General features: G+C 74.4%; 45 protein-coding genes and 1 riboswitch. Of the genes, 24 read left to right on the plus strand and 21 right to left on the minus strand.

Translation table 11 applies throughout. The features are described 5' to 3' along the window. Positions 1-81: 81 nt before the first annotated feature. Together KJS59_RS31340 and KJS59_RS21200 are read right to left on the minus strand one after the other, a co-directional pair. Complete coding sequence (locus tag KJS59_RS31340; protein WP_249714619.1) at positions 82-4,104, minus strand: multicopper oxidase domain-containing protein; 4,023 nt, start codon at positions 4,102-4,104, stop codon at positions 82-84. Next, the gene (locus KJS59_RS21200) at positions 4,101-4,856 is read right to left on the minus strand and encodes a helix-turn-helix transcriptional regulator (protein ID WP_213454703.1); all 756 of its coding nucleotides are present in this window, start codon (positions 4,854-4,856) and stop codon (positions 4,101-4,103) included. The genes KJS59_RS31340 and KJS59_RS21200 overlap by 4 nt, the downstream gene beginning before the upstream one ends. 51 nt (positions 4,857-4,907) lie before the next feature. On the opposite strand from KJS59_RS21200, the gene KJS59_RS21205 reads away from it, so the two are divergent. Then, positions 4,908-5,705: a DUF2249 domain-containing protein gene (locus KJS59_RS21205; protein ID WP_213454704.1), complete on the plus strand. Its 798-nt coding sequence runs from the start codon at positions 4,908-4,910 to the stop codon at positions 5,703-5,705. An 81-nt stretch (positions 5,706-5,786) separates the two neighbouring features. Further along, on the plus strand, positions 5,787-6,209 hold the full coding sequence (locus KJS59_RS21210) for a hemerythrin domain-containing protein (protein ID WP_213454736.1): 423 nt from the start codon (positions 5,787-5,789) through the stop codon (positions 6,207-6,209). Positions 6,210-6,280: 71 nt separating this feature from the next. On the opposite strand, the gene mgrA is transcribed toward KJS59_RS21210, so the two are convergent. Continuing rightward, positions 6,281-7,297, minus strand: a complete 1,017-nt coding sequence (mgrA, locus tag KJS59_RS21215; protein ID WP_283775833.1) for an L-glyceraldehyde 3-phosphate reductase — start codon at positions 7,295-7,297, stop codon at positions 6,281-6,283. Between the two features lie 63 nt (positions 7,298-7,360). Then, a riboswitch (glycine riboswitch) is annotated at positions 7,361-7,466 on the plus strand. Positions 7,467-7,547: 81 nt separating this feature from the next. Here mgrA and gcvP point away from each other — a divergent pair. Then, entirely contained in the window at positions 7,548-10,373 is a 2,826-nt protein-coding gene (gene gcvP / locus KJS59_RS21220; protein WP_213454705.1) for an aminomethyl-transferring glycine dehydrogenase, read from the plus strand. A 450-nt stretch (positions 10,374-10,823) separates the two neighbouring features. Here gcvP and KJS59_RS21225 read toward each other — a convergent pair whose 3' ends face one another. After that, positions 10,824-11,024, minus strand: coding sequence for a DUF5999 family protein (locus KJS59_RS21225; RefSeq protein WP_213454706.1), 201 nt, complete (start codon positions 11,022-11,024; stop codon positions 10,824-10,826). A gap of 634 nt (positions 11,025-11,658) precedes the next feature. Between KJS59_RS21225 and def the strand changes: the two genes are divergently transcribed. Then, positions 11,659-12,165 (plus strand): peptide deformylase, encoded by a 507-nt coding sequence (def, locus tag KJS59_RS21230; protein WP_213454707.1) that lies wholly within the window; start codon positions 11,659-11,661, stop codon positions 12,163-12,165. Here def and KJS59_RS21235 read toward each other — a convergent pair. The 4 genes from KJS59_RS21235 to KJS59_RS21250 form a co-directional block, all read right to left on the minus strand. After that, entirely contained in the window at positions 12,162-13,316 is a 1,155-nt protein-coding gene (locus tag KJS59_RS21235; protein ID WP_213454708.1) for an alanine racemase, read from the minus strand. The genes def and KJS59_RS21235 overlap by 4 nt on opposite strands. Next, positions 13,306-15,186: an IucA/IucC family protein gene (locus KJS59_RS21240; protein WP_249714621.1), complete on the minus strand. Its 1,881-nt coding sequence runs from the start codon at positions 15,184-15,186 to the stop codon at positions 13,306-13,308. The genes KJS59_RS21235 and KJS59_RS21240 overlap by 11 nt, the downstream gene beginning before the upstream one ends. Continuing rightward, on the minus strand, positions 15,183-16,832 hold the full coding sequence (locus tag KJS59_RS21245; protein ID WP_213454709.1) for an IucA/IucC family protein: 1,650 nt from the start codon (positions 16,830-16,832) through the stop codon (positions 15,183-15,185). The genes KJS59_RS21240 and KJS59_RS21245 overlap by 4 nt, the downstream gene beginning before the upstream one ends. 799 nt (positions 16,833-17,631) lie before the next feature. Next, positions 17,632-18,003, minus strand: a complete 372-nt coding sequence (locus KJS59_RS21250) for a MerR family transcriptional regulator (protein ID WP_213454710.1) — start codon at positions 18,001-18,003, stop codon at positions 17,632-17,634. Between the two features lie 195 nt (positions 18,004-18,198). Between KJS59_RS21250 and KJS59_RS21255 the strand changes: the two genes are divergently transcribed. From KJS59_RS21255 to KJS59_RS31835, 4 genes are all read left to right on the plus strand, one after another. Continuing rightward, positions 18,199-19,125 carry a DMT family transporter gene (locus tag KJS59_RS21255; protein ID WP_213454711.1) on the plus strand — a complete coding sequence of 309 codons (927 nt, stop codon included), beginning with the start codon at positions 18,199-18,201 and terminating at the stop codon, positions 19,123-19,125. A 176-nt stretch (positions 19,126-19,301) separates the two neighbouring features. Continuing rightward, a complete protein-coding gene (locus tag KJS59_RS21260; RefSeq protein ID WP_213454712.1) occupies positions 19,302-20,084 on the plus strand; it encodes an endonuclease/exonuclease/phosphatase family protein in 783 nt (260 codons plus the stop codon). 10 nt (positions 20,085-20,094) lie between these two features. After that, positions 20,095-20,538 (plus strand): GNAT family N-acetyltransferase, encoded by a 444-nt coding sequence (locus KJS59_RS21265; protein ID WP_249714623.1) that lies wholly within the window; start codon positions 20,095-20,097, stop codon positions 20,536-20,538. After that, the gene (locus tag KJS59_RS31835) at positions 20,520-20,651 is read left to right on the plus strand and encodes a hypothetical protein (protein WP_283775834.1); all 132 of its coding nucleotides are present in this window, start codon (positions 20,520-20,522) and stop codon (positions 20,649-20,651) included. The genes KJS59_RS21265 and KJS59_RS31835 overlap by 19 nt, the downstream gene beginning before the upstream one ends. Here KJS59_RS31835 and KJS59_RS21270 read toward each other — a convergent pair. From KJS59_RS21270 to KJS59_RS21280, 3 genes are all read right to left on the minus strand, one after another. Continuing rightward, positions 20,648-21,439, minus strand: coding sequence for an LLM class flavin-dependent oxidoreductase (locus tag KJS59_RS21270; RefSeq protein ID WP_213454713.1), 792 nt, complete (start codon positions 21,437-21,439; stop codon positions 20,648-20,650). The two genes, KJS59_RS31835 and KJS59_RS21270, sit on opposite strands and share 4 nt — an antisense overlap. A 10-nt stretch (positions 21,440-21,449) precedes the next feature. Further along, entirely contained in the window at positions 21,450-22,172 is a 723-nt protein-coding gene (locus KJS59_RS21275) for a class I SAM-dependent methyltransferase (protein WP_249714625.1), read from the minus strand. Between the two features lie 86 nt (positions 22,173-22,258). After that, a complete protein-coding gene (locus KJS59_RS21280) occupies positions 22,259-22,828 on the minus strand; it encodes a nucleoside/nucleotide kinase family protein (RefSeq protein ID WP_213454714.1) in 570 nt (189 codons plus the stop codon). 501 nt (positions 22,829-23,329) lie between these two features. Here KJS59_RS21280 and KJS59_RS21285 point away from each other — a divergent pair. After that, a complete protein-coding gene (locus KJS59_RS21285) occupies positions 23,330-24,082 on the plus strand; it encodes a hypothetical protein (protein WP_213454715.1) in 753 nt (250 codons plus the stop codon). Positions 24,083-24,210: 128 nt separating this feature from the next. Here KJS59_RS21285 and cydB read toward each other — a convergent pair whose 3' ends face one another. Both cydB and KJS59_RS21295 read right to left on the minus strand, forming a co-directional pair. Continuing rightward, positions 24,211-25,254, minus strand: coding sequence for a cytochrome d ubiquinol oxidase subunit II (cydB, locus tag KJS59_RS21290; RefSeq protein WP_213454716.1), 1,044 nt, complete (start codon positions 25,252-25,254; stop codon positions 24,211-24,213). Between the two features lie 13 nt (positions 25,255-25,267). Beyond that, positions 25,268-26,686: a cytochrome ubiquinol oxidase subunit I gene (locus KJS59_RS21295; RefSeq protein WP_213454717.1), complete on the minus strand. Its 1,419-nt coding sequence runs from the start codon at positions 26,684-26,686 to the stop codon at positions 25,268-25,270. Between the two features lie 109 nt (positions 26,687-26,795). On the opposite strand from KJS59_RS21295, the gene KJS59_RS21300 reads away from it, so the two are divergent. Beyond that, positions 26,796-27,620, plus strand: a complete 825-nt coding sequence (locus KJS59_RS21300; RefSeq protein WP_213454718.1) for a lysophospholipid acyltransferase family protein — start codon at positions 26,796-26,798, stop codon at positions 27,618-27,620. A gap of 79 nt (positions 27,621-27,699) precedes the next feature. Here the strand turns inward: KJS59_RS21300 and KJS59_RS21305 are convergent, their stop codons facing one another. Then, the gene (locus KJS59_RS21305) at positions 27,700-28,236 is read right to left on the minus strand and encodes a LuxR family transcriptional regulator (protein ID WP_213454719.1); all 537 of its coding nucleotides are present in this window, start codon (positions 28,234-28,236) and stop codon (positions 27,700-27,702) included. Beyond that, positions 28,233-30,914: a helix-turn-helix transcriptional regulator gene (locus KJS59_RS21310; RefSeq protein WP_249714626.1), complete on the minus strand. Its 2,682-nt coding sequence runs from the start codon at positions 30,912-30,914 to the stop codon at positions 28,233-28,235. The genes KJS59_RS21305 and KJS59_RS21310 overlap by 4 nt, the downstream gene beginning before the upstream one ends. Before the next feature lie 275 nt (positions 30,915-31,189). Between KJS59_RS21310 and KJS59_RS21315 the strand changes: the two genes are divergently transcribed. The 5 genes from KJS59_RS21315 (at position 31,190) to KJS59_RS21330 (ending at position 37,417) form a co-directional block, all read left to right on the plus strand. Next, positions 31,190-32,713 (plus strand): dynamin family protein, encoded by a 1,524-nt coding sequence (locus KJS59_RS21315; RefSeq protein ID WP_213454720.1) that lies wholly within the window; start codon positions 31,190-31,192, stop codon positions 32,711-32,713. Continuing rightward, the gene (locus tag KJS59_RS21320) at positions 32,710-34,560 is read left to right on the plus strand and encodes a dynamin family protein (protein ID WP_213454721.1); all 1,851 of its coding nucleotides are present in this window, start codon (positions 32,710-32,712) and stop codon (positions 34,558-34,560) included. The genes KJS59_RS21315 and KJS59_RS21320 overlap by 4 nt, the downstream gene beginning before the upstream one ends. After that, positions 34,557-35,165, plus strand: a complete 609-nt coding sequence (locus KJS59_RS31345; RefSeq protein WP_249714628.1) for a hypothetical protein — start codon at positions 34,557-34,559, stop codon at positions 35,163-35,165. The genes KJS59_RS21320 and KJS59_RS31345 overlap by 4 nt, the downstream gene beginning before the upstream one ends. Before the next feature lie 82 nt (positions 35,166-35,247). Continuing rightward, entirely contained in the window at positions 35,248-36,021 is a 774-nt protein-coding gene (locus tag KJS59_RS21325; protein WP_249714630.1) for a glycerophosphodiester phosphodiesterase family protein, read from the plus strand. A 25-nt stretch (positions 36,022-36,046) separates the two neighbouring features. Next, positions 36,047-37,417: an MFS transporter gene (locus tag KJS59_RS21330; RefSeq protein ID WP_213454723.1), complete on the plus strand. Its 1,371-nt coding sequence runs from the start codon at positions 36,047-36,049 to the stop codon at positions 37,415-37,417. 30 nt (positions 37,418-37,447) lie between these two features. On the opposite strand, the gene KJS59_RS21335 is transcribed toward KJS59_RS21330, so the two are convergent. Continuing rightward, positions 37,448-38,185 carry a DUF427 domain-containing protein gene (locus KJS59_RS21335; protein WP_213454724.1) on the minus strand — a complete coding sequence of 246 codons (738 nt, stop codon included), beginning with the start codon at positions 38,183-38,185 and terminating at the stop codon, positions 37,448-37,450. 134 nt (positions 38,186-38,319) lie between these two features. On the opposite strand from KJS59_RS21335, the gene KJS59_RS21340 reads away from it, so the two are divergent. The 3 genes from KJS59_RS21340 to KJS59_RS21350 are packed head-to-tail and all read left to right on the plus strand — an operon-like array spanning position 38,320 to position 41,123. Next, positions 38,320-39,003 (plus strand): thymidine kinase, encoded by a 684-nt coding sequence (locus KJS59_RS21340; RefSeq protein ID WP_376771228.1) that lies wholly within the window; start codon positions 38,320-38,322, stop codon positions 39,001-39,003. Between the two features lie 11 nt (positions 39,004-39,014). Further along, the gene (locus tag KJS59_RS21345; RefSeq protein ID WP_213454725.1) at positions 39,015-39,386 is read left to right on the plus strand and encodes a GntR family transcriptional regulator; all 372 of its coding nucleotides are present in this window, start codon (positions 39,015-39,017) and stop codon (positions 39,384-39,386) included. Between the two features lie 9 nt (positions 39,387-39,395). Beyond that, positions 39,396-41,123: an acyl-CoA dehydrogenase family protein gene (locus tag KJS59_RS21350; RefSeq protein WP_213454726.1), complete on the plus strand. Its 1,728-nt coding sequence runs from the start codon at positions 39,396-39,398 to the stop codon at positions 41,121-41,123. Here the strand turns inward: KJS59_RS21350 and KJS59_RS21355 are convergent, their stop codons facing one another. Both KJS59_RS21355 and KJS59_RS21360 read right to left on the minus strand, forming a co-directional pair. After that, the gene (locus KJS59_RS21355) at positions 41,124-41,963 is read right to left on the minus strand and encodes an MOSC domain-containing protein (protein ID WP_213454727.1); all 840 of its coding nucleotides are present in this window, start codon (positions 41,961-41,963) and stop codon (positions 41,124-41,126) included. Between the two features lie 62 nt (positions 41,964-42,025). Further along, on the minus strand, positions 42,026-42,970 hold the full coding sequence (locus KJS59_RS21360) for a tyrosine-type recombinase/integrase (protein WP_249714638.1): 945 nt from the start codon (positions 42,968-42,970) through the stop codon (positions 42,026-42,028). Between the two features lie 79 nt (positions 42,971-43,049). Between KJS59_RS21360 and KJS59_RS21365 the strand changes: the two genes are divergently transcribed. The 3 genes from KJS59_RS21365 (at position 43,050) to KJS59_RS21375 (ending at position 46,565) form a co-directional block, all read left to right on the plus strand. Next, positions 43,050-43,994: a patatin-like phospholipase family protein gene (locus KJS59_RS21365; RefSeq protein ID WP_213454729.1), complete on the plus strand. Its 945-nt coding sequence runs from the start codon at positions 43,050-43,052 to the stop codon at positions 43,992-43,994. A 920-nt stretch (positions 43,995-44,914) separates the two neighbouring features. Then, the gene (locus tag KJS59_RS21370; RefSeq protein WP_213454730.1) at positions 44,915-45,865 is read left to right on the plus strand and encodes a hypothetical protein; all 951 of its coding nucleotides are present in this window, start codon (positions 44,915-44,917) and stop codon (positions 45,863-45,865) included. Positions 45,866-46,082: 217 nt separating this feature from the next. Further along, positions 46,083-46,565 carry an NUDIX domain-containing protein gene (locus KJS59_RS21375; protein WP_306345186.1) on the plus strand — a complete coding sequence of 161 codons (483 nt, stop codon included), beginning with the start codon at positions 46,083-46,085 and terminating at the stop codon, positions 46,563-46,565. Between the two features lie 7 nt (positions 46,566-46,572). Here the strand turns inward: KJS59_RS21375 and KJS59_RS21380 are convergent, their stop codons facing one another. From KJS59_RS21380 to KJS59_RS21390, 3 genes are all read right to left on the minus strand, one after another. Next, positions 46,573-47,112 carry a GNAT family N-acetyltransferase gene (locus KJS59_RS21380; protein ID WP_213454731.1) on the minus strand — a complete coding sequence of 180 codons (540 nt, stop codon included), beginning with the start codon at positions 47,110-47,112 and terminating at the stop codon, positions 46,573-46,575. 23 nt (positions 47,113-47,135) lie between these two features. Further along, positions 47,136-47,549: a VanZ family protein gene (locus tag KJS59_RS21385; protein WP_249714632.1), complete on the minus strand. Its 414-nt coding sequence runs from the start codon at positions 47,547-47,549 to the stop codon at positions 47,136-47,138. 445 nt (positions 47,550-47,994) lie between these two features. Beyond that, positions 47,995-48,516, minus strand: a complete 522-nt coding sequence (locus KJS59_RS21390; RefSeq protein ID WP_213454733.1) for a methyltransferase family protein — start codon at positions 48,514-48,516, stop codon at positions 47,995-47,997. Positions 48,517-48,799: 283 nt separating this feature from the next. On the opposite strand from KJS59_RS21390, the gene KJS59_RS21395 reads away from it, so the two are divergent. From KJS59_RS21395 to KJS59_RS21405, 3 genes are all read left to right on the plus strand, one after another. Further along, entirely contained in the window at positions 48,800-51,787 is a 2,988-nt protein-coding gene (locus KJS59_RS21395; RefSeq protein ID WP_249714634.1) for a Tn3 family transposase, read from the plus strand. After that, positions 51,784-52,434 (plus strand): hypothetical protein, encoded by a 651-nt coding sequence (locus KJS59_RS21400; RefSeq protein WP_213454743.1) that lies wholly within the window; start codon positions 51,784-51,786, stop codon positions 52,432-52,434. Before KJS59_RS21395 ends, KJS59_RS21400 begins: the two co-directional genes overlap by 4 nt. Positions 52,435-52,898: 464 nt before the next feature. After that, positions 52,899-53,107, plus strand: a 209-nt coding sequence (locus KJS59_RS21405) for a hypothetical protein (protein ID WP_213454734.1), incomplete at its 3' end; no start/stop codon positions are given.

Below are 53,107 nucleotides of genomic sequence, written 5' to 3' on the forward strand. Positions count from 1 at the left end.
GGTCGGTAGCCCGCGCCGCCGCGCCCGCCGCCCGCGCCGCGGCGCCCTGGTCCGCCGACGATGCCGCGGCGCCGGGCCGGGTCACGGCCGGCCTCGCCGGACGTCGAGAACGCCGCGGGCGCCCCGGTCGGCGTCGACCATGACGTGGGAGACGAACGGGTAGTGGCCCGGTTCGGGGAGCACGGTTTCCACGAATCCTCCGGCGGCGGGAGCGAGATCGAGGACCTGGGCCCCGCCGGGGTCGCCGGGGCGCAGGTCATAGTGGCCTTCGCGGTAGACGGTGTCGAACTGGGCGCCGACGATGTGGAAGGCGCTGGGGCGGTTGGGTCCGGCGTCGAGGACCCAGACGCGTACCCGTTGCCCGGCGGTGGCGCCCAGCGGCCGGTGGACGTACTGACTGGTGTACCCGTTGAAGGTGACGGCGTCGGGCTGCTCGGCCTGCATCCTGGTCAGGTCGCCGGGCTGGCCGTCGGGGCCGAGGTAGAACTCGGACTGGACCAGGACGTACTCCCGATCGACGGGGGTCAGGTCGGGCGGGTCGATGATGACGGCACCGTACATGCCGTTGCCAATGTGCAGCAGCATCGGCATCGTCGAGCAGTGGTACATCCAGATACCGGCCTTCGCGGCGGTGAACCGGTAGGTGAGTCGCTGGCCGGGGTCGATCGGGCGCATCGGCACGTCGGGGGCGAGGGCGCCGGCGTGGAAGTCGATGCCGTGGTCGATGCTGCCGTCGTTGACCAGGGTGATCTCGAACGTGTCGCCGATCCGGCCGCGCAGGGTGGGGCCGGGGGCGGTGCCGTTGAAGGTCCACAGCCGTTGTCGCACGCCCGGGGCCACCTCGCGGACCACCTCCCGCACGTGGAGTTCGATCTTGTGTACGCGGTCGGTGGTGGCGGCGGGGGCGGTGGCGTCGCGGGCGGTGAACCCGGGGCCGGGGTCGAGCATGGCGTCGACGCGCGGGGCGGTGCCGTCCGGTGCGGGGGCGCCGCCGTGGTCGTGCACGGCCGCGGCCTGGCCACCATCGCCGGTGGTGGTGACGGTGATGGTCATGCCGGCCTGCCGGTGGCCGGGCAGGGAGCACCAGCCCTCGACGGTGCCACCGATGATGCCCGCGTCGAGGCGGGCGGTGCCGCCGCGGCCGATGGTGCCGGTCTTCGCCCCGGTGGCCAGGACGAGATCGTGCCGGCGGCTGTCCCGGTTGGTCACCTCGATGACGAGCCGGTCGCCGGCCGGCACGGTGAACCGGTCGGGGTGGAAACGCATCCCGTCGGCGGTGACCGCCACCGTGGTGGTGTGGCCGGTGGCCGCGACCGGGGCGGCGGCGGTGACGGATCCGGCGGCCGGGTCGGTGACGCGCTGCGCGGCGACGCCGACGAGCACGGCGACCAGCACCAGTGCGACGCCGCCGGCCACACCGCCGAGCGGGCGGGACCGCTCCGCCGGCGGTGGCGTGGCGGCGGGCGTGGGATCGGCCGGGGCGGTGGTGGCGGGCACGGGCTGTCTCCTGGTGAGGATGAGACGGAAGGCGGGGATCAGGAACTGCACCAGCGCGGCGAGTACCAGCAGCGACGTGGTGATCCGCACGTACGGCGGCACCGGCAGCAGGTACACCCCCAGGGCGGCGTTGGCGGTGGCCACCCGCTGCGCCCCGTGCCGGTCGAGCTTGGCGATGGCGGCGCGGACGCGGGAGGGGCCGCCGCCGAGGGCCACGGGCAGCAGGTGGGTCAGGGCGCCGAGCAGGGTCTGCGCGGCGAAGCCGACCAGCAGCGGTACCAGGACCTGGGGGAACCGGTCGACGGCCCGGTCGGGGCCGGCGGCGGTGGCCAGCGTGGCGGCGTCGATGGCGAGGGCGGCCAGCAGCCAGCCGCCGGCGGCGGCGAGCGACCAGGCGGCGAACGACGACGGCGGCTTGCCCCGGGCGGCCCGCACCGCCGGCAGGATGACGATCCCCGCGGCGACGGCGGTGATGGCGAGGCCGCCGACGGCGAGGACCGGCCACCAGCCCAGGACCCCGACGGCGAGCAGCACCAGGCCGACGAGGGCGGTGGGCAGCGCGGTACGGGCGGCGGCAACGGCGCCGTCGGCCATCCGGGTGCGCAGGATGGTCGGCCACAGGGTCAGCGCGGTGCCCAGCACGGTGAGGGTGACCCAGCCGAGCAGGTTGACGTGGGCGTGGAACAGGATCAGCCGGGCCCGCGCGCCGTCGTCGGTGACGAGCATCCACGCGCCGGCCGGGATTCCGGTCAACAGCGCGACGGCGCCGGCCAGGTAGTAGCGCACGGTGATGCCGAAGCGGGCCGGGAGCGCGGCGCGCAGCCGGGTCCGCAGCCAGGACAGGTGGGCGCAGATCGCCGCGAACACGGCCGCGGCGCCGCCGACGCCGACCCACGGCCGGTCCAGGGCGCCGCCGGCCAGCACGGCCAGCACGCCGGCGTTGAGCAGCGCGAGGCGTAGGGTTTCGCCGCGCCGGCCGGTCCCGGCCGGCACGCGCAGCACGGCCGCGGTGAAGTGGGCGCTCCAGATGACGATGGCGTTGCTCACCGCGCCCAGCAGCAGCAGGTGGATGGCCAGCCACCGCCATTGCGCCAGCATCGGATGGGCGAAGGCGACCACGACGATCCCGGCGAGGTAGCCCAGCGGCAGCAGGCCCGCGCGGCGGTGCCAGCCGGCCCGTCCCGTCTGCGCCCCACCGGCCGTGCCGGGCGCCCCCTGGCCCGGCGCCGACCTCGCCGCGACGCCGCCCGGCGTCGCGCCTGCCGTCGCGCCTGGCGTGTTGCCTGGCGTCGCGCCTGGCGTGTTGCCACTTGGCGCCGCGCTCCCCGCTGTGCCGCGCGGGGCGCTGCTTGGCGCCCCGTTTTCAGCCGGCCGGGTACGCACCGCGATGCCGGTCGGCGCCGTTCTCGCCGCGCCGGCCACGGTCGGTGCCGCGCCCGTCGCGGCGCGGGCCGACGCCGCGGCCCGCGCGGGGCCGACCACGGCCGGCTCCATCGCGGGCGTGTGACGCGGGCGGCGGTGAGGGGCGTGCCGGGCCGCACGCACCGACAGGACGGCGGCGCAGGCGGCGAAGCCAGCGACGGCGGCGACGTTGGCGGCGCCCGTCCAGCGCCACACCGGCTCCCAGCCGGCGCCGTCACCGGCCGCGACGCGAATCAGCAGGGACCCGTGGAGCAGGGCGAGCGGGGCGTACAACACCGGCCGGTACGGCAGCGGCCGGCGCAGCACGGCCGGCAGGATGACCGGCGCGTGCACGAAGATCATCGACATGGTGAAGCCGAGGAACACCGCGTGCAGCGTGGCGTCGTACCGGGCTCCCGCGGCGGTGCGTCCCGCGCCGGACCACAGCACGCCGGCCAGCGCCAGCCAGGCGTACCCGGTCAGCAGGCCGACGGCGACGTAGCGGGGCAGCCCCCGGGCGTGGACCGTGCGGCGGGCCACGTCGTGGCCGGCCAGCCAGGCCACCACGGCGAGCAGGCCGGCGCCGAACAGGTGCGCGCCGGCCGCCGGCCACAGCGTCGCCGCGGTGGCGCCGGCGACGAGGGTGGCCAGCGCGGCGAGGAACCAGCGCCGCGGGCGGGGGCCGGCGAGGGCGACGTGGGCCAGCTCGAGGCGTTCCCCGGCGATGGTGGCGACCACGAACGTGGCCAGCCACGGCACCAGGTCGGGGATCGGCAGGCCGGCGAGCCACAGCAGGGTGGCGGCGTACCAGGCGAAGGCCCCGGCGATCTGGGCGAGCAGCGCCACAGAGCCCTGCCGGCGCCACAGCGCCCGGTAGACGGCGAGCAGCGACACCCCGCCGGCGGCGAGCAGGAGCTTGCCGGCCGGGGTGGGGCCGGCCGCGATGAGTACCAGCGCGCCCGCACCGGTGCAGGCCGGCGCCGCCAGGGCCCAGCGGGTGCCCAGCGCGACGGCACGCTCCAGCGCGATGAGCGTCCCGACGAACCCGAGGACCATGACCGGCCCGTGCACGTCGGCCAGGGCCGGCCGCGGGACGGGCAGGGCGAAGCCGAGCAGCAGCAGCGCCGCGTAGAGCCCGGCGAGCAGGGCGAGGCCGCCCGCGGCCACCAGCGGCACCCGCGCGGCAACGGTGGCGGGTCGGGTCACCGCTGGCCGTCCGGTGCCCCGGGCGCCGGGACCCGAAGCCGCACGACGCAGGCGGTGGGGGCGGCGAACGGCTCCAGGACGGCCTCCCCGTCGGGGGCGCCGGCGGCGTGCAGTACCCCGGAGACCATGCCGGCGTGCAGGCCACACATGACATCCGGGTGCTGGCCGACCAGCTCCAGGAACGGGCACGTGTGCAGGTGCACCTCGACGGCGTCCCCGGCGGCCGGGGAGTCCCCTGGATGCCGGTGGCGCCCGGTGCCCGGCGCGAGTCGCGGGTCGAATCCGAGCCGCCGCAGGACGCCGACGGCGGTGTCGACCGGCCCGCCGGTCGGCTCGTCGCCCGGTGTGTCGGTGGTGCTGCCGAGTTGCCGGCCCCAGGCCCGCCCCGCCTGGACGGCGGTAGGAACGCCGCCGCCGGTCGTGGCCAGGTGCTCCAGCAGCGCCGCGGCCAGCGTCCGGTAGGGCGCGGGAGCGGGTTCGGGCGCGGCGCCGCGGTAGCGCCACGCCGGCCGCCCGGGGCCGCCGCCGCTGGCCCGTGCCTTGACCAGCAGGCCCGCCTGGACCAGGCGTTCCAGGTGGGCGCGCACGGTCGAGGGGTGCAGGCCGGTGTGCTGGGCCACCTCGGCACCGGTCAGGCCGGTGTCCGCGGCGCGGATCAGCCGCAGGATAGCCACCCGGCTGGCCGAGGCCAGCGCGCGGTGCTGTGGCGTGTCGATCGTCTCCCCCGAGGGGCCTGGCCGCGCGGTTTTCACGAGGACTAACGTTATAACGTCGATCAGCAATAAAACTTGGGAGAGGGTGCCATGTCACAGTCGGACGCCGACCGCGCCGCCGCCACGGCGGTCGTGGCCCACCACACGCGACTCGCCGCGGATCTCACCCGGCACGTCGCCGCGTTGCGCGTCGCCGCCGCCGGGGCCGGACCGGATTGGCGGCCCAAGCGGGAGACGCTGGCGCAATGGCTACGGACCGAACTGCTGCCGCACGCCACCGCCGAGGAGGCCGCCCTGTACCCGGCCGCCGCCGCCCAGCCCGGCGGGCGGCTGCTGGTGGACGGCATGCTCGCCGAGCACCGGACGATCGGGGCACTGGTCACGGCGCTGGAGACGGCCGAAACGGCGCTCGACGCGGCGGTGGCCGGCGGGGCGCTGGCCACGCTGTTCGAGGTGCACCTGGCCAAGGAGAACGGCCTGGTCCTGCCGCTGCTGCTCGACGCCGCGCAGGTGTCCGTCGCCGACCTGCTGGCCGGCATGCACGACCTGCTCGGCGCCGATGAGGCCCCGGACGCCGGGTGCGGCTGCGGGGGCTGTGGCTGCGGCGGCGACCGGGGTGCCCCCGACGCGCCGGTGCCGACGCTGAGCGTCGACGCGCGCATCGACGTGCGCAGCCTGCCGCACGGCGAGCGGCACGCCCGGGTGCTGGCCGCCCTCGACTCGCTCGCCGCGGACGCGGCCCTGGTGCTGGTCGCCCCGCACGCGCCCCGCCCGCTGCTGGCCGAGATCGACGCTCGCTACCAGGGGCAGATCGACACCCAGTGGCTACAGGAAGGCCCCGACGTCTGGCAGATCCGGCTGCACCGCCTGCCCGTCGCCGCTGCCTGAGCGCACCCGCCCCCGGTACGCCGCACGCACCGTGCCGGTACGCGCGCCGGCACCCGTCCCACCCAGGAGGTGTCCGAAATCATGTGCAACTACTGCGGCTGCCGGAACTTCCCGCTCATCGCCCGGCTCGCCGAGGAACACGAGCGGATCGCCAACGCCGCCGGGCGGCTCCGCCGGGCCATCACCCACGGCGAGGCCGATCCGGTCACCGCGCTGGACGACCTGCTCGCCCTGCTCCTGCCGCACACCACGGACGAGGAGACGGGCCTGTTCGCCGAGCTGCGCGCCGAGGGCAGCCTCGCCGAGGCGGTCGACAAGCTGTGCGCCGAGCACGCCGACATCCACGGCGTGCTCGGCGCCGTCGACCGGACGGTGCCGGACTGGGCGGCGGTGGTCGCCGCGCTGGACCGGCTGCACCGGCACATCGACAACGAGGAGCACGGCCTGTTTCCCGCGTCGGTCGTCGCGCTGCCGATCGACGCGTGGGACCGCGTCACCCCGTAGCCCGGCAACGTTCGACCCGCCCCGTGTGCCCGGCGGCGCAGGCCGAAGCCCCCGTACGGGAGCGAGGCGGGTCAGGACGTGGCGAGGATCTGGTCGATCTCGGTAAGTTCCTCGTCGGAGAGGTCGAGGTTCGTGATGGTGGCGACATTCGCCTCCAGCTGGGCGACGCTGCTGGCGCCGATGATGAGGCTGGTCATCCGGGGATCCCGCAGCGCCCAGGCCAGGGCCAGTTGGGCCAGCGAGCGGCCCTGGCCGGCGGCGAGGCCGTTCAGGGAGCGGATCATCGCCATGGTCTGCGGGGTGAGCTCGTCCTCGGAGAGGAAACGGCTGGTGCGCACCCGCGAGTCCGCGGGGATGCCGTGCAGGTACCGGTCGGTGAGCAGACCCTGGGCGAGCGGGGAGAAGGCGATGCAGCCGGCACCGGCCGAATCCAGGGTGTCGAGCAGGCCGTCCCGTTCGATCCAGCGGTTGACCATCGAGTACGACGGCTGGTGGATGAACAGCGGGGTGCCCAGGTCGGCGAGGATCGCGGCGGCGCTGGCGGTCTGCTCCGCGCTGTAGTTGGAGATGCCGACGTAGAGGGCCTTGCCGGAGCGGACGGCCGCGTCCAGCGCGCCCATCGTCTCCTCGAACGGGGTGTCCGGGTCGGGGCGGTGCGAGTAGAAGATGTCGACGTAGTCCAGGCCCATCCGCTTCAGCGACTGGTCCAGCGAGGCGAGCAGATACTTGCGGGAGCCCCACTCGCCGTACGGGCCGGGCCACATGTCGTAGCCGGCCTTGGTCGAGATGATCAGCTCGTCCCGGTACGGGCGGAGGTCGGCGGCCAGGATCCGCCCGAAGTTCTGCTCGGCGGACCCGGACGGCGGGCCGTAGTTGTTGGCCAGGTCGAAGTGGGTGACACCGAGGTCGAAGGCGCGGCGGCAGATGGCCCGCTGGGTGTCCCACGGGCGGCCGTGCCCGAAGTTGTGCCACAGCCCGAGGGAGATGGCCGGCAGCTTGAGGCCGCTGCGGCCGGCCCGGCGGTACACCATCGTGTCGTAGCGGTCGCCGTCCGCGGCGTACGGGTCGAAGGGGGAGTGATCAGCCACGCCGACACCCTATGCCGACACCCGCCCGAAACATGATCGCTGGTAGCGTGGGGCGTAGCCGGTAACACCCGCGCGGGAGAGTCCGCCCGAGGGTCGAGCGACCCGGGTCGGCGCCGAAGGGGCAATTCCTCCCCGGAACCTCTCAGGCACCCAGGACCGCGGCGGGCATGGCGCTCTGGAGCGACGACGCGACAGAGGGGGAGGGCAGCACGACCGCCCCCGCCCCGTCGACCCGCCGCTGGAGTACCGGATGACCGCCTTCGCCGACCGCCACATCGGCCCCACGCCCGAGGACCAGCGCCGCATGCTGGACGCGGTCGGCTACGGCTCGGTGGACGAACTGATGGACGCGGCGATCCCCGAGGTGATCCGCTGGCACGGCACGCTGGACCTGCCGCCGGCCGGTACCGAGGAGCAGGCGCTCGCCGAGCTGCGGGCGATCGCCGGCCGGAACACCGTCGCGACCTCCATGATCGGCCTCGGCTACCACGGGACGCACACCCCGCCGGTGATCCGCCGCAACGTGCTGGAGAACCCGGCCTGGTACACGGCGTACACGCCGTACCAGCCGGAGATCAGCCAGGGCCGGCTGGAGGCGCTGCTGAACTTCCAGACGATGGTGGCGGACCTGACCGGGCTGGCCACCGCCAACGCGTCGATGCTGGACGAGGGGACCGCCGCGGCGGAGGCGATGACGCTCGCCCGCCGCGCCGGCCGGTCGAAGAGCAATGTGTACCTGGTGGACGCGGACACGCTGCCGCAGACGCTGTCGGTGATCGGCACCCGGGCCGAGCCGCTCGGCATCGAGGTCCGGATTATCGATATCGACAATCCGGAAACGGCCCTGCCGGACGCGTTCTTCGGGCTGCACCTGCAGTACCCGGGCGCGTCGGGGGCGGTGCGCGACCACGCGGCGGTCATCGCGGCGGCCCACGAGCGGGGCGCGCTCGTCACGGTCGCCGCCGACCTGCTCGCCCTCACCCTGCTGCGTCCGCCGGGGGAGGCCGGCGCCGACATCGCGGTCGGGAACACGCAGCGGTTCGGGGTACCGATGGGCTTCGGCGGCCCGCACGCCGGCTACCTGGTGGTGCGCGCCGGCCTGGAGCGCATGCTGCCGGGGCGCCTGGTGGGCGTGTCCCGGGACGCGGACGGCAACCCGGCGTACCGGCTGGCCCTGCAGACGCGCGAGCAGCACATCCGGCGGGAGAAGGCGACCAGCAACATCTGCACCGCGCAGGTGCTCCTCGCCGTCATCGCCAGCATGTACGCGGTGTACCACGGGCCGGAGGGCCTGCGGGCGATCGCCGAGCGGACCCACGCGAAGGCGGCGCGGCTGGCGGCCGGGCTGCGCGAGGGCGGGGTGGCCCTGGCGGAGCAGCCGTTCTTCGACACCGTCACGGCGACGGTGCCGGGGCGGGCGGCCGGGGTGGTCGCGGCCGCCGCCGAGCGCGGGGTGAACCTGCGCCTGGCCGGGCCGGACACGGTCGGCGTCGCCTGCGACGAGACCACCACCGATGCCCACCTGGCGGCGGTGTTCGCCGCGTTCGGCGTCGCCGAGCCGGCCGGCGACGGGCACGACGCGCTCCCGCCGGGGCTGGCCCGGATTACCGAATTTCTGACGCACCCGGTGTTCCACGCCCACCGGTCCGAGACGGCGATGCTGCGGTACCTGCGCCGGCTCGCCGACTTCGACTTCGCCCTGGACCGGGGCATGATCCCGCTCGGCTCGTGCACGATGAAGCTGAACGCGACCGCCGAGCTGGAGCCGATCAGCTGGCCCGGGTTCGCCGACCTGCACCCGTTCGCGCCGGCGGGGCAGGCCGCGGGGTACCGCGAGCTGATCGGTCAACTGGAGGGGTGGCTGGCCACGCTCACCGGGTACGACGCGGTGAGCGTGCAGCCGAACGCCGGGTCGCAGGGCGAACTGGCCGGCCTGCTCGCGATCCGTGCGTACCACCGGGCGAACGGGGCGGGGCACCGGGACGTGTGCCTCATCCCGTCCAGCGCGCACGGGACCAACGCGGCCAGTGCCGTCATGGCGGGCATGCGGGTGGTCGTGGTGGCGTGCGACCCGGAGGGCAACGTGGACCTCGCCGACCTGGACCGCAAGATCGAGGCGCACCGGCCGGCGCTGGCCGCCATCATGGTCACGTACCCGTCCACGCACGGGGTGTACGAGTCGGGCATCGCGGCGCTGTGCGCGAAGGTGCACGACGCCGGCGGCCAGGTGTACGTGGACGGCGCCAACCTCAACGCGCTGCTCGGGTACGCCAAGCCGGGCCGGTTCGGGGCGGACGTGTCGCACCTGAACCTGCACAAGACGTTCTGCATCCCGCACGGCGGTGGCGGTCCCGGCGTCGGGCCGGTGGCGGTGCGCGCCCACCTCGCCCCGTACCTGCCGGGCGACCCGCTCGCCCCGCGACGCGAGGACGGGGTCGGGTCGGTGTCGGCGGCGGCGCACGGCTCGGCCGGCATCCTCCCCATCCCGTGGGCGTACCTGCGGATGATGGGTGGCGAGGGGCTGACCCGCGCCACGGCCGCCGCGGTGCTCTCCGCGAACTACGTGGCCGCCCGGCTGCGGGACCACTACCCGGTGCTGTACGCCGGCAACAAGGGCCTGGTCGCGCACGAGTGCATCCTGGACCTGCGCCCGCTGACCAGGGCGACCGGCGTGACCGTGGACGACGTCGCCAAGCGGCTGATCGACTACGGCTTCCACGCCCCGACGATGTCGTTCCCAGTGGCCGGCACGCTGATGGTCGAGCCGACCGAGTCCGAGGACCTGGCCGAGCTGGACCGGTTCTGCGCGGCGATGGTCGCCATCCGGGCGGAGATCGACCGGGTCGGCTCGGGCGAGTGGCCGAAGGGCGACAACCCGCTGGCGAACGCGCCGCATACCGCGCAGATGGTCACCGGGGACGAGTGGCGCCACCCGTACCCGCGTTCGGTGGCGGCGTACCCGGCGGGCGTGGACCGCGCGGGCAAGTACTGGCCGCCGGTGCGGCGCATCGACGGGGCCTACGGCGACCGCAACCTGGTCTGCGCCTGCCCGCCCCCGGAGGCGTTCGAGCAGTAGCCGTACCCGTCGCCCGTCGATTTTGGCCTCGTGATGGGTGACAAATGCCGCGATCACCCTCGAACCAGGCGCTGGGTCGCCCGCCGGTACGGGTCGACGAGGAGCCCGGAGCGTTCGTTGGAGAAGGTCGCGGGCAGGCTGCCAACCTCCAAGATCGACGGAGGGGCAGGCGCAAGGGGGCGGGCGCGAGGGGCGGAGGGCCCGCCGGGCCGTGCCCAGCGGCGGAGGGCGGACGGCGGAAAGCGGGGTATCGCGGCGGGTCGCCCGCCGGGCTCGACGGCGGCGTCGAGGCTGTCCGGGACCGTTCCGGCTGCGCTTCCGGGCGACTCTGGTCGCTCTCGGTGATGGGCGTTCATGTCACGGAACGGTCCGTGGTGCTGCCTCGGTGCTGCTGCTGTGCGGTGTTGTCGTGCGGTCGTGCCGTGGTGCGGTCGTGCCGGCGTGGGTCGCTCAGGCGGCGAGGGCGTGCTGGGCCGGGCCGCGGTGCGGCTCGATGCAGCTGCCGTCGGGCAGCAGCTCGCCGGTGTCCTCAAAGGCGATCACTCCGTTGCAGAGCAGGCTCCAGCCCTGTTCCGGTACGGCGGTGATCACTCTGGCGGCCTCCCGGTCGACGGCGTCGGCGGAGGGGCAGGGGGGTAGGTGCGTACACATCGGGGTCTCCGGACTGTGGTGGTGTGTCACCGTTCACATGACCAGTAACGCACAGTACTACGTTTTTGGGCGCATCATCGAACCCGTTTCGGCGGCGAATGGGGCGGATCCCCCGTTCGGCCGAGGCGGTTCGGGCCGGTGGTCCCATCGGCGGCTCCGTCGGCGCCGAACCGGCTCTTCCGACCAGTGTAGGCATCTCCCCGCCAACGCGGTGACCTCGAATGGGAGCGCTCCCCTTCGCAGGCGTCCGCGTCCGCGGCCAGGTTGCTGAGCCTTGCCGTGGCGGCGACTCCCCACCCATGGTCGGACGCTATCAACGGGCAAGCTGTTCGATGCCGGACAGGTGGTGCGTCGGCAATACGGCCGGTATTCATTCCCGGGCACGGTGACTCTTCGTGTATGTGGGGCGCACCTGGCGAACCCGCGCCGGCGAGCCCGGGCGGTACGGCGACGCCCCGCCGGTCATCGCGATCGAGCCGTAACGGCGCCGGGTGGCGTTCGGTCGCCTCGCCGCCGTTGATCCGCCCCGGTGAGCGCGACCGCCCCGCGGCCGCCGCTGATCAGCCGGATGATCCACCGGACGGACGTGCCCGGGGCGACCCGGAAGAGTAAGGATCAGCTACGCTTTCCGGTCATGACCGTTCGGCCGATCCGGCTGCTCGGGGACCCGGTGCTGCGCACCCCCACCGAGCCCGTCACCTCCTTCGACGCCACCCTGCGGGAACTGGTCGCCGACCTGCTGGACACCGTCGCGCTCGCGGGCCGCGCCGGGGTGGCCGCCCCGCAGATCGGGGTCAGCGCCCGGGTGTTCAGCTACCGCGCCGACGGGCAGACCGGGTACGTGGTGAACCCGGAGCTGGAGGTCGGCGAGGAACTCCAGGACGGCGAGGAGGGCTGCCTGTCCATCCCGGAGCTGTACTTCCCGACCCCGCGGGCCATGCACGCGACGGTGCGCGGCTTCGACCAGCACGGCACGCCGATCACGGTCAGCGGCAGCGGCTTCCTGGCACGGGCGCTCCAGCACGAGACCCAGCACCTGGACGGCATCCTGTACGTGGACACGCTCAAGGGCCAGACCCGGCGGGAAGCGCTGCGGAGCATCCGGGCGGCCCCGTGGGCCGGGCAGCGGGCAAGCCGCTAGAGAACGACCATCTCCGGGTACGGGTGGCGCAGGAACTCGCGGTGCGAGATGTCCCAGCCGTAGGCGCCGGTGCGGGGGAACACGAGCAGGTCGCCGGCCCGCAGTCGCGCCACCGGGTGGTCGCGGGCCAGAACGTCGCGCGGCGTGCACAGCTCACCGACCGCGTCCACGGTGGTGTCGCGGATCTCGGGGCGCGGGAACGGGTACGGCCAGCGGTCCACCGGCAGGACCGTGAACGGGTGGCTGTAGCCCCAGGCCGCCGGGAGCCGGAAGTGGTGGGTGCCGCCGCGCAGCACCGCGAACCAGCGCCCGTGGGTGCGCTTGAGGTCCAGCACCTCGGCCGCGTACCAGCCGGCGGCGGCGGCCAGGTACCGGCCCGGCTCGACGGCCAGCTCGACGCCGTCGGGCACGGCGATGCCGGACAGCGCGGCCGGGTCGAACGCCGCCGCACCGGTGTAGTCGACGCCGAAGCCGCCGCCGGCGTTCACGTACCGCAGCGGGAAGCCCGCCCGCGCCGCCGCCCCGAGGGACCAGTCCAGCGCGTCCTCGATGAAGGCGGCGTGCGCGGCGGCGTCCAGATTGTTGGAGACGGCGTGCAGGTGAAAGCCGACCAGGTCGAGGCCGGGCAGCGACCGGGCGAGCGCGGCGGCGTCCGGCAGGCCGTCCTCGTCGATGCCGAACGGCGTCGGGGTTCCGGTCATCCGGTGGCTGCCGGCGGGGCCCGCGCCGCGCCGGTTCACCCGCAGGGCGATCGTCGCCGCCCGACCGCCGGCGACCACGGCGAGGCGGCGCAGCTCGTGGCGGCTCTCGACGTGGATCGTGGCGCCGGCCGCGACCGCCGCCGCCAGGTCCCGATCGGTCTTCGCCGGCCCACCGATGGCCACCCGCCGGGCGCCGGCGGCCACGGCGAGGGCCAGTTCCCCGCCCGAGGCGACCTCGAGGCCATCCGTGGCCGCGGCCAGCGTCCGCACCACCGCCGGGTGGCCGTTGGCCTTCACCGCGTACAGCAGTGTGGTGCCGGCGGGCAGCGCGGCGCGCAGGGCGGCGGCCGTCGCGCGCAACGCCGCCGTGTCGTACACGTAGGCGCAGGCGGGGGAGGGCAGCTCGCGCAGCGCGGCGGCAACCCGCTCGGGGATCGGTTCAGGGCGCATGCAGGGCGTTCCTCACCGGCACATACAGGTCGCCGCCGCCGTGGAGGCGCATCCGCACCAGCGCCTTATGCGGCACCACCGGGGCGGTGAAGGCGCGGTGGTCGTCCTGCGCCCCGGCTCCCATGTCGTCGTACGTTTCGTCCAGCACCTCGCGGACCCGCCGCCAGGCCGCCCGCTCGTCCAGGCCGTGCGAGCCCGTCAGCGTCACCACGATCTCGCCGAGGTGCGCCTGCACCGCGGTGTACCCGACCTTCGCGCGCAGCACGTCCGGGTCGCCGGTGGCGATCACCGAGCCGGGCCACAGCGGCAGGTCGATACCGGCGGCCGCGAGCCGGGGACCGTGCACGCGCAGCCCGGCGAAGTCCCGCAACGCGATCCGCGCGGGCACCCCGTCCACGAAGGTGGGCAGGCAGTTCTGCAGGTGGACCTCCAGCCCGACCCCGTACCGGGCCGCCAGCCGCAGCACCGGCGGCAGCAGCAGCGCGGCGTACTCGCCGACGAACCGCAGCGCGGCCTGGTCCGGCCGGCGCAGCCCGCGGGTGATCGCGTACCGGTCCACCAGTTCGGCCAGCACGGTCCGCCCGCTGACCGGCGACCGGGCCGGCAGAGCCCCGCCGGGAACCGCGATCTCGCCGGGTCGCAGCCGCTCGTCCAGGCCCGCGCGCAGAATGGCGGACAGGTCCCGCCCGGTTGCCGGCACCGCAGCCCCGGCGGCCTCCGCCATCAGTAACACCCGCTCCTCGCCCGCCAGCAGGCGGTGCAGCAGCGCCGAGACCGCCGGCCCGTTCCGGGCGCTGGCCACGGAGATGCTCCGCCGCGTCGAGGTGATCTGGATGTCCAGCGACAGCTTCAGGTACCGGTGGCGCCCGTCCGCGCCGATCGGCGGCAGCAGCGTGCGCAGGGCCGCGGTGGGCGCCGCGGGCAGGCTCGCCTCCACCGGGTGCAGCAGGCCGTCCCGCCACAGCGCCGCGTGCCGGTCGCGCAGCGCCGCCGTCAACTGCCATTCGTGTACGGGGTGCAGCGCGTACCCGGGCGGCGGGGCGGGCAGCTCCGGGTACGCGGCGGCGAGCGCGCGCCCCAGATCGTCGCCCTCGAGCGCGTCCCGCCGGACGGCCACGAACCCGACTCGGGTGTAGCCGGTCTCCAGATCGTGCGCGAGCAGGTCACCGACCCGCCAACCGAGCCGGGTGCGCCCGCACGGGTGCAGATTGTGCCCGTCCACGGCCAGCCGCTCGTACCGCAGGGCGCGCTGGTCCGCCGCCAGCCTGCCGTACAGGGCGACGAGGTCACGTGGTCCGCCGCCGGCGGGGTGAATGGCGGTCGCGGCAATGCCGTCGCCGGTGGCGCTGTCGGTGGCCGCGCTGTGACCGCCGGTGGTGTGGGCGGCGGCCCCATAGGTGGTCGCGCCGCCGGCGGCACCGCGATGGCCGGCGCCCTGTTGGGCGGTGCTCCGGTGGTCGGCGCCTGGTTGGGCGGCGCCCTGTTCAGCGGCGCTCTGATGGGTGGTGCCGGTGGCGGCGGTGCGGATGGCGCGGTCGAGGGCCTCGCGGCGGGCGTAGGCGACGGCGAGGTTCACCACGGCGTCGGTCAACTCGCCCGCGAGCGGCGGCAGCAGCGCGGCCGGGTCGGCGCCCGCCGCCGCCGGGAACTCCACCCGGTCGAAGCCGTGCCGGCGGCCCCGACCGGCGTAGCGCTCGCGGGCGTCGCCGATGTCCTCCCGACACAGCGCCCCGAGCAGCCGCCGCCCGACCGTGTCGGCCGCCCGGCCGAGCGAGCGCTGGAATCCGTCCACCAGGTGCGGCGCCACCCGGTCCAGCTCGGCGGCGGCGTCCTCGGCGGCCGCGTCGAGGGCGGACGCGGCGGTCGTCACGCGTACTCCGCGAGCGGGTTGGGCAGCGTGGCCCACCGGTCCGCGAGGGGGTCGGCGGCGAGCCGCATCGCGGTGGTGGCCTTGACCGGCAGCGCCGACGCGAACAGGCCGGCGAGGTCGGCCGGCTCCGCGCCGGGCACGTCGCGGATCTCCTGCGCGACCCGCCGCCACAGGACCGCGGGCTCCACACCGTGCGCCCGGGACAGCGCGGCGACCCGCTCGGCCAGGGCGACCCCGGCGGACGCGTACACCTTCGTGCGCAGGACCTCGGGGTCGTCGCAGGGGACGTCGCCGTGCAGGGGAGGCGGCTCGACGCCGTGGGCGCGCAGGAGCCGCGGGCTGATCCGGACCCCGCCCATATCCCGATAAGCGATGCCGGTAATCCGCTTATCGGCCACGACCGCGAGGGTGTTCTGCCCGTGCGCCTCCAGGGCGACACCCCGCCGCAGCAGGGCGAACAGCGGCGGCAGCAGCGCACCGGCGAGCCGCCCGACGAACGCGACCGGATCCCCGGTGGTGGTCAGCGCGGCCAGCGGCACGGCGCCGGCCGGGCTGCCCTGGCGCACCACCACCGCCAGGCTGCGGCACGGCTCCCCGTCAACCAGTGCCGCGCCGGCCGCCGTCTCCGCGAGCACGTCGACCCCGCCGAGCCGCGCGAGGAGCGCGCTGATCGCCGGTCCGTTGTGCAACGCGGCCGGGGAGACGGTACGGACCGCGCTGGTCATCTGCACGTCCACGGCCGTCTTGAGTTGACGCGCACCGTCGCTGAGGGTCCGCAACGACATCAGCGGGCGGGCGTGGACGACCTCGCCGGTCGGGCGCAGCCACGGGTACCGGTCGCGGACGTGGTCGAACTGCCACGGGTGCATGGGCAGCAACGGTGGCAGCCGTTCGCCGGTGCTCAGCCAGTGCCCCGCCGGCACGGCCACCAGCGGCAGCGCCACCAGCGGCCGGTGCTCGGGCGCGTAGGCGAGGACGTCCGCCGTGGTCATGCCGTGCCGCGTGCGGCAGCCGGGGTGCAGCGGGTGGCCGTCCACGACGGACTGCTCGGCGTCGCTCGGGTCGCGCCACGGCGGCGCGGTGGGCGGCTGGGCGGCGCGACCGAGGGCGAGGTTCGCCACGCTGTTGGCCAGTTCCGCCACGAACCGCTCCGGCCAGCCCAGGGCCCGCGCCAGCTCGGCCGGGTCGTCGAACGCGCGGCCGTCGCAGGTCAGGGCCAGCCCGTCCGGCGGTACGGCGAAAGCATCGGCCACCCACACCGGGCCGCACACGCTGGTGCCCGCATCGAGGTCGGTGAGGTGTTCGTGGCCGGGCTCCACCGCCGGGCCCGGGGCGATCGTGTCGGCGGCGCCGGAGCTGGACGGGCCGGCACACCGCTCCACCTCGCGTGGCCCGGCGAGCCGATTGGCGAGGGCGAGCGTGACTTCCAAGGTGCCGGTCCGCTGGTGGCGGGCGGTGAGGCCGGGGAGGGGTTCGCGGGCGAGGGCACCCCACAGCCGCGCGAGGACCGCGGCGCGGGCTCCGGGGAGGGCAGCGCGGAAGGGGGCGACCAGGTCAGGACGAAGGATACGCAGCGCCGCGAGGGTGGCACCGGCGTCGGGCGTGCCGGCCAGCGGCGGGCTGGCGGTAGCGCGGGTGCTGGTCAACGGCTCCATCCGGGGCGTGGGGTCGCAACATCGTCCATTGTCCGTGCCGCCCCACCCGCCGCCATCCCGACCCCTCCAACCTATCTTCCTAGGATGCCGCAGGCGGTGTGGGTTGCCGCACGCGTGCGCAGTGGCTTGGGACGTTGTACGCCACGGACAAGCGGGGGGAACGGGCTGCCATGTGGCGCCCGTGCTTGAGGGGCTGTTCGTTGTACTGGTCGGTCGCGATGTGTTGCCGATGACGCGGCCGATTAGCGAGCCGTGGACGCCAACGCCCGCAACGCTCGGGACTGCGGTGCTCCGGGCAGCGGGCAACCGGCCAGGACGGGGACACCGGAACCCGGGATGCACTCGACGCACGGCGGGTCATCAATCCAGCTTCCTAGGATGACTTAGAGGACGTACGCCGTGCCACAGCTCAATACCGCATGATCAAGCACCGACGTCACCCGGCTCGCCTCTGGACGGTGCGGACGTCCAGAGGCGAGCCGGGCTGGTCAGTGACCGGGATGAGATGCCTGATGGACCGGGCGGCGGGGGATAGGGGCCACTCGGCCGGGTCGGTGTCGGGCCCGTTGTCGGCACGGCGAGCCGGACGAGAACAATCACGGGGCCGGAGCGCGAGTCGCTGCGTTGGCCGCCGGAGCGGCTGGCCGGCACGTTCCTCAGTGTGTTGTTCTCCCGCGGCCGGCCGCCCGGTGAGGACGGCCGGCTCGAACCGGCCGAACTGGCGGACCTGTTCCTCAACGGCGCGTTGCGGTGACCGTTTCCCTCCCCGCCGGGGATCCGGGTTCCCGCGTCAGCCGGTCGGTTCCAGCAGCGACTGGTAGTAGGCCACCTTGCCGCGGATGTGTTGCTGTTGTGCGCGCAGGTGTGCGATCTGCGCCTCGACCTGCCGGTCGTGCTCCTCCAGCAGGTCGATCCGCTCGCGCAGGGTCGCGTCGCCGGCCCGCGCCAACTCGGCGTACCGGAGCATTCGGTTGATCGGCATGCCGGTGTCCCGTAGGCAGCGCAGGATGCCGAGCCAGGACAGGTCGTCGTCGGTGAAGATCCGCTTTCCGCCGGCGGTGCGGGCGATGTCGTCGAGCAGGCCGATCCGCTCGTAGTAGCGCAGCGTGTCCAGGCTGAATCCGGTCTTTTCGGCGACCTGTCCCGGCGAGTAGCGGTCCATGGCGGCAACCGTGCCACAGGCCGCGGCGGGTTCGTACCCGCGGGGTACGGTACCGCCGTGCCATACGCGATTCTCCCCCCGCCCGTCCGCTAAGGGCGGCGCTTTTGCGCGATCCGCCGGCCGGCGCCACGCCGCCCGGCGGTCGCTCGTCGCCCGTGTCCGGTCCGATCGGTGGCGACGAGGTGGGAGACGTGTGTGTCTGTTCGTATCGTTCCCGGGCCGGTGGCCCGGGGTTTGCTGGCGGTCGCCGTGGCGGCGGCCGCGTGGGGTACCGGCGGTGCGGTCGCGGCGGTGCTCTATGCCGGGGCGGGTCTGGGTCCGCTCGCGGTGTCGTTCTGGCGTTTCGTGGGTGGTGCGTTGCTGCTTGCCGCCGCCCGGGCGGTTCTGCGTCCGTCTGGTGGCGGCAGCCCGTCGGTGCGGCGCCTGGTGGTGACCGGCGCCGGGTTGGCGGTTTACCAGACCGCGTATTTCGCGGCGGTCCGCGATGCGGGGCTGGCGCTGTCAACGATGGTGACTCTCGGCGCGGGGCCGGTGCTGATCGCGGTGGGCGCGCGGGTGGTGGCGGCGGAGCGGCTGAGCCGGGCGGGTTCGGTGGCGGTCGCCGGGTCCCTGGTGGGCCTGGTGCTGCTCGTTAGCGGCAGCGGCGGCGATGGTGTGCGGGTGGACGCGGCGACGCTGCGCGGTATCGGGTACGCGTTGCTGTCCGCGACCGGGTACGCGGCAACGACGGTGCTGACCCGCCGCCTGGACCGGGCGAGCCCGTCCGACCCGTACGCGGTGGCGATGGGCGGGTTCGTGGTCGGGGCGGTGTGCCTGCTGCCGCTGGCTTTCGCCGAGGGGTTCCTGCCGGGCCGGGGCGCCGGGTGGTCGTCCCTGGTGCTGCTGGGTTACCTGGCGGCGGTGCCGACCGCGCTCGCGTACGGGCTGTTCTTCGCCGGTCTGGCCGCGGTGCGGGCGACGACCGCGTCGGTGGTCGCGCTGCTGGAGCCGTTGACGGCCGCGGTGATCGCGGTGTTGCTGCTCGGTGAGCGGCTCACGCCGGCGGTGGTGGCCGGTGCGGTGGTGCTGCTTGCCGCGGTCGTGGGGCTGGCCGTTGACGAGCGGCGCGCCGCGACCGTCTGACCGGGGCTGGGGATGCCGAGCGGCGGGGTGGCGGCCAGCGCCGCCCACCCCGCCGTGTCTCGGTTCAGCGGCGGCGCTGTCGCAGGCGCAGCCACACGCCGACCGAGCCGATCGCCACGAACAGGATTATCGAGCAGCACAGGGCCTTGAGCACCGGCTGATCGTAGGGTGCAGGGGTGCGTCTGGCGACCTTCAACCTGCTGCACGGCCGGTCGTTGACCGACGGCCTGGTCGAGCCGGAGCGGCTCGCCGGGGCGGTTGCCGCCCTGGACGCGGACGTGTTGGGCATCCAGGAGGTGGACCATACCCAGACCCGCAGCGGCAACGTGGACCTCACCGCGCTGGCCGCCGGGGCGCTCGGCGCCGTGGACCACCGGTTCGCCGCCGCGGTGGTCGGCACCCCGGGGGTGGGGATCCGGGCGGTGACCTCCGAGGAGGACGGCCACGGCGAGCCCCGGTACGGGATCGGCCTGGTCAGCCGTTTCCCGGTGCGGTCGTGGCACGTCTTCCGGCTGCGCCCGGCGCCGGTCCGTTCGCCGGTGGTGATGGCGGGTCCGCGCGGCGGGCGGCTGTTGTTCCTGGCCGATGAGCCGCGGGTGGTGCTCGCCGCCGTGGTGGACACGCCGGGTGGCCCGTTGACGGTCGGCAACACCCACCTGTCGTTCCTGCCCGGCTGGAATGTGCGGCAGTTGCGGCAGGCGGTCGGGTTCCTGCGTACGTTGCCGCCGCCGCGGGTCCTGCTCGGTGACCTGAACCTGCCCACCCGCGCCGTCGCGTTGATCACCCGGTGGCGGCTGCTGGCCCGGGTGCCCACCTACCCGGCGCCCAACCCGCGGGTGCAACTGGACCACGTGTTGCTCGACCCGCGCGGCGCGCCGCTGCCACCGGTCGTTTCGGTCGATGTGCCCGAGGCGCCGATCAGCGATCACCGGCCGCTCGTGGTGACCCTGGCGGGTTAGGGTCGGTCGGGTGCGCACCGAACGGCTGATCATGCGGCAGTGGCGGGACAGCGACCGGGGCGCGTTCGCGGCGTTGAACGCCGACCCCGAGGTGATGGAGTGCTTCCCGGCGGTGATGACCCGGGAGCAGAGCGACGCGTTCGCCGACCGTATCGCCGCCGGCTTCGCCCGCCATGGCTTCGGTCTGTGGGCGCTTGAGGTCGCCGGCGCCGGCGAGTTCATCGGCTTCACCGGGCTCCAACCGGTGAAGCTGCCGGTGCGTGGCTACCCCGGGGGCGACGCCGTGGAGGTCGGTTGGCGGCTGGCCCGCCGTGCGTGGGGCCACGGCTACGCCGCCGAGGCGGCCCGGGAGGCGCTGCGGGTCGCTTTCGACGAGTGGGGCTGCCGGAGGTCGTCTCGGTTACCGCGGTGCGTAATGAGCGCTCGCAGCGGGTCATGCGTCGCCTTGGCATGATCCGCGACCCGGGCGACGACTTCGACCATCCCCGCGTACCGGTGGGTCCGCTGCGCCCGCACGTGTGCTACCGGCTGACCGCCGACCGGTGGCGGGCCCAGCTCGCCGGTTAGCGTGGCGGGCCGGCGGTGACGACTTCGCGGAACCGGTCGAGCGCGCCCGGGGTGGACAGGTCGGCCGCGTCCGGGCCGCTGATCAGCCAGGTGGCGCCCGCTTCGGCGTACTCGCGCGGGGTGAGCGGCGGCTCCAACGGGACGACCAGGTCCGCGTCCGGCCCGATCCGCGCCCGCACGGTGGCGATCTGCTCGAGCGTCAGCCCACCCGCGGTGTCGCGGCCCAGCGCGTACACGCCGTCGTAGCGGGCGGCCCGATCGAGTGGTCGCCGGTGCGGCCAGGTCGCCGCCACCCAGATCGGTGGCCGGGGCGCCTGCACCGGGCCGGGGGAGATCCGCGTCCGCACCCGGAACCGCTGGCCCTCATGCTCCACCGGGCCGCCGTGCAGCAGCCCCTCCAGCACCTCCAGTGCCTCGTCGAGGGTGTCGCCGCGCTCCCGGTCGCCGCCCGGCTCCCCGAACGCGGTGAACTCCGAGGCCGGCCACCCGAGCCCCACGCCGACGATCAGTCGCCCGCCGCTGAGGTGGTCCGCGGTGACGATCTCCTTGGCCACCTTCCAGGGCCGCCGCCGGGCCAGCGGGGTCACCAGCGCGCCGAGCCGGACCTGCCGTGTCGCGGTGGCGATGGCGCCCAGCAGCACCCACGGGTCGTGCAGGGGCAGGCCGTCCTCGAGGTGGATGTGGTCCCAGACGAAGAACCCGTCCCACCCGGCCCGGTCGGCCGCGACGGCCAGGTCCACGAGGTCGGTGGGGGCGGCGGTCGGCGGCACCGACAGGGCGAACTTCACCCGTGCCACATTAGCCCCGCCGCCGGCACACGTACCGCCCGTAGAGGCGGCCGTGGTATGAGGCGTCCACAATGTCGAATCCGGCCGCGTCGAGCATCGGCTCGAACAGCCACCGGTAGGTGCTGAACTCGGTGCGGATGTGCGTGGCGTAGTCCTCGGCGGTGTATCCCTCGCGGGGGTCGCTCGCCGCGCCGGCGAACCAGTCCGCGAACACCGCCGGTGCCTCACCCGGCCCGAAGTCGTACACCAGGTCGCGGACCAGCAGCGTCCCGCCCGGGCGCAGCATCCCGGCGATGCGGTGCAGGGCCAGGGCCTTGAAGAAGTCGGGTAGCTGGTGCAGGGCGTTGCGGGTGTAGACCACGTCCGCCGGCGGCCCCGGGTGCTCGTAGGTGAGGAAGCCCGCCCGCGTGGCGTCCACATTGGTCAGACCCGCCGCGGCCGCCCGCGCCCGTATCGCGTCGATCATCGCGGGGGAGACGTCCACCGCGACGACCCGTCCGGCGTGTGGCGCGGCGGCGAGCGCCAGCCGACCGGTGCCGGCGCCCAGGTCCACCAGCGTGGCGACCGGGTTCAGCCCGTGCGCCCGCAGGTCCGGCAGGTCACCGGTCGGATCCGTCGCGTCGTCCACCTTCTCGTAGCCGGACTTGCGGTCGTAGCCGGCCACGTACGCGGCGTCCAGGTGCTCCGCGCCCGCGAACGCCAGTTCATCGACTACCCAGGGTCCCTCGATCACGAGGCTCATCCTGGGGAACGGGCAGGAGTCCCGCCACATCATTTCCCGCCGGGTAAGACGGCGGCTGCGTCGCGTGGCCGGGCGCCTCATCCAGTTCGCAGGATTCGGGGGCGCTGGAAGTCGGTGTTGTCGACAAGGACGCCGGCCCTGTCCTGCGGGGCGCACGCCGCGAAGTAGATCCGCTGGGCCTGGACGTATCGCCGCATGGCGGGATGGTCGGCATCGGGTTCGGTGCCGTCGCGCACGGCCATGCGTTGGGCCGTGATGGTGAACGGGACATCGAGGAAGACAGACAGGTCCCAGGCGGCTGTCAGCTCGTCGCGGTGCAGGAACAGCCCGTCGACGATGGGTACCGCCCGGGGTGGGGCGTGCCGCGGTTCGGGGGTGCGGATCTCGTCCGTGGCAAGGTCGTGGGCGGCCGCCCGGTAGTGCCTGGTCCCGTTCGGTCCGAGCGGGTCGAGGACGTCGGCGCGAAACCGCGCGTAGTTGTAGGAGTCGCGCCAGAAGCCCTCCGGCGACGCGCGGCCCTGCCGGTAGCGCACGGCGCGGACGTTGTGGAAGTCGTCGAGCGAGATCCGGATGACCGGCCGGTTTCGTTCGCGCAGGGTGGCTGCGAGTTCGTTGGCGAAGGTGGTCTTGCACGTTCGGTGGCACATGGAACCGCACCCTCTGGCGCTTGTTCGATAATGTGCATTATGTCAACTTCGAGCGTGCGGGGCCCGCCGAGACCAGGCCCCGATCCCGTTGGTATCACTGGGCTTTCGCCGGTTGTCCCCCGCGGGTTACTACGCGGGTTATCGGATTGGGAGCGTCGTGTGTGCGAGGCGTTGCGCCCAGCATCAGCCTGGCGGACCCGGCCCCGGCATTGCCGGCTGCCGCACCGCGGGTGTTAGGAAGCGCCATACCCGCGGCGCTCGTCGGCGTGCCCACCTGGGCTGCCGCCATGCACACCGCAGGTGTTTCCGCCACGGAAGCAGAGCAGAGCGCCGTGACGCGCACCTCCACGGTCCGGGTGCGTTGTCACCCGTGCCGATGGCAAGGGCCCGGATCCCTCGCGGCACAATCAGATCCCGTTGCCGGCGGGTCGATGCGAGGTTGTCGGTGGTTGCTGGTAGACACGGGTCAGCCAAACAGGTGTACGAGAGGGAGGTGGGTTGATGGTCGCGCGCGCCGCGGTTCGCGGGCTGTCCACCGAGGATCTGTCCCGCATCCGGGAGCAGCTGTCCGCCGGGCGCCGGCCGAAGGTGCAGTTCACCGAGGCGGCCGGGCAGATCGCCGGTCAGGTCGGCCAGGTGGTGGAGCTGACCGATCCGGCGGCGTCGGACGAGTGGGTGGTGGTCCGGTTCGGCCGCGATGAGCTGCCCTTCTCCCCCGCCGACCTGATCGTCGCGCCGCGCGGCGCGGGCCGTGCGGGGTCCCGTGCCCGCAACGGGGCCGCGCCCGACGCGCAGCCCGAGGTCTCCGGGCCTGAGTTGCGCCTGACCGAGCCGCCGAAGCCGGAGTCGCCGCGGCCCGAGCCGGGTGGCCCCGAGTCTTCGGCGTCGGTGCCGCAGCCTAGGGCGGAGAGCTCCCCCGCTCCCCCCGCCCAGGAGGGGAAGCCCGCGGCGCGTAAGGGTGCCCGGGCGGCGAAGCCGAAGGCGCCGCCGGCGCTCACCGTCACCCTCGCGTACGCCGAGGGCGAGTGGACGGTCGCGGCGCAGCAGGGCAACAAGGTGCTGGCCAAGCCGTACGTGGTGCGGCCCGCGGAGGCGATGCGCATGGTCAGTCTGGTGGATGTGCCGGGTGTGCACGAGGCGGTGGAGCAGATTCTCGCCGCGGAGCGGGCGGAGGCCGAGCAGCAGGCGGAGCGGCTGCGCGCCGAGTTAGCCGAGATCGAGGCCCGGCTGGCCGAGTTGCGCGACGCGGGTTAGGGCGTCGGCTGGGCCACGCCGGGCGGGCCGGACACGGGGGGTTATGTCTGGCCACGCCCGGCGTGGTGCCGGCGGCGGATGGAGCTGGCCGCGGCATGGATTTCAGCCTGCGCCCGCCGCTGCGGGCTCTACTCGGGTATGTGGCGTATGTCGACCCGGCGGCGGAACACCCAGTACGACCACGCCTGGTAGGCGACCACGACGGGGGCGCACAGGGCGGCCGCCCAGGTCATGATGCGCAGGGTGTAGGCGGTGGCGGAGGCGTTGGCGACGGTCAGCGTGCCGGCGGGGTCCAGGGTGGACGGTAGGAGGACGGGGTGCCGGGCGGCGAACAGCGTGGCCACGGTGGCGGCGATCGCGGTGGCGGTGCCGGTGAACGCCCAGCCCTCCCGGCGGGCGCGCGCGGCGGCGAGGGCGGCGGCCAGGGCCCCGGCCGCGACGATGGCCAGCGCCACCGCCGCCGGGGCTAGGCCGTCCCGCGTGGTCGCGTCCGCCGGCGGGGCGCCCGGCAGGGTGGACGACTGGGCGAGGGTCCAGGCGAGGAAGGGGGCGGCGAGGGCGAGCGCGGCGGTGGCGGCGCGCACCGCGATGCGGGCGGCGCGTGCCCGGATGTCGCGGGTGGTCTTCAGGGCCAGGAACATGGCGCCGTGCGCCACGAACAGCGCGAGGGTGGTGGCGCCGCCGAGCAGGGCGTACGGGGAGAACAGGTCCAGGGTGGTGCCGACGAAGTCGTGGTCGGCGTTCAGCGGTACGCCGCGCAGCAGGGTGGCGAAGACCAGTCCCCAGCCGAACGCGGGCACCAGGGAGCCGACGACGATCGCGGCGTCCCAGCGGGCCCGCCAGCGCGGGTCGGTGCGCTTGCCGCGGTACTCGAAGGCGACGCCGCGGGCGATCAGCGCCAGCAGGATCAGCAGCAGCGGGGCGTAGAAGCCGGAGAACAGGGTGGCGTACCACTCGGGGAACGCGGCGAACAGGGCTCCCCCGGCGGTGATCAGCCAGACCTCGTTGCCGTCCCAGACCGGTCCGATGGTGTTGATGAGCACCCGGCGTTCCCGGTCGTCGCGGCCGAGGACGGGCAGCAGGGCACCGACGCCGAAGTCGAAGCCCTCCAGCACGAAGTAGCCGACGAACAGGGCGGCGATCAGCAGGTACCAGGCGGTGGGCAGGTCCACGGCGGCGGTCCCTTCAGTAGGCGAACGCGAGGGCGCGTTCGCGGTCCGGTCCGGCGCCGGCGTCGTGGTCGGATGCGGGCGGGTCGGCCGGGGGCAGGCCGGCGCGGGCGTACCGCAGCAGCAGGCGCACCTCGATGACGGCCAGGGCGCCGTAGATCGCGGTGAACGCGGCGAAGGAGGTCAGTACCTCGGCCAGGGAGACGCTGACGGACACCCCGTCGCGGGTGAGCATCTCGCCGAAGACCAGCCACGGCTGGCGCCCCATCTCGGTGAAGATCCAGCCGGAGGAGTTCGCCAGCAGCGGCAGGACCGGCAGTACCAGGGCGGCGCGGCGCAGCCATCGGGACGTGGGGATCCGGCCGCGTCGCTGCGTCCACAGTGCCAGCAGCGCGATCGCGGCGGTCAGCACGCCGAGCCCGATCATCAGCCGGAACGTCCAGTAGGTGACCGGGATGATCGGGGTGTAGCTGCCGGGCCCGTAGGTGGCGGCGTACTGCGCCTGCAGGTCCTCGATGCCGTGCACGGTGCCCCGCGGGTCGCCGGTGCCGAGGAACGACAGCACGTACGGGATCTTCAGCGCGTACACCTCGCGGCTGCCGTCCAGGGTGCCGATCGTGAACACGGACAGTGACGCGGGTGACTCGGTCCGGTACAGCGCCTCGGCGGCGGCCATCTTCATCGGCTGCACCTGGGTCATGATCTTGCCTTGGATGTCGCCGGAGATCACGACCGCGGCGGCGGCGACCAGGGTGACCCAGGCGCCGAGGCGCAGCGCCCGGCGGTGGGTGTCGGCGTCCTGCGGCCTACCGCGCATCAGGTGCCACAGAGCGACGCCGGTGAGCAGTCCCCCGGCGACCAGGAAGCAGCCGGCGATCGTGTGCGGGAACGTCACCATGGCGACCGGATTACTGAGTACCGCACCGAAATCCGTCAATTCGGCGCGTCCGGTGGCGGGGTTGAGCCGGTACCCGACCGGGTTCTGCATCCACGAGTTCGCGGCCAGGATGAAGTACGCGGACAGCACCGACCCGATCGCGGCGGCCCAGATGGTGGCCAGGTGTACCCGGCGTGGCAGCCGGTCCCAGCCGAAGATCCACAGCCCGAGGAACGTGGACTCGAGGAAGAACGCGAGCAGCGCCTCGAGGGCCAGTGGGGCGCCGAACACGTCGCCGACGAAGCGGGAGTAGTCGCTCCAGTTCATGCCGAACTGGAACTCCTGCACGATGCCGGTGACCACACCCATGGCGAAGTTGATCAGGAACAGTTTGCCGTAGAAGCGGGTCAGCCGCAGCCAGCGTTCGTCGCCGGTGCGGATCCAGACCGTCTGCATGGTCGCGACCAGGACGGACAGCCCGATGGTGAGCGGCACGAACAGGAAGTGGTACACGGTGGTGACCCCGAACTGCCACCGTGCCACATCGAGAGCGTCCACGCGCCACCCCTCCCTACTACCAGGTGTAGTAAATACTACCCGAGGTAGTAGAGGGGTCGGGTGTGTCCTCGGCAACGTCGGGGCCGGCCGGGTGGCATGATCGTTCGCCGTGGACACGACCGGTGCGGCGCCCTGGCGTCCCCCGCTGGTGTGGCGGGTGCTGCTCGTGCTGGCCCGCGCGCTGGTCGCGCTGATCTGCCGGCTGCGGGTGACCGGCGACGTGCCCACCGCGCTGCGCCACGGCCCGCTGATCCTGGCCGCCAACCACATCAGCCCGATCGACCCGGTGATCCTCACCGCCGCGTGCCGGGTCCGCGGTGTCGCACCGCGCATCATGGCCACCGGCGGGCTGTTCCGCGCCCCCGTCGTCGGCGCGGTCATGCGGGCCAGCGGCCACATCCGGGTCGACCGCGAGGAGGCGACGGTCGCCGACGCGCTCACCCACGCCGCGCACGCCATCGCCGCCGGCGGCGTCGTGCTGGTCTACCCGGAGGGGCGCATCGGCCTGGACCCCGGCATGTGGCCCGAACGCGGCAAGACCGGGGCCGCCCGGCTGGCCCTGGCCAGCGGTGCCCCCGTCGCGGCGGTCGCGCAGTGGGGCGCGCACACCCTGGTCCCGTACGCAGCACCCAGGGGCATCGTGCGGGCCTTGCTGCGTGCGATGGTCCGCCGCCCGGTGGTACGGGTGCACTTCGGCGCCGTCGTGGACCTCTCCGGCCTTCCCGCCTCCGGCACCGGGCCACGGATCGGCGGCGTGGCATCTTCCGGGGTCCACCCGGAACGGGGCGCCGCGCGCCGCGCGACCGACCGGATTATCGACGCGATCACCGACACATTGCGCCCCCTTCGCCCCGACGAGCCGGACCGCCCGCGGCACGTCGACCCCACCCGACCGGCGAACGCGACCCGCACCCACCGCCGCATCGCCCGCTGAACACACCTTCCGTCGAGCCTGGTATTACATCCGCCGGGCACCACAACTGGAAGACCGGCGGGGTTGGGGGGCGTGGGAGCTAGAGCGGGGGGCGGGGGCGCCGCTGGCGCAGGTAGGCCAGGACGGCCTCGCGGGTGGTGCCCACCCCGAACAGTTCCCGGGCCTGGGCGATCCGCCGGTTCGCGGTGCGCAGGGAGAGGAACTCGGCCGCGGCCGCGGCCGCGATCGTCTCGCCGCTGGCGAGGCGGTCCAGCAGGGCCCGCTGCTCCGGGATGAGGCGGCCGAGGACGTCGGGCTCGGCGCGGCCGGTGTCGGGGGCGCGGTGGACGGGGCCGAGGCGGGTCAGGTCGCCGACCAGGGCGCGGCCGAGGTCGGTGGCGGCGTCCGTGATCGCGACCACGCCCGCGCCGCGGGCGGCGGCGAGCACCACCAACTGGACGGTCTCCAGGTCGGGCACCCGGCCGTAGAGGGCCAGGTGGGCGGTGGTGAGGTCCCAGGCGGTCTCGGTGAGGGCGAAGCCCTCGCGCGTGCGCCAGCCGGCGCGGGCCAGCCGGCGCAGGACCGCGGTGGCGTCGGCGGCGGTGGGGACCACGTAGCGGGGGGCGTCCGAGATCATCCGGCGAGTACCTCCAGCGCCCGCGCGGCGGCTTCGGTGCGGGTGCGTGCGCCCAGTTTGCGCATGCCGGCCCGGATGTGGGTCTCCACCGTCTCGGCGGAGATGCCCAACTGACCGGCGATCCGGCGGGTCGGTTCGCCCCGGGCGACGAGGCGGAGCACCTGGCGTTCCCGCCCGGTCAGCTCGCCACTCCCGCCTGCGGTGCCGGACGGGCCGGTGCCGCTGGGGCCGCGGCGCACGGCGTGGCGGCGCAGGGCGCGGCGGACGCGGCCCAGCAGGACGACCAGTCCGCAGCGCTCGGCGAGGGATTCCGCGGCCAGCAGCACGGGGACCGCCCGGTCACGGTCGCCGGCGTGCAGGCCGTGGGCCAGCAGGCACCGCACCTCCTCCCGGACCGCGATACCGCGCCACAGCCGCGCCGCCCGGGTGAAGCCGTCAGCGGCGCCGCTGGACCACGCGGCCAGCGTCTCCCGCACCGCCGGAACCACCGAACCGGGGCCGTCCTCGGCGGCCGGGCCGGCGGCGCCGGGGTGGGCGCCCGCTGAGCCCGCGGCGTCGTGGGCGGCCCAGTGGGCGGTGATGTCGCGCAGCCCGGCCACCAGGGGCGGGCCGCTGCCGGTGGCGGCGACCGGCTCGGCCGTCGCCTGGTCGGGCCGGCCGTCGAGCCACGCCGCCTCCCGCCGGACCCAGTCCAGCAGGACGCCCGCGCCGGGCGGGTCGGGCGCCGCGGCGGCCAGCCGGGCGCGGGCCGGGGCGAGCAGGCCACCGTCCGCCTCCAGCAGCGCGGCGGCCGCCGTCGCGTAGTCGCGGGCGAGGGGCGGCAGCGTGCGGTCGGTAAGGTCACCCGCCCGTCGCAACACATCATCGGGGACGCCGGTACCACGCTCCGGGTCGCCGCGCAGCGCGGTGCACCACAGCCGGGCCGCGAGGAAGCGCGTCTGCCAGCCGTACGCGAGGTCGGCGGCGCAGGCGTCGGCGGCCTGGCCGGCGGTGTGCGCGGCCTCGGCGAGGCGGCCGTCGGCGGCGAGCGTCTCGACGAGCAGCCACCCGCTCCACCGGGCGGCCAGCACGTCGCCCGCGGTGGCGGCCGCCGCGGCGGCGGAGGCCAACCCGTACTCCCAGCCGGGCTCGCGGCGCGCGGCGCGGACCGCGGCCACCGCCGCCCGCAGCCCGGGATGGGCGGGCGGCTCGCCGTGCCGGGCGATGACCGCGGGCAGCGTCACGGCCGCGCCGGCCGGTGTGGTCCCCAGGTCGGTGAGGAGCCGGACCCGGTCGCGGGCGGCGACCACGGCGGGATCGGCGTCGTCCGGTACCGGGGCGACGGCGTCCCGCGCGGCGGCGGGGTCGCCCGCCTGGAGCAGGGCCTCGCCACGCAACACCGCCGCCTGCCCGCCCAGGGTGGCCGTGACGACCTGGGCGGCGGCGCGGGGGCGGCCGGCGGCCAGGGCGGCCCGGGCGGCGGCGATCCGCACCGCCGGCTCCACCACCACGCCCGCCGGCGGCTGCGCCAGGTCGCACGCGAACAGCAACAACTCGGCCCGCTCGCCGCCGCTCGTGGCGGTCCGGGCGGCGGCGGTGGCCAGGGCGTAGGCGGCCGGTCCGTCGCCGGCCGCGGCCAGGTGCCGTACGGCTTCCCGGGGCGGCACCAGCCCGGCCAGGCGGCGGTGCAGGGCGGCGCGCTGCGCCGAATCCAGCAGCCCGGCGGCCACCTCCGCGACATAGGGCGACACCGGCGCCACCTCACCACCCCCGGACGTACCGCCCGAAGCATCACCGCCCGCTGCCGCACTGCCGAAACTCGAAGCAGCACCCGGAGCATCGAGGGCCGCGCCGGCCCGATCGCCGCCCGGTACGTCGCCGCTCGGCGGAACGGTGCGGGTGACAAGGCCGGCGGCGAGCAGTTCGCCGGTGCCGGCGCCGAGCAGGGCGGCCGGGGCCGGGCGGCCGAGCAGGCCCAGTGCCGCCATCGCGGTCCGGGCCGGGCGGGGCAGGTCGGCGAGCGCCACCGCCACCGCGTAGGCGACCTGGTCCTCATCGGGCCCGGCGGCCGGCGAGTCGGCGCCGGACGCGGCGTGGCGGGCGAGGGCCCGCACCGCGAGCGGGACGCCGCCGGCGCGGCGGACCACCTCCGCGACCCGGGCCGGCGCCAACGCGGGGGCGACCCGGCGGGCCAGGTCGGCCGCGGCCGCCGGCTCCAGGGCGGGTACCGGCAGCCAGCCCGCCGCGGCGCGGCGCAGCGCGGCCACCAGGTCACCGGGCAGGCGGTACGGGGTGCGCAGGGCGACCGCGACGCGGCAGTGCGCGGCGATGGCCGGCAGCGCGGCCAGCGTGAGCGGGTCGGCCCACTGGAGGTCGTCCAGCAGCAGCAGGCCGGACCGGACGCGGGAGCGCACCGCCTCGGCGAGCAGGGCCGGGTCGTGCACCGGCAACCGGACACGGACCGCCCGGGTAAGGGCGAACGCGGGCACCGTACGCAGCATCGCCAGCCCGCCGCCGGCGTGGACGGGGCCGCGGAACGCGTCGCCGAGCGCGGACAGCGCGGCCGAACGCCCGCAGCCGGGCCCGCCGGTCAGGACCACCAGGCCGGGCGCCGCCAGCAGCGCCGACGCCGCCTCGGCCAGGCCACCCACACCCCCGGCGGTGACGGCGGCGGGTGGCGGGCCGGGTGCTTGGCGCAACGTCTACCTCCCCGGTCGCCGGCGGCCGCAGGACCGTGCCCGCCCTGGCGGGAGCGGCGGCCCTGGCACGAAGATGGGATCCAGCGCCGGCACGATAGTCGTAGCGTGTGCGGGCCGGCAGCGCCACCGCCGACCGGTGACCGGCAGCGTTGGCCGGTGGGGCGGACCGGCCCCGACCGCGCCGGAAGGGGACGGAACACGGATGAGCGAGCACGATCGGGATCGTCATTGTCGCCGAACCGGGCCGCCCCTGACGAGTCGGTGAGCCGACAACGATGACCCCGGTCCCCCACCAAGCGGCCACCCCGGCCCCGCCGTACCCCGCTGTGCTCAGTGCCCGTATCGCCGCGCTCTGCGACGAGGTTGGCCCGCGGCTGGGACCCGCCGCCGCGGAGCAGGTGCGCGCGGTGCGCCGGCGGCTGGCCGAGCCGCTGCGGGTGGCGCTCGCGGGGCGGCTGAAGGCGGGCAAGTCCACGCTGGTCAACGCGCTGATCGGGCGGCGGGTGGCGCCGACCGAGGTGGGCGAGTGCACCCGCGTGGTGACCCAGTTCCGGTACGGGACGGCGGACCGGGTGGACGTGGTGCGCCGGGACGGCACCCGCGCCAGCCTGCCGCTGGACGAGTCCGGCATGATCCCGCAGCGGCTCGGCACCCCGCTGGCGCAGGTCGCGTTCGTGGACGTCACGCTGACCAGCGACCGGCTGCGGGACCTGACCGTGGTGGACACCCCCGGCCTGGCCTCCACCAGCGCGGCCGTCAGCGGCGCCGCCCGCCGGTACATCCTGGACGAGGACCTCGACGCGGACTCCGCCGGGGCGATCTGCGGGGCCGAAGCGATCCTGTACGTGTTCACCCAGGCGGTGCGGGCCGACGACGCGGCCGCGCTGGCGGCGTTCCGGTCGGCGTCGGCCCGGCTGGCCAGCACCCCGATCAACTCGCTGGGCCTGCTGAACAAGGCCGACAAGCTGGTACCCGGCGCCGCCGACCCGTGGCCGGTCGCCGCCCCGCTGGCCGCCGAGCAGACCGGCGCGCTGCGCCGGGTGGTGTCCGACGTGGTGCCGGTCGTGGGGCTGCTCGCCGAGACCACCGAGGCGGGCCGGCTCACCGCCGCCGACTGCGAGGCGTTGCGCACCCTGGCCGGGCTGCCCGCCGCCGAACGCACCGTCCTGCTGGCCTCCGTGGACCTGTTCGCCGACCGGCCCGCCCCGGTACCGCGGCAGCAGCGGCGCCGCCTGCTGGAGCTGCTCGACCTGTACGGGGTCGGGTTCGCCCTGGCCCAGTTCGCCGCCCGGCCGGGGCTGGCCACCGGCGACCTGGTCCGCCTGCTGTACCAGGCGTCCGGCTTCCCGCGGCTGCGGCACACCCTGGACACGGCGTTCCGCTGGCGCACCGACGCGATCAAGGCCGGTGGGGCGCTGTCCGCGCTGGAGCGGCTGGCCGGGCACGCCGGGCCCCCCGCCGACCGGGAGCTGCTGCGCGACGCGATCGAGCGGGTGGTGCGGCAGCCGGAGTACCACCGGCTGCGGCTGCTGGAGGCGGCGCAGCGGGTCGGTACCGGCGCGGTCGAGCTGCCCGCGCCGATGGAGCGGGAGCTGACCCGGCTGGCCCTGTCCGCGGACCCGGCGTGGATCCTCGACCTGCCCGGCGCCACCCCCGAGCAGCTGCTCAAGGCGGCGTTGGAGGCCGCCACCCGGTGGCGGGTGTACGCCTTGGCCGGCGCGAGCCCGGCGCAGTCCCGGGTGGCGCTCGTCGCGCATCGCGGCTTCCACCTGCTCTCCCAGCGGCTGCGTGCCCGATGACCGCCCCGCTGGCCCGCCAGCTCCCCGCCGCCGCCGACAGCGCGCTGGCGTACCTGCGCAAGCTGGATCCGCAGGCCGGCGCCGAGGTGGCGACGCTGCGCCGCCGGGAGCTGACCCGCCCCGGCATCGTCGTGGTCGGCGAGACCAAGCGCGGCAAGAGCAGCCTGGTCAACGCCCTGATCGGGGTCCCCGGGCTGTCCCCCGTGGACGCCGCCGTCACGACCGCCGCGTACCTGGAGTTCCGGCACGCAACCACCCCGGACGCCCGGGCGTTCGTGCCTGGCCACCCGCAGCCGGTCCCGCTCAGCCACGCCGACCTGCGGGCGTGGGGCACCACCGGCGGGCCGCTGCCGGACGGGATGCGTCCGCCCCGGCGGATCGAGGTCACCCACCCGGCGCCGCTGCTGGAGTACCTGACGCTGGTGGACACCCCCGGCGCCGGCGGCCTGGAGCCCGCGCACACCGAGGTCGCCCTGGACGCGGTCGAGCGGGCCACCGCCCTGCTGTTCGTCGCGGACGCGTCCGCCCCGTTCGGCCGCCCCGAGCTGGACTTCCTCATCGAGGCCAGCAAGCGGGTCGACGCCGTGGTGTTCGCCCTGACCAAGGTGGACGCCTACCCCGGCTGGCGGACCATCCTCGACGACAACCGCGCCCAACTCGCCGGACACGCGCCCCGGTTCGCGCGGGCACCCTGGTACCCGGTCTCGGCGCGGCTGGCCGAACTGGCCATGACCCTGCCCGGCGGCGCGGCGGCGGAGCTGGTGGCGCAGTCGCGTGTCGCGGACCTCCAGCACGCGCTGATCGACCTGGCCGGGCGCGGGCACCTGCTCCAGCAGGCCAACGTGCTGCGCGCGGTGCGCAGCGAACTGGTGCGGCTGGACGCGGCCGCCGGCGACCGGGTCCGGGCCACCGACCCCGATCCGGCCGAGGCCGACCGGGCGCGCCGCGAACGCGCCGCCGTCGCGGCCCGCAAGCGCACCGAGTCCCGCCAATGGTCGTTGACGCTGAACACCGAGACCCAGCGGGCGCGCGTGGAGGCGACCAGCCGGCTGCGCACCTACGTCAGCGGGCTGCAGGAGGAGTTGCTGGCGCGCGTCGACGCCGCCCGCGGCGACGAGCTCACAACCCTGCCGGAGCGGGTCGACCGGGCCCTGCACGCGCTGTCGCTGCGGCTGTCCCAGGACCTCGAGCACCGGTTCCAGCGGGTCGGCGAGCGGGTCCTGGCGCAGGTGTTCACCCGCCAGGAACTGGGCGTCGTGCTCGGCCGGCTCAACGCCACCCTCCGCCACACGCTGGCCACCAGGCCCCGACGCGAGGGCGGCGGCGCGGACAACGTGCTGATCGCCATGTCCGCGGGCGGCGTGGCGCTGATGGCCGGGCGCGGGGCGATGCTGGGCGCCTCCGCGCTGGGCGCGTCCGCGCTGATCGGCGGCGGCCTGCTCATCCCGGTCGCCGGCCTCGGCCTCGGCCTGGCCGCCGGCGGGTTCATCCTGTACCGGCGGCGCGCCGCCAGCGACCGCCAGCAGGCCCGGACCTGGCTGCGGGAGGTGCTGGCCGAGGCGCGGGCGGCGCTCACCGACGAGGTCGCCCACCGCTTCACCGACCTGCAGTACGCGCTCACGCTCGCCCTGGACGACGCGATCGAACGCCGGCTCGCCCAACTCGACGCGCACCTCGCCCAGATCGACCGGGCCCTGGCCGAGGACCGCGCCGCGCGGGCCCGGCGCCGCGCCGCCCTGCAGGCCGAGCGGGACGCGCTGCGGTCCAGGATCAGCCAGGTGGACGAGGTGCTGGCGCGGGCCCGGGCGCTGACCCCGGCCGCCGACACCGGAGGGACGGGCCCATGACCGACCACTTCGACCACGACTTCGACGGGCCGCACGCCCACGGGCCGGACCCCGGCGGCGAGCGGTTCGAGCACCTCGGCGCGGAGCACGTGGAGCCCGACCCCGGCGCCGAGGTGCACCCGTTCGACGACGGCGACTTCGAGCACGGCGACTTCGAGCATGGTGGCTTCGCGGACGGCGGCCACGACGCCTACGGCCGCGGCGCGGACGAGCCGGACATCGACCTCGGCGCGGACCACCTCGACCCGCCCGGGTCGCTCCCCGACCACGACCCCGCCCAGGACCCCGGCCTCGCCGGGGAGACCGTCGGCGCCGACCCGGACCTGGCGCCGGAGCCCGGCGACGGTGGCTGGTCGGCGGACGCGTTCCCGCCCGCCCTGGCCGTGACCGTCCCCGAACCCATCGATGGTCCACCATGGATCGACCCGGCCGCGCTCGGCGGACCGGAACCGTTCGAGCCGACCGCCGGGGCCGGCGCACCGGGCGTGGCCGACCTGCTCGACTACGCCGCCGAGGAGGTCCCGCCCGGCACCGACCCGTGGACCGCCCTCGCCGGCTCCCCGGACCCGGCCACCAGCGCACTCGCCCGCTTCTGGCGGGGCTAGCCCGTCGGCCTTGCCAAGGCGCCGCCGTGGGGCCCGCACGGTGTGCACCCTACTGTCACCTTGGCTCGGCATACTGCGCGGTGTGGCGCACCGATTCGCATACCTGGACGCACCCCTCCCGCTCGCGTTCGCGCACCGCGGCGGGGCCGCGGCCGGCGACGAGAACACCGCCGAGGCGTTCGCCCGCGCGGTCGGCCTCGGCTACCGGCACGTGGAGACCGACGTGCACGCGACCGCCGACGGGGTCCCCGTGGTCTTCCACGACCCGACGCTGCGGCGGCTGACCGGCCAGCCGGGCCGGATCGCCGACCGACGCTGGGCGGACCTCGCCTCGCTGCGGGTCGGTGGGGCCGCCGCGATCCCCCGGCTGGACGAGATCCTCGCCGGCTGGCCCGACGTGCGGTTCAACGTGGACGTCAAGGCCGACAACGCCGCCGTGCCGACCGTGGAGACGATCCACGGCGCCCGCGCCGAGGGGCGGGTGCTGCTCGCCTCGTTCAGCGAGGCCCGGCTGGCCCGGCTGCGCGCCATCGCCGGACCGTCGGTGGCCACGTCGCTGGGCGTCGGGGGCGTCGCCCGGCTGTGGCTCGCGTCCCGGGCCGGGCGGCCGGTGCGGCTGCCCCCGACCGTCGTGGCCGCGCAGGTACCGGTCCGGTATGGGCGGGTCCGGGTGGTGGACCGCCGGTTCGTCGCCCACGCCCACCGGCTCGGGTTGCAGGTGCATGTCTGGACGATCGACGATCCCGACGCGATGACGGGGTTACTGGAGCTCGGCGTGGATGGCATCATGACCGATCGCGTCGACGTGCTGCGCGACGTGTACGCCGCCCGCGGCCTGTGGCCCGGCACGACCTGATCCGGGACCTGACCGAGGAGATCCGATGACCACCACCGAGGCGCCGCCCGCCGCCGAGCTGAGCACCCGGCGGGAACGGGTCGGCTGGTACTTCTACGACTGGGCCAACTCGGCCTTCTACACCACGGTCGTCACGGTCTTCCTCGGCCCGTACCTGACCTCGATCGCGGAGAACGCGGCCGGCTGCGGCGGCGACATCAGCTGCGCCGGCCGCGCCGTGCACCTGTTCGGCCTGGCCGTCGCGCCCGGCTCGCTGTTCCCGTACACCGTGTCGCTGTCGGTGTTCCTGACCGTGTTCGTGCTGCCGGTCGTCGGCGCGATCGCCGACCGGTCGGCCCGCAAGAAGGAACTCATGGCCGGGTTCGCCTACGCCGGCGCCGGCGCCACCATCGGGCTGGTGTTCCTCACCGGCGACCGGTACCTGCTGGGCGCCGGCCTGTTCCTGCTGGCCAACATCGCGTTCGGCGCCAGCGTGGTGGTGTACTACTCGTTCCTGCCGCAGATCGCCGGCCCGGACGAGCGGGACTCGGTGTCCAGCATCGGCTGGGCGATCGGCTACCTCGGCGGTGGCCTGCTGCTCGCCCTGAACGTGGTCGCGGTGCTGTTCAAGGGCGCCCTCGGCATGGACACCGCCGAGGTGGCCCGGTGGAGCATCGTGTCGGCGGGCGTGTGGTGGGCCGGGTTCACCACGATCCCGCTGCGCCGGCTGCGCAACCGGCCCCCGGCCGCCGGCGCCGCCCGCGGGTCCGTGTTCACCGACGGCTTCAAGCAGCTCTGGCACACCCTGCGCGGGCTGCGCGCGTACCCGATCACGCTGTTCTTCCTGATCGCGTACCTGATCTACAACGACGGCGTGCAGACCGTGATCGCCCTGGCCAGCGTCTACGGCACCAAGGAGCTGCTGCTGCCGGACGATGTGCTGGTCCCGACGATCCTCATGGTCCAGTTCCTGGCCTTCTTCGGCGCGATGGGCATGGGCTGGCTGGCCAAGCGCATCGGCGCGTGGAAGACCGTGCTGATCAGCCTGGTGGCCTGGATCGGGCTGATCGGCGCCGCGTACCTGCTGCCGGCCCGGCAGACCATCCCGTTCATCCTGCTCGGCGGCGGCATCGGTGTGGTGCTCGGCGGCACCCAGGCGCTGAGCCGCTCCCTGTTCAGCCAGCTCATCCCGCCCGGCCGGGAGGGCGAGTACTTCGGCCTGTACGAGATCTCCGACAAGGGCACGAGTTGGCTGGGGCCGCTGCTGTTCGGCATCGCCTACGGCGCCACCGGCAGCTACCGGGCGGCCATCGTGTCGCTGCTGGTGTTCTTCGTCGTCGGGTTCGTCGCCCTGCTGGCCGTGCCGATGCGCCGCGGCATCCAGCGGGCCGGCAACACCCCGCCGCGGCTGCTGTGACGGCGCGACCCGTACGGTGCCGGCGGCCGGTCAGGACAGGCGCTGCCCGTCCACGTGGATGGCCACGCGGTCGGGGTAGAAGCTGACCAGGCCGGCGATCTTCTGGCTCTCCGGCAGCGGCGTGCGGTAGATCCAGACGACGTCCTCGTGCAGGACCCCGTTCACCTCCACCGAGAAGTACCCCGCCTCACCCTTGTACGGGCAGTGGGTGCGGGTCGCGGACGGGCGCAGCAGTTCGGTGCGCACGTGCGCCAGCGGCAGGTAGTACCGGGGCGGCAGGTAGGTCTCGAACAGGATGTGCGGGCAGTGCGTCTCGGCGATCGGCTGCCCGTCCAGTTCCACCCGCACGTGCCGGCTGCTGGCGAGGATGTCCACCCGGGCGTAGGGGTTGCGTGGATGGGTGTAGACCGGCTCGTCCTCCTCCAGCCACTCGTCCATCGCCGCCCAGTCCAGCCGCACCGCGTCGCGCAGCGCCTCGATCGGGCAGTCGGGGTAGCGCAACGCCCCACCCGGCGCGGTGCCGCGCCCGGTCCGCACGTCGAGCACCTGACCCTCGCCGCGGCTGGTGGAGTGCTTCGTCTCGCCGGTCGGTACCAGCCCGGCGCGCACGTCACCGGCCGGGACGTAGTAGGCCGGGTAGTACGGGTTCTCCCACACCAGCAGCGGGTGCCGGGTGTCGGCGACCAGGTCGCCGCCGAGGAAGGCGCGCACGCGCTTGGCTCCGGTCTCCACCCGTACCCGGCCGCGGGTGTTCGTGTCGTTGTCCACGGCCCCATGATGCCGGCTGGTCGGAGCGCGCAGCGCCTCATCCGCCTCACAAGGTCGGCGCGGCTTGTCCCGCACGTCTTAATCTCGCCCGGCGCGCGCCGATCCCCGGCGCCGGTCACGTACGCTGCCCGACCGTGACCGACGACTCATCCGCACTGGCCACGGCGTGCGTGGCGGCCGGCGACGGCCGCCTGCGCCACGGCGCGAAGCTGAAGTTCTTCTGGGGGCCGATGGACTGCGGCAAGTCCACCCTCGCCCTGCAGATGGACCACAACCACGCCCGGCAGGGCCGCCGCGGGCTGGTCCTGACCCGCAACGACCGGTCGATGGGTCCCCGGGTCACGACCCGGATCGGGCTGGCGCACGACGCCATCGAGGTGACCGACGACCTGGACGTGCGGGAACTGGTCCGAGACCGGTGGCGCACCGGCGTCGGGGTGGACTACCTGATCTGCGACGAGGCGTGCTTCTACACGCTGCCCCAGATCGAGCAGCTGGTCGACCTGGTGGACGGCTACGACGTGGACGTGTACGCGTTCGGCCTGGCCACGGACTTCCGCTCGAGCCTGTTCCCGGCCGCGCGGCGGCTGTTCGAGCTGGCCGACGAGGTGTGCCGGATCCAGGTCGAGGTGCTGTGCTGGTGCGGGCGGCAGGGGCAGCTCAACGCCCGGATCGTCAACGGCGCGGTGGCCCGCGAGGGCGCCCAGGTGGTCATCGGCGACACCGCGCTACCGGGGGCCGACGACGGCGACGTGCGGTACCAGGTGCTGTGTCGGCGCCACCACCGCACCGGTGAGATCGGGCCGGCCGGCCAGTAGGCTCACGGTTCATGTTCATCGAGGTCGACGCCGACCTGCCGGCCCCGCCGTACGAGCAGGTCCGGGCGCAGATCGCGGCCCTGGCGGCGGACGGCGGCCTGCCCGCCGGCACCCGGCTGCCCCCGGTGCGTCAGCTCGCCGGCGACCTGGGCCTGGCCGTGAACACGGTCGCCCGCGCGTACCGGGAGCTGGAGCAGGCCGGCCTGGTGGAGACGCGGGGCCGCAACGGCACGGTCGTCACCGCCCGCGCCGCCGGGGTGCCGGTCCGGGCCCAGCACCTGGCCGCCCGGTACGCCGAGCAGGTCCGCACCCTGGGCGTCGAGCCGCGGCGGGCGCTGGAGCTGGTCCGCGCCGCCCTGGGCCTGGGGCCTACCGGCGAGTAGATTTCCGGCATGGCGACCCCGCAGGCGTTCGACGGCGCGACGGACCGGTACGTGCAGGTCGTCCCCCCGCCCGCCGAACCGTACGGGTCCGACCCGCTGCTGCGTCCGTGGCTGGCCCGGCAGCTCGGCACGGCGGGGCTGGACCGGGCCGAGCAGCGGCTGCGCCCGCTCGCGGCCGAGGTGACCGGCCCGCTGCGGGCGGCGCACCACCAGGCCGAGGCGAACCCGCCCCGGCTGGTCCGGTACGACGCGTGGGGCGCCCGGGTCGACCGGATCGAGACGCCGGCGGGCTGGCGGGAACTGGGCGCGGCCGCGGCCCGGCACGCGGTGGTGGCGCTGCCGTACCTGCCCCGGGCGCGCGACACCTGGGGCGCCGGCGCCCGGGTCGTGCAGCACGCCCTGCTGCACCTCTACGGTCCGGAATCGGCCACGTTCACCTGCCCGGTCGCGATGAGTGACGGCGCGGCGGCGCTGCTCAGCCTCCCCGAGGTGGACGCGTCGGTACGCGACGCCTGGCTGCCCCGCCTGCTCAGCACGGACCCCGAGCGGGCCATCACCAGCGGGCAGTGGATGACCGAATCGCAGGGTGGTTCGGACCTGTCGACCTCGTCCACCACCGCCACCCCCGCCGGGGCGGGGGGCTGGCGGCTGACCGGCGAGAAGTGGTTCTGCTCGGCGGCCGACGCGGCGATGGCGGTGACGCTGGCCCGCCCCGAGGGCGCCGGCCCGGGCAGCCGGGTACTGGCCCCCTTCCTGGTGCCCCGGTACGCGGCCGACGGCGTGCTGCCCGCGCCCGGCGTGCGGATCCACCGGCTCAAGGAGAAGCTGGGCACCCGGGCGGTGCCCACCGCCGAGATCGGCCTGCGGGACGCAAACGCGGTGCCGCTGGGCGACCCGGCCGGCGCCGGCCTGGTGCGGGCGATGACGCTGGTCGTGGTGACCCGGCTGCACAACGCCGCCGCGGCGGCCGCCGGGATGCGCCGCGGCCTGGCCTACGCCAAGGCGTACGCCACGGCCCGGGGCGTGGCCGGCGGACCGCTGGCCGCCTCCCCGCTGCACCGCGCCACGCTCGGCACCCTCGGGGTGGACACGGCCGGCGCGTTCGTGCTCGCCGGGCACGCGTTCGCCCTGCTCGGGCGGGTGGAGGTCGGCGCCGACCCGGAGGCGGCGGCGGAACTGCGCGCGGTGGCCCCGCTGGCGAAGCTGTTCACCGGCAGGCTCGCCGTCGCCGTCGCCACCGAGTACGTCGAGTGCTTCGGCGGCGCCGGCTACGTGGAGGACACCGGGGTGCCGCGCCTGCTGCGCGACGCGCAGGTGCTGCCGATCTGGGAGGGCACCACGAACGTGCTGGCCCTGGACGTGCTGCGCGCGGTCGTCCGGGAGGACGCCGCACGCCCGGTGCTGCGGCGGGTGGCCGCCGCCGCGGACGCCGCCCGGGCGGTCGCGCCGGCCCTGGCCGACGATCTGGCCCGGACGGCCGGTGCGCTGCGCGACGCGCTCGGCGAGGTCGCGGCGGACCCGGCGGGCGTGCCGGCCCGGGCCGGCGCCCGGGACCTGGCGATGCGCCTGGCCGCCGCGCTGACCGCCGCCCTGCTCGTCGAGCAGGCCACGCACGCCCGGCAGGACGCCGCCGCCGCGGACACCGCGCGGGAGGCGGCCCGGCTGTGGATCCGCCGCTGGCTGCGCCGCGAGGACATCGCCGTCGACGCCCACCACGCGATGGACCTGCTCACGTAGTCAGCCGAGGATCTCCACCTCGTCACCGACGGCGATCTCGGCGGTGGCGCCGGCGTCGAGGGTGGACGGCGCGATCCGCACGCCGAACCAGGTCTTGCCGTCCCACTTGCGGTGCCGGCTCAGCGTGCGGATCGGTTCCTTGCCCAGGACGAGGGTCTCCGGGTCGATGACGGTCAGCACGCAGCGGTCGCACGCCTCGGTCAGGTGGAACTCCACCCCGCCGATGCGCAGCCGCTTCCAGCCGTCCTCGGCGAACGGCTCCCCGCCGCCGATCACCACGTTCGGCCGGAACCGCCCGATGACCAGCGGCGCGGCCGGCTCCTCGCCGCGCTCCACCGCCTCGGCCGCCACCCACTCGTTCAGCAGGTCCATCGAGGACTGGCTGACCAGCAGCAGCGGCGCGTCGTCGGCCAGGCTGGTCACGTCGCCGGGCCGGCCGCCGTGCCCGGCCGGTATCGGCCGCTCGGTCGGGTCCGGTTGCCAGGCCAGCCGGGCGGGGCGGCCCAGCACCGCCGTGAGCCACCGCGCGGCCGGCTCACCCGCCACCAGGATCGTGCCGAGGCGTCCCGCGTCGACCCGGGGCGCGCCGGCCGGATCCGGTGGGGACACGGCCAGGTCGGGGTGGCCGGCCGCGGTCAGCAGCAGACCGCCGTCGGGCAGCGGCCGCGGGCGCACGCCGAGCACCGGCGGAAAATGACGGCCGCTGATCTGAACGCCCTCGGGAGACATGACCGCCCAGCGCCGGTCACCCGCCAACCCCCACCGGTGCACCACCACCCGGTCCAGTTCCACCGCGCCGCCGGACTTCATCGGGTGCACGCGGATAGTCGTCAGCCGCATGCCCTAGACCGTAGCGGGTGGGGTGCGCTGGCCCATGGGAACGCCGGGCGGTGGCGGGGCGGTCAGCGGCGGCGGGCGCGGGCGGCCCAGATGGCGTAGGCGGGGTCGCGGTCGAGGTTGTGCCGGTCGCGGTCGTAGCGGCGGGTGGTGCGCGGGTCGGCGTGCCCCATCGCGTCCTGGACGTCCTCCAGCGGCACGCCCTCGGCGCGGGCCGTGGTCGCGAACGCGTGCCGCAGCGAGTGCGGCGACAGCCGGGCCGCCCCGGGGATGCCGGCCTCGGCGGCCAGGCGGCGGATCAGCCGGAACACGGCGTGCCGGTCCATGCGGGAACCGGTCGAGGTGACCAGCAGCGGGCCCTCGGTGCGCCCGTCAAGGTAGGCGTCGAGGGCGGCGGCGACGCCGGGGGTCAGGGCGCGGCGGCGGGGTCGGCCGCCCTTGCCGGTGAAGCGGACGCTGCGGTGCCCCCGCTCGACGCCCACGTCGCAGACGTCCAGCGACACCAGTTCACCGACGCGCAGCCCCAGGTCGGCCAGCAGCGCGACCACGAGCCGGGTGCGCGCGGCGGTGGGTCCACGATGGGCGGCGGCCGCGGCGACGAGGGCGTCCACCTCCTCGGGTGCGAGGCCGACGGTGGCGGAGTGGTCCCGGTCCACCCGCGGGCGGTCCGCGTCGGCGGCCGGGTTGGTCGCGATCGCGCCGAGCTTGAGCAGGAAGGCATACCAGCTCGACAGTGCCGACAGCTTGCGCGCCACGGTCGCGGGGCTGCGCGGCCGCCCGGTACGGCCGTCCACCTCGGACTCCAGCGCCCGGGCCCACGCGTTGACGTGCAGGAAGGTGGCGCGCAGCGGCTCCAGGTCGGTGGCCGCGCACCAGGCCAGCCAGTCGGCCACGTCCCGCCGGTACGCGGACCTGGTGTGCGCGGAGAGCCGACGGTTGCGCAACCATGCCTCAGTGAAGTCAACTGGTGACCGACCGTCGCTCAATTCCCGGGCGGAGCGGGGTGTCACGGGGGCGGCGGGGTCCACCCGTCGACCTTACGGTGGGCGCGGCGCGGGGAGCGAAGGACAGGCCGATGGCGGGTGAGGTATGACGGGCCGCGCGCTGGTGCTGGGCGGCGGCGGCGTGACCGGGGTCGCGTGGGCGCTGGGCGTATTGTCCGGGCTGGCCGCCGCCGGCATCCGGCTCGCCGACGCGGACCTGGTGATCGGCACGTCCGCGGGCGCCCTGCTCGGCTCCCAACTCGCCGCCGGCGTGGACGTCGAGGAACTGTACCGCGCGCAGCTCGACACCCCACCCGCCGAGCCGCCGGTGCGCCTGGGTCGCGGCACCCTCGCCCGGCTCGCCTGGGCGCTGTACCACTACGGTGACCCGCGCCAGTCCCGCGCCGCGATCGGCCGGATAGCCCTGGCCACCCACGACGGCCACGGCGCCGAGCCGGCCGTGCGGCGCCGGCGGGCCGTCGAGTCCCGGCTGATCGCCGCCGAGTGGCCGCGCCGACCCCTGGTGATCGCCGCCGTGGACGCGGTCTCCGGCGACCTGGTGGCGTTCGACCGGGCCGCCGGCGTCCCCCTGGCGGACGCCGTCGCCGCGAGCTGCGCCGCCCCGGGCGTCTGGCCGCCCGTCCCGATCGCCGGCCGCCCCATGATCGACGGTGGCGTCCGCTCGCCCGCCAACGCGGACCTGGCCGCCGGCTGCGACCGCGTCGTGGTGCTGGCCCCGGTCGCCCGGGGGCTGCACCCGGCCGGCGCCGTGGCGAGCCAGGTGACCGACCTGCCCGGGCGCCCCCGCGCGGTCCTGCTCAGCCCCGACCCGCTGGCCCGCCGCTGGGTCGTTCCCAACCCCGCCTACCGTGCCGCCGCCGCCCGCGCCGGCCGCACCCAGGCCACCCGGGTCGCCGCCACTGTCGCCGCCGCCTGGATGCAGCCGTGCCCGGTCAGCGCAGCGTCGGCGCCGCCCCGGACACCCGTCCAGCGGCCACCGTCCACCGCCGGGTCGCTCCCAGCGCGTCGGCGACGTGTCCGTCGTGCCTGACCACGATCAGCGGATACGCCCGCGCCCACCCCTAACGCAACGGCGGATGGCGCCAGTGCGCCGCCTGACCTGAACGCTCACCCCGCTCGCCCGCCCGTGGCGCTACCGCCAGAAAGCGTCCCGGTCGTGCCCGCTCGCCCACCCCGGCCCGAGCCCTCTGGTCGCCTTGCCCCGCTCCACCCTTGGCCCCGTCCCGGGCCCTCAGCGCTCAGCCGACCGCCCCCGGGGCTCAGGCCCCTCGGCCCCTTGGGCGTGTGGTGCCCGAGTTGGTCCGGTGCGCGGCCTTTGATAGCCACCAGAAGTCCAAAGAAGTCCAAGGTTGGCGGGGTGAGGGGCGCGAGGGCGCGGAACGGGTGGCGGCCGGGGCGCGGGGCCGGAGCCGGTACGGGCCCGGGCGCGGATCGCGGGGGCGTACCTCCCGCGAGATCACGTGGCACCATCGTCGTGTGGCCCGTTCCAGCCGCAACCGATTTCCCGGTAAACGTGGCTGACCGGCCGCATTCGATGACTGTAGGTTTATCGATCGTGTTCGCAGAGTCATCTACCGACGGACCCCCGGCGGGCCCAGCACGGCTCGCCGTGCCCAAAATCCAGCCCGTGGCCGGCGGCTGGCCCCATGGTTCCCGCGCGTGTCCGCTGGTGCCGCGGCCGGCCCCCGTCCTGCTCCACGCCTCGCGGAGAATTTCGCGAGCCACCGCCCTCAACCCTTCCTCAGACGTTTCACGGGGTGTTGCCCGAGCCGTGGGCGTACCCGCCGCCGTTTTGCCGCACGTTTCGCGGCACGTTTCGCCAGCGGCGCCCGTGCCCGTTGGCGTTTCGCGGCGCGTTTCGCGGCCCGTGCCCGTGCCCGTCGCCGTTTTGCCGCGCGTTTCGCGAGCCGTGCCCGTGCCCGCGGCCGTTGGCCTTTCGCTGGGCCGCCGGTGAACGGCCTGCGGATCATCGACGCCGCGGAGATCCGCCGCCGGGTCGGCGCCTACGAGGCCGTCGCCGCCGTGCGACGGGCCACCGCCGCGCACGCCCGCGCCCTGGTCACCAGCCCGGACCCGTGGCTGCTGCCCGTGCCGGCCGCCCACGGCGAGGTCCACGTGCGCGGCGCCCACCTGCACGAGTCCCCCTATCTGGTGGTGCGCGTCTCCAGCGGCTTCTACGACAATCCGGACGTGGGGCTGCCCACCGGAAGCGGCCTGGTCACCGTCCTGGACGCCAGCACCGGCCGCCCGACCGCCCTGCTGCTCGACGGCGGCTACCTCACCGAACTGCGCGCCGGCGCGGCCGGTGCCCTCGCCGCGGACCTGCTCGCCCCCGCCCAGGTCTCGGCGGTGGCCATGCTCGGCACGGGCGGCCAGGCCCGCTTCCAGCTGGAGGCGCTGCTGCACGTGCGCCGCCCCGACCGGCTCCTGGTGTACGGCCGCGACGACGCCCGCGCCGACCGCTTCGCCTGGTGGGCCCGCGCCCGGCACACCTGGCAGGTCGAGGTCGTCGCCACTCCCCGCGACGCGGTGCGGTCGGCCGACCTCGTCGTCACCGCCACACCCGCCACGCAACCCCTGATCGAGGCGGACTGGCTGGCCGCGGGCACGCACGTCACCGCGGTGGGCGCCGACGACGCGCGCAAGCGCGAACTGCACCCCGGCGTGCTCGCCGCCGCCGACGTCATCGCCTGCGACGACCCCGGGCAGTCCCGGCGGTTCGGCGAACTGAAGGGACTTCCCGACGCCGACCTCGGCGCCGTACCGGTCAGCCTCGGTGCGATCCTGATCGGCGCCGCCCCGGGCCGCACCAGCGACACGCAGCTCACGATCGCCGACCTGACCGGGCTCGGCGCCCAAGACGCCGCCCTTGCCGAATTGGTGTTATCGGCAATCGACTAACGACGGGGCGGCTTCCGCGCGACAGCACTGCCCACTGGCATTGGCGAACCCTCCGAGTCGACCCGGCGCCCACACCGCTCGACGGGATCCACGCACCGCGGCCCGGCACGATGCTGCTCATGCGCCCGCCGATCCTCGACGGTGTGCCCCGCGCGTCGCCCTTGCCGCCCTCGGGCGCGGCCAGCAAGGGCCCGGCCTGGGCAGGTAGCCTCCCGTGGTGACCTCACCGTCTGGCGACTACACCGCGACGTTGCCGCGGAAGCGGATGGGGTCGGCCGTCCTGTTCCGGGACGCCGGCGGCCGGATCCTGCTGGTGGAGCCGGTGTACAAGGACGACTGGGAACTGCCCGGCGGTGTGGTGGAGTCCGACGAGTCGCCGTACGACGCCGCGGTGCGCGAGCTGACGGAAGAACTTGGCCTGTCGGTTTCCCCGGGCCGGCTGCTGGTGGTCGATTGGGTACCACCCCACCCGGGCCGCACCGAGGGCGTCATGTTCGTCTACGACGGCGGTGTACTCGACCCGGCGCTGGCCGCAGCGATCCACCTGCCCGCTGAGGAACTGCGCGGATGGGCCTGGTCGACGCCGGAGGAAGCACAGCGGCGGCTCTGCGCGCTGCTGGCCCGGCGGGCCGCCGCCGCGCTGCGGGCGGCCAACACCGGCGACACCAGCTACCTGGAGAACGGCAACCGAATCGTCTGACTTGGGCTCAAGCGGACGGCGTGACCGGGGACCGCAGACCGAGCCACTGCTCGGCGTCCCAGGCATGGAACCGCTCCACCTCGGTGAACCCCAGCTTTGCCGCGAGACGCATCGAGCCGACGTTGGCGGCCTGGGTGGTGAGCACCACCGGCTCGCCGGGAAGGACGCCGTCGAACCAGTCGAGTGCCGCCGCGCACGCCTCGGCGGCGTACCCGAATCCCCACGCTCGCGGCAGGAACAGGTAGCCGAGATCGGCCTTTCCCACGGCGGCCGGGCGACGGTGCTCCGTTGCTCTCCTGAGCAGGATCTGGCCGATCATCGCCCCATCCAGATCAACGACAAAGTTCCCGGGCCACCGCTCGGGCGCCCCGGGCATCTCGCGCTCAAGCTCGTCACGCGGGCGGGGGCCGCCGAGGTAGGTGTGCACCTCCGGCGACGCCAGCAGCTCGATGAACGCCGCGCGGTCCCGGGACTCGGGCGCACGGAGCACGAGTCTCTCGGTCTTGAGCGGCTCAGGCGGCCAGGCGATGAACCCCAGGTCTGACATGCGCGCAGGCTAACAGCCCGAACCTACTCCCACCCGGTCGCGCGCCACCAGCGGTGCGACGCCAGCGCGGCCAGCCCGGCGCCAGCGGTGTTGAGCAGTACGTCGTCCACGGAGGACACCCGGTCCAGCCGCAGGATGTACTGCGCGGCCTCGACCAGGACCGAGCCGCCCGCCGCGAGCGCCAGGATCCGCGGTACCGACGCCAGCGCCGCGAACCGCAGCGGGGCGAGAAACCCCAGTGCCGCGAACACCAGCAGGTTGCCGACGATCTGAACCGCCGCCGTCGGCGGGCCGCCGTCAGTGAGGATCGTGAGCAGATCCCGCAGCGGTACCAGGCTCATCCGACCGGGGGCAGCGCCCGCCTGGCCGCCCGGCAACATGATCATCCATACCCACGGCACCGTCCCGTAGACGATGCCGACCTCGGCCAGCGACATCCGCCGCGCCTGCCGGAAAACTACCCGAGCCGGCTGACCCCCGGCGTGACGTTCGGGCAGGTTTCGCCGCCGGTGCAGGCGCGCAGGCGTGGCGGGGAACCAGAACGCTGACGCACCACCGAAGAATCCCATGCACGACGCCCAACCCATCCCGGCCGTGTCGCCGCCACAACCGCACCCCGCATCGCGGCACAACCCGCCGCCGCGCGGCGCGCTGATGCTGGTGGACCTCGACCGGTTCCAGCCGATGGCGCCCCGCCGCCAAGCCCGGCCGCGGCGCCGGCGCCCGGGGCCGGTGGGTGGCGCGACGGCCGGGCAGTGCGCGCCGGGCTTGGGCCGCTCACCTGTGAACATGCACCGGTTGTCGGCCTCTGTTCTTGAAATACGTTCGGCTCGGCCAGTACCTCGAACATCGCCGGCGCGGCACGGAAGTATGCCCGTACGGCTACAAAGGTGTGTCGGCGGCGCTCTGCCGCCAGGCCGTACGGCGCGGCCACCACCCAGGCACGTTCGCCCGGTACTCGGCATATTCGGCGTCGTACCGTGCCGCCAGTCGCGGCTCCTCGTACCCCTTCACGAACGCCATCATGGCGGCGGCGGCGACCAGTGCGTACACCAGCACGCCGAGCCGACCCAACAGCAGCGCCTGCCCGACGATCGTCGCGATCACCGCCACGTACATGGGATTCCGCAGATACCGGTAGAGCCCGCCTACTACCAGCCGCTCCGTGGGCGCCACCGGCGCGGGCGTACCCGCGCCCTCCCGTACGAACCGTACAAACGCCTGCACCAGGACCACCGCCCCGCCGGTCACCAGCACCGCCCCGGCGACCCGAGCCACCGCCCAGTACGGCGACGGCGTGCCGGGTTTCCAGTCCGTCAGCAGCCAGGGCACCACCCCGGCGACAACTCCCGGCGCGATCGCGAAGAACGCGGCGCTTCCCGCCGCGGCGGCCGACCTACGCATGCGTCGATTATGGACCGATGCGCCTTCAACACCATAACTGTCATTATGGTGTACGTCGCTGGGGTTAGATTCTCCCGTGTTTGGGCCGTGATTATCGGATTACCGGTAACACTAATCCAGTAATCTGCCCGCGTGCCGTCGTCGGCTGCCCGGGCAACGCCTCCCTCCGGCAAGGGGTGTTGGTAAGAATCACGACACCAGGGGCCAAAAAGATGATCTAGGTGTGAGGGCTGTCGGGGTGTGTTGGGCGTCGGAATGATCTCCGGCTGTGAAACGTCCTTTGATGAGTCTTGGTGACCTGGTTGAGCACTGGACGTTGGTCGGTGCTGAGCAGGATCTGGTCGCGGCGAAGCACCGCGATACGCAGCTCGGCTTTGCGCTGTTGCTGAAGTTCTATGGCCGGTTCGGCCGGTTCCCGCGCGGCCGGGCGGAGCTGCATGAGGACGTGGTGGATTTCGTCGCGCGGCAGCTGGGTGTGGAGGCAGGCTCGCTGCGTTTCTATGAGTGGGCTGGGCGCACGATCAAGCGGCATCGGGCCGAGATCCGCGCTCATCTGGGGTTCCGGGAGTGCACGGTCGTCGACGCGGAGAAGCTGACGGACTGGCTGGCCGGGGACTACGCGCAGAAGGAACGCCGTTTCGAGCTGGCCAAGGATGCGGTGCTGGCCGAGCTGCGAGCGCGGTCGATCGAGCCGCCGACGCCGGACCGGGTGGACAAGATCGTGCGGTCGGGCCTGCATCAGGCGGAGAAGATCCTCGCCGAGCAGATCGCCGGCCGGCTGCAGGTCGACGTGCGGGCCCGGCTGTTGTCGTTGGTCGCGGTGGCGGACACCGACGTCGACGATGCTGATCCGAGCGTGTTGGCTTTGATCAAGGCGGCGACGGGGAACGTGAGTTTGTCGTCGATGCTGACGGAGATCTCCCGACTGGAGGCGGTGCGGGCGATCGGCTTGCCGGCGGGGTTGTTCGCCGACGTCGCGCCGAAGGTCCTCGCCGCGTGGCGGGCCCGGGCGGCGGTGGAGTCACCGTCACACCTGCGCGCGCACAGTGTGGAGGTGACGTTGACGCTGCTGGCGGCGTTGGTGCACTGCCGCAGTTGGGAGATCACTGATGCGCTGGTCACGTTGCTGCTGCGCACGGTCCATGCGATCGAGGCCCGCGCCGACCGGCGGGTGACCAAGCAGTTGGTGGCGGAGTTCCGGCGGGTCCAGGGCAAGGAGAACCTACTGTTTCGGGTGGCGGAGGCGGCCACGGCCCAGCCGGACGACACGGTGCGGCAGGTGGTGTTCCCGGTCGTCGGGGAGGACAACCTGCGCCACCTGGTGGCCGAGTACAAGGCGTCGGGGTCGACGTACCGGCGCACGGTGCAGACCACGTATCGGGCGTCGTACTCCCACCACTACCGCAAGGGCCTGATCGCACTGCTGGAGGTGCTGGAGTTCCGCTGCGACAACTCGCACCGCCCGGTCCTCGACGCGCTGCACCTGGTGCGCCGCTACCGGTCGCAGACCGACCTGACGTACTACCCGGCCGGGGAGACGGTACCGACGCACCCCGGGCTGACCGGGGACTGGGCGGAGCTGGCGTACCGGGTCGACGGACGCGGCCGGCGCCGCGCGGTGCGCACGGTGTACGAGATCCGCACCTTCGAGGCGTTGTGTGACCAGCTCAAATGCAAGGGCGTCTGGGTGGTCGGGGCGATGGAGTTCCGCAACCCCGACGAGGACCTGCCCCGCGACTTCGAGGTGCGCCGCACCGAGCACTACCAGGCGCTGCGCAAACCGCTGGACCCGGCGATGTTCATCGACGCCCTGCAGAGCGAGATGCGCGCCGAGCTGGGCGCGCTGAACGACGCGATGCCGCTGGACTGGCTGGAGATCCGGCCTCGCCCGGGTAACCAGGGCTCGGTCAAGCTCAGCCCGCTCGACGCGCTGCCCGAGCCGGTCAACCTGGGCCGGCTCAAGAAGGTCATCACCGGCCGGTGGGGCACGGTCCCGCTGATCGACGTGCTCAAGGAGGCGGTGCTGCGCTCGGACTGCGGCACCACGATCGGCTCCATGTTCGGCCGCGCGGACGCCGCCGGCGGTCAGCTACTCGAACGGCTCCTGCTCGTGCTCTACGCCTACGGCACGAACACCGGCATCCGCGCCGTGGCGGCCGGTGAGCACGGCCACCGCGAGGAAGAGCTGTACTACGTGCGCCGCCGCTACCTCAATCCAGAGCTGGTAAGGGCCCTGGCGATCGACATCGCCAACGCCACCTTCAGCGCCCGCCAGCAAAGCATCTGGGGCGCCGGGTCGAGCACCGTGGCGTCGGACTCGACGCACTTCGGCGCGTTCGACGCGAACATCTTCACCGAGTACCACTCCCGCTACGGCGGCCGCGGCGTGCTGATCTACTGGCACGTCGAACGCAAGTCCATGGTGATCCACTCGCAGGTCATCAACTGCTCCGCGTCCGAGGTCGCCGCGATGATCGACGGGGCGATGCACCACGGCACCGCCATGGACGTCGAGGCCAACTACGTCGACACGCACGGCCAGTCGATCATCGGGTTCGGCCTGACCCGGCTGCTCGGCTTCGACTTGCTGCCGCGGATCAAGGCGATCAACCGGGTCCGGCTCTACCGGGCCAGCGCCAACGACGCCTACCCGCAGCTCGGCGCCGCGCTGATGAACCGGCCGATCCGCTGGCACCTGATCGCCGACCAGTACGACCAGATGATCAAGTACGCGACGGCGATCAGGACCCGGTCGGCGCAGACCGCAGCCATCCTGCGCCGCTTCCAGCAGACCAACCTGATGCACCCGACCTATCAGGCCATGTTGGAAGTCGGCCGCGCGCAGCGCAGCATATTCGTCGCTCGTTATCTACGTGACCGGGATCTGCAACGGGAGATCAACGCCGGGTTGAACGTGTCGGAGTCGTGGAACGCCGGTAACTCGATCATCTACTTCGGCAAGGGCGGTGACATACCCGCCAACCGCCGCGACGAGCAGGAACTGTCCGTGCTGTGCCTGCGGGTGCTGCAGGCCGCCGTGGTCTATGTCAACACCCTGATGGTCCAGGACGTCCTGGCCGAGGACCTGGTCGAGCTGACCCCGGCCGACCGGCGATGCCTGACCCCGCTGTTCTGGTCCAACATCTCTCCGTACGGCGAGGTCCGGCTCAACATGGCCAACCGGCTCGCCCTGCGCGCCACGACCACCCCGGATCCGGCTGGCGGCGATGATGGCCCGACCACCCCGAGCAGCGAGGGACAGCCACGATGACCCCCACCCGCACCGGTGCGCATACCGCAACGTTCCGCGAGCAGTACGGCTCCTGGCTCACCGACGGCTTGACCGCGACCACCCAGGCCGCCACCGCCGGCGACTTCAAGCAAGCCGTGACCCTGACCGGCCGGTTCGCCGCCGCCGCCCAGCACTTGCACCACAGCGTCGTCCGCGACGCTCTGGCCGCCGGGCTGGACTGGTGGCAGATCGGCGAGCTGCTCACCGTGCACCCGCAGGCCGCGTTCGACGCCTACGCCAACCTCGCCGACGCCACCCGCACCCCGGCCCAGCAGCGCCCGCACCTGGCCGTGGTCTGCACCGCCGGGCTGGCCGCCGAGCACGACATGGACACCGAGCACGGCATCGACCTCGACGACCTCGACCCGCAGCACAGCCTCACCACCGACCCCACCGTGGTGCAGCTGCGCGCGGCCGCGCAGCTGCTCGGCGACGACATCTGGATCGCCGTCAAACTGCCCGGCGAGTACGACGGTGACGACGACCTCGACGACGAAGCGGCCATCCGCCGGTGGACCACCGTGGCGCTCTACCCCGACGAACTGGGCTGGCTGCGCGAGGCCCTGGCGCTGAATGCCGAAGAACCGGACGACGACGAAGACGAGGACCTGGAGCCGCTGCTCTGAGCAGGTTGAGCGCGGGCAGGATCGAACCGGCGGCCCCGCCGATCAGGCGGTGTCGTCGTTCTGGTGGTCGACGATGTCGCCGAGCGCCTGACCAAGCCGCCGCATCGCGTGATGGGCCGCCAGTAGTTTCCAGACCAAAAACAACTCCAGGCAGTTCTGGACCGACCGACGCGCCTTTGTCGAGGCTGCTCCCACCTTCCCCGGCGACCCCTGACCCAGGCTGCCTCCAGCTTCACCCCAACCGCTACGGCGGCGGGGCGACGGTGGCCTCCACCTACAAACAGCGTCTCGTGGCGCACTGACACGTTTCTACCGGCACCTCTGTTAGGCCCTGGTGGCTTTTGGCGGCGTCTATCTTGAGACACTTCGATCCGTTGACCGAAGGTATTTCTCTCGTTACGTTCGATACTCGTCAGTCGATTGATGCATGTGCATGTCACAGCGCATGCGTCACAACGGGAGGAATGATCTTGATCAGGAGTATGCGTGTAGCGAGCCTCGGTTTCGCGCTGGCCGTCGCCTTGCTGTCGACCGGAGCGAGCGCCGTCGCCGCTCCACCGGCATCGGATCCGTCGCCGGCCGCGGCTCGACCAGGACTGGCGCCCGCCGGCGCGGGGGGCACGTACCTCGACGAGAAGGGCAATGTCCTGTCGATGCAAGGGCGGGACGCCGA

It is taken from the genome of Rhizomonospora bruguierae, from assembly GCF_018397995.1.
Lineage (GTDB): Bacteria > Actinomycetota > Actinomycetes > Mycobacteriales > Micromonosporaceae > Rhizomonospora > Rhizomonospora bruguierae.

Coding starts and splice junctions, on each gene's coding strand:
- KJS59_RS21330 (WP_213454723.1), top strand. CDS start 36,047: ATGACCACCACCGAGGCGCCGCCCGCCGCCGAGCTGAGCACCCGGCGG.
- KJS59_RS21315 (WP_213454720.1), top strand. CDS start 31,190: ATGACCCCGGTCCCCCACCAAGCGGCCACCCCGGCCCCGCCGTACCCC.
- gcvP (WP_213454705.1), top strand. CDS start 7,548: ATGACCGCCTTCGCCGACCGCCACATCGGCCCCACGCCCGAGGACCAG.
- KJS59_RS21210 (WP_213454736.1), top strand. CDS start 5,787: ATGTGCAACTACTGCGGCTGCCGGAACTTCCCGCTCATCGCCCGGCTC.
- KJS59_RS21205 (WP_213454704.1), top strand. CDS start 4,908: ATGTCACAGTCGGACGCCGACCGCGCCGCCGCCACGGCGGTCGTGGCC.
- KJS59_RS21235 (WP_213454708.1), bottom strand. CDS start 13,316: ATGCGCCCTGAACCGATCCCCGAGCGGGTTGCCGCCGCGCTGCGCGAG.
- KJS59_RS21285 (WP_213454715.1), top strand. CDS start 23,330: ATGGTCGCGCGCGCCGCGGTTCGCGGGCTGTCCACCGAGGATCTGTCC.
- KJS59_RS21365 (WP_213454729.1), top strand. CDS start 43,050: ATGACGGGCCGCGCGCTGGTGCTGGGCGGCGGCGGCGTGACCGGGGTC.
- def (WP_213454707.1), top strand. CDS start 11,659: ATGACCGTTCGGCCGATCCGGCTGCTCGGGGACCCGGTGCTGCGCACC.
- KJS59_RS21355 (WP_213454727.1), bottom strand. CDS start 41,963: ATGCGGCTGACGACTATCCGCGTGCACCCGATGAAGTCCGGCGGCGCG.
- KJS59_RS31345 (WP_249714628.1), top strand. CDS start 34,557: ATGACCGACCACTTCGACCACGACTTCGACGGGCCGCACGCCCACGGG.
- KJS59_RS31835 (WP_283775834.1), top strand. CDS start 20,520: ATGCGTCGCCTTGGCATGATCCGCGACCCGGGCGACGACTTCGACCAT.
- KJS59_RS21350 (WP_213454726.1), top strand. CDS start 39,396: ATGGCGACCCCGCAGGCGTTCGACGGCGCGACGGACCGGTACGTGCAG.
- KJS59_RS21280 (WP_213454714.1), bottom strand. CDS start 22,828: ATGTGCCACCGAACGTGCAAGACCACCTTCGCCAACGAACTCGCAGCC.
- KJS59_RS21390 (WP_213454733.1), bottom strand. CDS start 48,516: ATGCGTAGGTCGGCCGCCGCGGCGGGAAGCGCCGCGTTCTTCGCGATC.
- KJS59_RS21395 (WP_249714634.1), top strand. CDS start 48,800: ATGAGTCTTGGTGACCTGGTTGAGCACTGGACGTTGGTCGGTGCTGAG.
- KJS59_RS21320 (WP_213454721.1), top strand. CDS start 32,710: ATGACCGCCCCGCTGGCCCGCCAGCTCCCCGCCGCCGCCGACAGCGCG.
- KJS59_RS21225 (WP_213454706.1), bottom strand. CDS start 11,024: ATGTGTACGCACCTACCCCCCTGCCCCTCCGCCGACGCCGTCGACCGG.
- KJS59_RS21385 (WP_249714632.1), bottom strand. CDS start 47,549: ATGTCGCTGGCCGAGGTCGGCATCGTCTACGGGACGGTGCCGTGGGTA.
- KJS59_RS21345 (WP_213454725.1), top strand. CDS start 39,015: ATGTTCATCGAGGTCGACGCCGACCTGCCGGCCCCGCCGTACGAGCAG.
- KJS59_RS21380 (WP_213454731.1), bottom strand. CDS start 47,112: ATGTCAGACCTGGGGTTCATCGCCTGGCCGCCTGAGCCGCTCAAGACC.
- KJS59_RS21305 (WP_213454719.1), bottom strand. CDS start 28,236: ATGATCTCGGACGCCCCCCGCTACGTGGTCCCCACCGCCGCCGACGCC.
- KJS59_RS21250 (WP_213454710.1), bottom strand. CDS start 18,003: ATGGACCGCTACTCGCCGGGACAGGTCGCCGAAAAGACCGGATTCAGC.
- KJS59_RS21400 (WP_213454743.1), top strand. CDS start 51,784: ATGACCCCCACCCGCACCGGTGCGCATACCGCAACGTTCCGCGAGCAG.